At 71.7% G+C, this 56,298-nt stretch carries 52 protein-coding genes and 7 pseudogenes (1 of these 59 only partly in view); 21 read left to right on the top strand and 38 right to left on the bottom strand.

The window, feature by feature from the left end; all coding sequences use genetic code 11:
* On the top strand, window positions 1–216 hold the 3' portion of the coding sequence (locus AB0J08_RS29660) for a hypothetical protein (protein WP_360640897.1). 120 nt of this gene lie to the left of the window's left edge; the window shows 216 of its 336 coding nt (coding positions 121–336); its start codon lies off the left edge, out of view; the stop codon is at window positions 214–216.
* Between the two features lie 228 nt (window positions 217–444).
* Window positions 445–993, top strand: a complete 549-nt coding sequence (locus AB0J08_RS29655) for an NUDIX domain-containing protein (protein WP_360640895.1) — start codon at window positions 445–447, stop codon at window positions 991–993.
* Between the two features lie 123 nt (window positions 994–1,116).
* Here AB0J08_RS29655 and AB0J08_RS29650 read toward each other — a convergent pair.
* The 7 genes and pseudogenes from AB0J08_RS29650 to AB0J08_RS29620 form a co-directional block, all read right to left on the bottom strand.
* Window positions 1,117–1,754 (bottom strand): annotated as a pseudogene (locus AB0J08_RS29650) (disulfide bond formation protein DsbA).
* Between the two features lie 52 nt (window positions 1,755–1,806).
* Complete coding sequence (locus AB0J08_RS29645) at window positions 1,807–2,463, bottom strand: 3'-5' exonuclease (protein WP_360640893.1); 657 nt, start codon at window positions 2,461–2,463, stop codon at window positions 1,807–1,809.
* A 94-nt stretch (window positions 2,464–2,557) separates the two neighbouring features.
* Window positions 2,558–3,520, bottom strand: a complete 963-nt coding sequence (locus AB0J08_RS29640; protein WP_360640891.1) for a phosphoribosylaminoimidazolesuccinocarboxamide synthase — start codon at window positions 3,518–3,520, stop codon at window positions 2,558–2,560.
* 29 nt (window positions 3,521–3,549) lie between these two features.
* Window positions 3,550–4,263, bottom strand: a complete 714-nt coding sequence (locus AB0J08_RS29635; RefSeq protein ID WP_360640889.1) for an HAD family phosphatase — start codon at window positions 4,261–4,263, stop codon at window positions 3,550–3,552.
* Window positions 4,260–5,030: a thymidylate kinase gene (locus tag AB0J08_RS29630; RefSeq protein ID WP_360640887.1), complete on the bottom strand. Its 771-nt coding sequence runs from the start codon at window positions 5,028–5,030 to the stop codon at window positions 4,260–4,262. The genes AB0J08_RS29635 and AB0J08_RS29630 overlap by 4 nt, the downstream gene beginning before the upstream one ends.
* A gap of 68 nt (window positions 5,031–5,098) precedes the next feature.
* Entirely contained in the window at window positions 5,099–6,169 is a 1,071-nt protein-coding gene (locus tag AB0J08_RS29625) for an aminotransferase class I/II-fold pyridoxal phosphate-dependent enzyme (protein WP_360640885.1), read from the bottom strand.
* Between the two features lie 625 nt (window positions 6,170–6,794).
* Entirely contained in the window at window positions 6,795–7,079 is a 285-nt protein-coding gene (locus tag AB0J08_RS29620; RefSeq protein WP_360640883.1) for a radical SAM protein, read from the bottom strand.
* A gap of 193 nt (window positions 7,080–7,272) precedes the next feature.
* Here AB0J08_RS29620 and AB0J08_RS29615 point away from each other — a divergent pair.
* Window positions 7,273–7,842: pseudogene (locus AB0J08_RS29615) on the top strand (transposase family protein); the annotation flags it as partial.
* A 224-nt stretch (window positions 7,843–8,066) separates the two neighbouring features.
* Here AB0J08_RS29615 and AB0J08_RS29610 read toward each other — a convergent pair.
* The 13 genes and pseudogenes from AB0J08_RS29610 to AB0J08_RS29550 form a co-directional block, all read right to left on the bottom strand.
* Window positions 8,067–8,549, bottom strand: a complete 483-nt coding sequence (locus tag AB0J08_RS29610) for a hypothetical protein (RefSeq protein WP_360640915.1) — start codon at window positions 8,547–8,549, stop codon at window positions 8,067–8,069.
* 250 nt (window positions 8,550–8,799) lie between these two features.
* Window positions 8,800–9,906 carry a hypothetical protein gene (locus tag AB0J08_RS29605; protein ID WP_360640881.1) on the bottom strand — a complete coding sequence of 369 codons (1,107 nt, stop codon included), beginning with the start codon at window positions 9,904–9,906 and terminating at the stop codon, window positions 8,800–8,802.
* Between the two features lie 97 nt (window positions 9,907–10,003).
* Window positions 10,004–12,091: a methyltransferase, FxLD system gene (fxlM, locus tag AB0J08_RS29600; RefSeq protein WP_360640879.1), complete on the bottom strand. Its 2,088-nt coding sequence runs from the start codon at window positions 12,089–12,091 to the stop codon at window positions 10,004–10,006.
* Window positions 12,092–12,119: 28 nt separating this feature from the next.
* On the bottom strand, window positions 12,120–13,376 hold the full coding sequence (locus AB0J08_RS29595; protein WP_360640877.1) for a lanthionine synthetase C family protein: 1,257 nt from the start codon (window positions 13,374–13,376) through the stop codon (window positions 12,120–12,122).
* Window positions 13,373–16,434, bottom strand: a pseudogene (locus AB0J08_RS29590) (lantibiotic dehydratase). Before AB0J08_RS29590 ends, AB0J08_RS29595 begins: the two are co-directional and overlap by 4 nt.
* 118 nt (window positions 16,435–16,552) lie before the next feature.
* On the bottom strand, window positions 16,553–16,735 hold the full coding sequence (locus AB0J08_RS29585; RefSeq protein WP_360640875.1) for an FxLD family lanthipeptide: 183 nt from the start codon (window positions 16,733–16,735) through the stop codon (window positions 16,553–16,555).
* A 411-nt stretch (window positions 16,736–17,146) separates the two neighbouring features.
* On the bottom strand, window positions 17,147–17,641 hold the full coding sequence (locus tag AB0J08_RS29580) for a hypothetical protein (protein WP_360640873.1): 495 nt from the start codon (window positions 17,639–17,641) through the stop codon (window positions 17,147–17,149).
* A 49-nt stretch (window positions 17,642–17,690) separates the two neighbouring features.
* On the bottom strand, window positions 17,691–18,197 hold the full coding sequence (locus tag AB0J08_RS29575) for a hypothetical protein (protein WP_360640871.1): 507 nt from the start codon (window positions 18,195–18,197) through the stop codon (window positions 17,691–17,693).
* A 288-nt stretch (window positions 18,198–18,485) separates the two neighbouring features.
* Window positions 18,486–19,343 (bottom strand): hypothetical protein, encoded by an 858-nt coding sequence (locus tag AB0J08_RS29570; protein WP_360640869.1) that lies wholly within the window; start codon window positions 19,341–19,343, stop codon window positions 18,486–18,488.
* A gap of 116 nt (window positions 19,344–19,459) precedes the next feature.
* Window positions 19,460–19,843, bottom strand: coding sequence for a hypothetical protein (locus tag AB0J08_RS29565; RefSeq protein WP_360640867.1), 384 nt, complete (start codon window positions 19,841–19,843; stop codon window positions 19,460–19,462).
* Window positions 19,844–20,145: 302 nt separating this feature from the next.
* Window positions 20,146–20,679, bottom strand: coding sequence for a hypothetical protein (locus tag AB0J08_RS29560; RefSeq protein WP_360640865.1), 534 nt, complete (start codon window positions 20,677–20,679; stop codon window positions 20,146–20,148).
* 35 nt (window positions 20,680–20,714) lie between these two features.
* Window positions 20,715–21,176: a hypothetical protein gene (locus AB0J08_RS29555; protein WP_360640863.1), complete on the bottom strand. Its 462-nt coding sequence runs from the start codon at window positions 21,174–21,176 to the stop codon at window positions 20,715–20,717.
* Window positions 21,177–21,193: 17 nt separating this feature from the next.
* Window positions 21,194–21,406 carry a hypothetical protein gene (locus AB0J08_RS29550; protein WP_360640861.1) on the bottom strand — a complete coding sequence of 71 codons (213 nt, stop codon included), beginning with the start codon at window positions 21,404–21,406 and terminating at the stop codon, window positions 21,194–21,196.
* Between the two features lie 464 nt (window positions 21,407–21,870).
* Between AB0J08_RS29550 and AB0J08_RS29545 the strand changes: the two genes are divergently transcribed.
* From AB0J08_RS29545 to AB0J08_RS29535, 3 genes are all read left to right on the top strand, one after another.
* Complete coding sequence (locus tag AB0J08_RS29545) at window positions 21,871–22,716, top strand: helix-turn-helix transcriptional regulator (protein WP_360640859.1); 846 nt, start codon at window positions 21,871–21,873, stop codon at window positions 22,714–22,716.
* Complete coding sequence (locus AB0J08_RS29540) at window positions 22,713–22,934, top strand: DUF397 domain-containing protein (protein WP_360640857.1); 222 nt, start codon at window positions 22,713–22,715, stop codon at window positions 22,932–22,934. Before AB0J08_RS29545 ends, AB0J08_RS29540 begins: the two co-directional genes overlap by 4 nt.
* A 284-nt stretch (window positions 22,935–23,218) precedes the next feature.
* Window positions 23,219–23,749: a hypothetical protein gene (locus AB0J08_RS29535; RefSeq protein ID WP_360640855.1), complete on the top strand. Its 531-nt coding sequence runs from the start codon at window positions 23,219–23,221 to the stop codon at window positions 23,747–23,749.
* Window positions 23,750–23,914: 165 nt separating this feature from the next.
* On the opposite strand, the gene AB0J08_RS29530 is transcribed toward AB0J08_RS29535, so the two are convergent.
* Together AB0J08_RS29530 and AB0J08_RS29525 are read right to left on the bottom strand one after the other, a co-directional pair.
* On the bottom strand, window positions 23,915–24,256 hold the full coding sequence (locus AB0J08_RS29530) for a hypothetical protein (RefSeq protein WP_360640853.1): 342 nt from the start codon (window positions 24,254–24,256) through the stop codon (window positions 23,915–23,917).
* Between the two features lie 277 nt (window positions 24,257–24,533).
* Entirely contained in the window at window positions 24,534–25,565 is a 1,032-nt protein-coding gene (locus AB0J08_RS29525) for a hypothetical protein (RefSeq protein ID WP_360640851.1), read from the bottom strand.
* 426 nt (window positions 25,566–25,991) lie between these two features.
* Between AB0J08_RS29525 and AB0J08_RS29520 the strand changes: the two genes are divergently transcribed.
* The gene (locus AB0J08_RS29520) at window positions 25,992–26,951 is read left to right on the top strand and encodes a hypothetical protein (protein WP_360640849.1); all 960 of its coding nucleotides are present in this window, start codon (window positions 25,992–25,994) and stop codon (window positions 26,949–26,951) included.
* 204 nt (window positions 26,952–27,155) lie between these two features.
* A complete protein-coding gene (locus AB0J08_RS29515) occupies window positions 27,156–27,743 on the top strand; it encodes an SMI1/KNR4 family protein (RefSeq protein WP_360640847.1) in 588 nt (195 codons plus the stop codon).
* 773 nt (window positions 27,744–28,516) lie between these two features.
* On the opposite strand, the gene AB0J08_RS29510 is transcribed toward AB0J08_RS29515, so the two are convergent.
* Window positions 28,517–28,744 (bottom strand): hypothetical protein, encoded by a 228-nt coding sequence (locus tag AB0J08_RS29510; RefSeq protein ID WP_360640845.1) that lies wholly within the window; start codon window positions 28,742–28,744, stop codon window positions 28,517–28,519.
* A gap of 969 nt (window positions 28,745–29,713) precedes the next feature.
* On the opposite strand from AB0J08_RS29510, the gene AB0J08_RS29505 reads away from it, so the two are divergent.
* The 6 genes from AB0J08_RS29505 to AB0J08_RS29480 all read left to right on the top strand — a co-directional run bounded on the left by AB0J08_RS29505 (window position 29,714) and on the right by AB0J08_RS29480 (window position 34,830).
* Complete coding sequence (locus AB0J08_RS29505; protein WP_360640843.1) at window positions 29,714–29,887, top strand: hypothetical protein; 174 nt, start codon at window positions 29,714–29,716, stop codon at window positions 29,885–29,887.
* A gap of 49 nt (window positions 29,888–29,936) precedes the next feature.
* Entirely contained in the window at window positions 29,937–31,184 is a 1,248-nt protein-coding gene (locus tag AB0J08_RS29500; RefSeq protein ID WP_360640841.1) for a cupin domain-containing protein, read from the top strand.
* A 238-nt stretch (window positions 31,185–31,422) separates the two neighbouring features.
* Window positions 31,423–33,201 carry an ABC transporter ATP-binding protein gene (locus AB0J08_RS29495; protein ID WP_360640913.1) on the top strand — a complete coding sequence of 593 codons (1,779 nt, stop codon included), beginning with the start codon at window positions 31,423–31,425 and terminating at the stop codon, window positions 33,199–33,201.
* Window positions 33,202–33,315: 114 nt separating this feature from the next.
* Entirely contained in the window at window positions 33,316–33,786 is a 471-nt protein-coding gene (locus AB0J08_RS29490; protein ID WP_360640839.1) for a hypothetical protein, read from the top strand.
* Window positions 33,744–34,112 carry a type II toxin-antitoxin system prevent-host-death family antitoxin gene (locus tag AB0J08_RS29485; RefSeq protein ID WP_360640837.1) on the top strand — a complete coding sequence of 123 codons (369 nt, stop codon included), beginning with the start codon at window positions 33,744–33,746 and terminating at the stop codon, window positions 34,110–34,112. The genes AB0J08_RS29490 and AB0J08_RS29485 overlap by 43 nt, the downstream gene beginning before the upstream one ends.
* The gene (locus tag AB0J08_RS29480; protein WP_360640835.1) at window positions 34,105–34,830 is read left to right on the top strand and encodes a class I SAM-dependent methyltransferase; all 726 of its coding nucleotides are present in this window, start codon (window positions 34,105–34,107) and stop codon (window positions 34,828–34,830) included. The genes AB0J08_RS29485 and AB0J08_RS29480 overlap by 8 nt, the downstream gene beginning before the upstream one ends.
* A 78-nt stretch (window positions 34,831–34,908) precedes the next feature.
* Here AB0J08_RS29480 and AB0J08_RS29475 read toward each other — a convergent pair whose 3' ends face one another.
* The 11 genes from AB0J08_RS29475 to AB0J08_RS29425 all read right to left on the bottom strand — a co-directional run bounded on the left by AB0J08_RS29475 (window position 34,909) and on the right by AB0J08_RS29425 (window position 45,261).
* Window positions 34,909–35,832, bottom strand: coding sequence for an IS3 family transposase (locus tag AB0J08_RS29475; protein ID WP_360640833.1), 924 nt, complete (start codon window positions 35,830–35,832; stop codon window positions 34,909–34,911).
* Window positions 35,833–35,834: 2 nt separating this feature from the next.
* Window positions 35,835–36,131, bottom strand: coding sequence for a transposase (locus AB0J08_RS29470; protein ID WP_360640831.1), 297 nt, complete (start codon window positions 36,129–36,131; stop codon window positions 35,835–35,837).
* A 30-nt stretch (window positions 36,132–36,161) separates the two neighbouring features.
* Window positions 36,162–36,545 (bottom strand): hypothetical protein, encoded by a 384-nt coding sequence (locus AB0J08_RS29465; RefSeq protein ID WP_360640829.1) that lies wholly within the window; start codon window positions 36,543–36,545, stop codon window positions 36,162–36,164.
* Between the two features lie 85 nt (window positions 36,546–36,630).
* Window positions 36,631–37,908, bottom strand: coding sequence for an ATP-grasp domain-containing protein (locus AB0J08_RS29460; RefSeq protein ID WP_360640827.1), 1,278 nt, complete (start codon window positions 37,906–37,908; stop codon window positions 36,631–36,633).
* Between the two features lie 28 nt (window positions 37,909–37,936).
* Entirely contained in the window at window positions 37,937–38,986 is a 1,050-nt protein-coding gene (locus tag AB0J08_RS29455; protein ID WP_360640825.1) for a D-alanine--D-alanine ligase family protein, read from the bottom strand.
* A 15-nt stretch (window positions 38,987–39,001) separates the two neighbouring features.
* The gene (locus tag AB0J08_RS29450; RefSeq protein WP_360640823.1) at window positions 39,002–40,279 is read right to left on the bottom strand and encodes an MFS transporter; all 1,278 of its coding nucleotides are present in this window, start codon (window positions 40,277–40,279) and stop codon (window positions 39,002–39,004) included.
* A complete protein-coding gene (locus AB0J08_RS29445; RefSeq protein ID WP_360640821.1) occupies window positions 40,272–41,876 on the bottom strand; it encodes an amino acid adenylation domain-containing protein in 1,605 nt (534 codons plus the stop codon). The genes AB0J08_RS29450 and AB0J08_RS29445 overlap by 8 nt, the downstream gene beginning before the upstream one ends.
* Entirely contained in the window at window positions 41,833–42,624 is a 792-nt protein-coding gene (locus tag AB0J08_RS29440; RefSeq protein ID WP_360640819.1) for an alpha/beta fold hydrolase, read from the bottom strand. The genes AB0J08_RS29445 and AB0J08_RS29440 overlap by 44 nt, the downstream gene beginning before the upstream one ends.
* Window positions 42,625–42,626: 2 nt before the next feature.
* The gene (locus AB0J08_RS29435; protein WP_360640817.1) at window positions 42,627–42,890 is read right to left on the bottom strand and encodes a phosphopantetheine-binding protein; all 264 of its coding nucleotides are present in this window, start codon (window positions 42,888–42,890) and stop codon (window positions 42,627–42,629) included.
* Entirely contained in the window at window positions 42,887–43,849 is a 963-nt protein-coding gene (locus AB0J08_RS29430) for a chlorinating enzyme (protein WP_360640815.1), read from the bottom strand. The genes AB0J08_RS29435 and AB0J08_RS29430 overlap by 4 nt, the downstream gene beginning before the upstream one ends.
* Window positions 43,846–45,261, bottom strand: a complete 1,416-nt coding sequence (locus tag AB0J08_RS29425; RefSeq protein WP_360640813.1) for a PLP-dependent aminotransferase family protein — start codon at window positions 45,259–45,261, stop codon at window positions 43,846–43,848. Before AB0J08_RS29425 ends, AB0J08_RS29430 begins: the two co-directional genes overlap by 4 nt.
* Window positions 45,262–45,743: 482 nt before the next feature.
* On the opposite strand from AB0J08_RS29425, the gene AB0J08_RS29420 reads away from it, so the two are divergent.
* The gene (locus tag AB0J08_RS29420) at window positions 45,744–46,532 is read left to right on the top strand and encodes an MBL fold metallo-hydrolase (RefSeq protein ID WP_360640911.1); all 789 of its coding nucleotides are present in this window, start codon (window positions 45,744–45,746) and stop codon (window positions 46,530–46,532) included.
* Here AB0J08_RS29420 and AB0J08_RS29415 read toward each other — a convergent pair.
* Window positions 46,456–46,770: pseudogene (locus AB0J08_RS29415) on the bottom strand (GNAT family N-acetyltransferase); the annotation flags it as partial. The gene AB0J08_RS29420 and the pseudogene AB0J08_RS29415 overlap by 77 nt on opposite strands.
* Before the next feature lie 395 nt (window positions 46,771–47,165).
* Here AB0J08_RS29415 and AB0J08_RS29410 point away from each other — a divergent pair.
* The 3 genes and pseudogenes from AB0J08_RS29410 to AB0J08_RS29400 all read left to right on the top strand — a co-directional run.
* Window positions 47,166–47,651: pseudogene (locus AB0J08_RS29410) on the top strand (ATP/GTP-binding protein); the annotation flags it as partial.
* Window positions 47,648–48,244 (top strand): annotated as a pseudogene (locus AB0J08_RS29405) (TniQ family protein); the annotation flags it as partial. The pseudogenes AB0J08_RS29410 and AB0J08_RS29405, both read left to right, overlap by 4 nt.
* Window positions 48,245–49,598: 1,354 nt before the next feature.
* A complete protein-coding gene (locus AB0J08_RS29400) occupies window positions 49,599–50,111 on the top strand; it encodes an RlpA-like double-psi beta-barrel domain-containing protein (protein WP_360640811.1) in 513 nt (170 codons plus the stop codon).
* Window positions 50,112–50,761: 650 nt separating this feature from the next.
* Here the strand turns inward: AB0J08_RS29400 and AB0J08_RS29395 are convergent.
* Complete coding sequence (locus tag AB0J08_RS29395; RefSeq protein WP_360640809.1) at window positions 50,762–52,036, bottom strand: hypothetical protein; 1,275 nt, start codon at window positions 52,034–52,036, stop codon at window positions 50,762–50,764.
* Window positions 52,037–52,355: 319 nt separating this feature from the next.
* On the opposite strand from AB0J08_RS29395, the gene AB0J08_RS29390 reads away from it, so the two are divergent.
* On the top strand, window positions 52,356–53,270 hold the full coding sequence (locus tag AB0J08_RS29390) for a hypothetical protein (protein WP_360640807.1): 915 nt from the start codon (window positions 52,356–52,358) through the stop codon (window positions 53,268–53,270).
* Here AB0J08_RS29390 and AB0J08_RS29385 read toward each other — a convergent pair.
* Window positions 53,155–54,825 carry an immunity 49 family protein gene (locus AB0J08_RS29385; protein ID WP_360640805.1) on the bottom strand — a complete coding sequence of 557 codons (1,671 nt, stop codon included), beginning with the start codon at window positions 54,823–54,825 and terminating at the stop codon, window positions 53,155–53,157. The genes AB0J08_RS29390 and AB0J08_RS29385 overlap by 116 nt on opposite strands.
* Window positions 54,826–54,950: 125 nt before the next feature.
* Between AB0J08_RS29385 and AB0J08_RS29380 the strand changes: the two genes are divergently transcribed.
* Window positions 54,951–55,079, top strand: coding sequence for a hypothetical protein (locus tag AB0J08_RS29380; RefSeq protein WP_360640803.1), 129 nt, complete (start codon window positions 54,951–54,953; stop codon window positions 55,077–55,079).
* A gap of 525 nt (window positions 55,080–55,604) precedes the next feature.
* On the top strand, window positions 55,605–55,841 hold the full coding sequence (locus tag AB0J08_RS29375; RefSeq protein ID WP_360640801.1) for a hypothetical protein: 237 nt from the start codon (window positions 55,605–55,607) through the stop codon (window positions 55,839–55,841).
* Between the two features lie 69 nt (window positions 55,842–55,910).
* Here AB0J08_RS29375 and AB0J08_RS29370 read toward each other — a convergent pair.
* Window positions 55,911–56,207 (bottom strand): annotated as a pseudogene (locus AB0J08_RS29370) (nuclear transport factor 2 family protein); the annotation flags it as partial.
* Window positions 56,208–56,298: the final 91 nt, after the last annotated feature.

Here is a 56,298-nt window from a genome sequence, read left to right as displayed (position 1 = left end):
GTGCGAGAGCTGGCCGACCGCTCCCTGCTGCTGTCCCCCGAGGGGCAGGACGACGACGTGTGGCAGGTCAACCCCATGGTGGCCTTCCAAGGTCCTGCCGCAGCTCAGTGCGAGGTCCTTGAACGCGTGGTTGAGCAGCGCGGCGTGCTCCCCGTTCTGCCGGAGCCGGGTACGGTCCTGGTGAGTGCGGCCACCGGCAAGACCTTCAGGGCCTGATGCTGCGCACCCGGCCACTGGAGCGTTGGCCGGCACGGGAGAGCGTGTCGCGGAATCTCGCTGGGAATGATGAGCGCGGACCAGCACGGGCCGAGTCGGTCGCGTGGTCCCGATAGAGTGCGAGCCTTGTCCGTCACGCCCTGGAGCTGATTGTGCACACGCTCGCTGCCCGTGTCCGACCAGTTGGTCGATGGGAGTCCCGTTTCCGGGTCGGATCGGGGGTGAACCGTGGCGATCAGTGACGCGATCATCTCGCAGACGCTGTCGGCGTACCTCGGGCGTTTCCCGGAAGAGGCAGAATCGCTGGCCGAGCCGTTGCGGCTCCTCAGCGAGGGCTCCGGGTTCGCGTCCCGGCGCAGCTTCCCAATGCATGTGACGGTCGGCGCTCTCCTCGTGTGCGGGTCCGAGGTGCTGCTGATCGACCACCTCGCCTACGGGATCACGTTGCAGCCGGGCGGCCATCTTGAGCCGACCGACGGCACGCTGCTTGATGCGGCGCTGCGTGAGCTGACGGAGGAGACCGGCCTTGACGGGCACTTGATCGCGCCGCTGTCGCCGGTGCCGGTCTATGTGGAGTACGGCCTGGTGCCGGCGCGGCCGGAGAAGGACGAACCGGAGCACTACCACCTGGACATCGGGTACGCGTTCTCGACGGAGCGTGCCGAAATCGGCTCCATTCAGGAGGCGGAGGTGACCGGCGCGGCCTGGTACCCGCTGGAGTCGGCCGTGCGCGTGGTCGGGGAGCGCGTCGCCCGGGCGTTCGGCGTCACCGCGTAGGCCCAGCGAGATGGGCGTGACGCCCTTGGTACCTGGCTTGCGCAGCTCCGGGCCGTGGTGCGGAGGACCGGTTGCGGCCGTCCGCACCACGGCCCGGGGGCGTCGGCCGGCGCACCGCCTGACTCACTCGAAGAGCGGTTTGACGTCGCGGCTGCGGCTGCGCTTGAGCTCGTAGAAGCCGTCGGTCTGCGCGAGGAGGACCAGGCCGTCCCAGAGCTTCCCGGCGGCCTCGCCGCGGGGGCCCGGCGCAGCACGGGGCCGAACAGGGCAGTGCCGGCGACGCGCAGGACGGGGGTGCCGACGTCGAGTCCGACCTCGTCGAACGCCTCGTGATGGGAGGCGGTGACGAGCTGGTCGTAGTCGGTGGTGGTGGCGGCCGAGGCCAGGGCGGCGGGCAGGTTCGTCTCAGCGAGAGCCTCGGGGATGACGGTGGGGTCGTCGCGGCGGCGCTGGTTGTGCAGGCGGGTGCCGATGGCGGTGTACAGCGGGCCGAGGATCTGGGGGCCGGCGTGCTCGGCGGCGGCGGCGCACACCCGCACCGAGCCCCAGGCGCTCTCCATCAGCGCCCGGTACTCGGCGCTGAGGCCCTCGCCCTTGCGTTGGTAGAGGTTGAGGTAGGCCAGCGACATGATCCGCCAGTCGGCGCGGACGGGGCGCACCTTCTCGACTTCCAGGAGCCAGCGGGAGGTGATCCACGCCCACGGGCACAGGGGGTCGAACCAGAAGGGCGCCTCGGATCGGGGCAGCTCGTCGTGGAGCATCGGGCGGGCACCGTCCTTGTCTCGGGTCGCTCGTACGGGGTGTGGTGGTGGGTCAGTCGAACAGCCCGGCCTGGACGGGCTGGTTGGCCTTGGCGGTGCGCCCGGCGGCCTTGAACAGGGCCGCGAGGCTGTCCAGGCGCGGGGCGAGGTCGGCGGCGGCGATGAGGTGGAGGAAGAGTTTCGCGGTGACGTCGACGTCGTCGGGTGCGCGGTGGCGGTTGGGCGGCTGGGGGATGCCAAAGTGGGCCAGGAGCGTGTCGAGCTTGTAGTTCGGCAGGCCGTGGATGAGGTGCTTGGCCAGCGGAATGGTGTCGATGAGGTTGGTGCGGGCCAGCGCCGGGCAGTGCTCGCGCTGGTGGTGGATGACGTTCGCCTCGGTGGCGGCATGCTGGGCTACCAACAGGTAGGAAGTGCCGGGGGTGAGGCGGCGATCCAGTGCGCCGAGAGCCTGGGCCGGGGTGGGCGCGTGGGCGAGCTGATCTGCGGTCAGGCCGGTCTGGGCGGTGTCGGCGGGGGTGACCGGAGCGAACGCGGGCGGGCGGATCAGGGAGGTGCTGCGGCCCCGCTCCTGCCAGGTGCCGCCGTCGAGGCGCAGGGCCAGGGCTGCGACCTCGATGGGCTGGGCCGGGTAGCCGGTGGGGGTGGTTGTCTCGAAGTCGACGACGATGAACGTCGTCGCCCGGAAGTCAGGGTCGCCGGTCAGGCCCATGTATCCAACGTTTCCTCGAGTTCTTCGACCGTCAGCCGGGCGCGGTGCCGCTCCGCAACCAGCATGCCCGCGCAAGCGCCGCCGCGGTGCCCGTTCACTCTTCGGTGAGGGCGCGCACGGCCCGTGTCGCGGTCGCCAAGTCGGGCGCGTTCCAGTGGCGTTCGCCCGTCCACCTCTCGCACAGCGCCCGGTACAGGTCGCTCATCACGGAGACGAATGCGGGCGGTAGCGGGGCGGGCCGGGGCCACTGGTGGCGGGGGACGCCGTCGGCGAGCAGCTGGCCGACGGGGACCTCGTTGCCCGAGCGCACGTACCAGTCGCGCAGGATCTGCTTGCCGCAGTGCACGCCGTCGAACATCAGGCGGCTCTCGTCCGGGGTGCCGGGGCTGTCGAGCAGCAGGTCCTGATTACCCGTCACCAGGAACTCGGTCTTGCCGTCACAGTGGTTGATGCCGACGGCGGCTGCGTGGTCGCTCAGCACGGTGTTGACCGCGGTGGTGGTCTCGCTCAGGGCCCCAAAGAGGCGGTCGTCGAGGCCGGAGAGGAGCTGGGCGTCGGCGGGGGTGAGGAAGCGGTTGACCGGCTCGCGGGTCGTGGCGTACTCGATGGTCGGCCGCGGGGGGCGCTCGCCGACGGCGGGGACCGCGTCGAGGCCGAGGTCGACCGGGCGCAGGTCGCCGGAGGCCAGGCGACGGTGGACGGAGTTGCCGGGCGGGAGCTCGTTGCGGAAGAGGACCTGCAGCGGCAGGAGGTAGTTGCCCCGCTCGGGGGTGAGCGGGTGGTCGAGCGTCTCCGGGAGGCGGGCGAGGGTGAACTGGATCCGGTTCGGGGCGCTCTGGCGCAGGAAGTGCGTGGGCACGCCGGCCGCTTCGAGCAGCTGGAAGTTGAAGACGGCCATCCGGCAGGCGGCTTCGCTCTTGCCGGGGATCGCGTCCGGCATCGGGCCGTAGTGGAAGACGCTGTAGCGGTCGGTGTACTCGAACTCGCCGATGCCCTCGCGGTCGGCGGTCGGGGCGCGCAGGACGGTCGTGCGCTTGGTCGAGTGCAGAACGGGCACGGTGCTCCTCTCGGACGGCGTGGGCGCCGTCATCGGGTCGGGTCGTGAGCCGGCGTGCCGGCTCGCCGGGCGGTGCCGACCGGGGGTGTTGCCGGGGTGCTGCTCACCGGGGCGAGGTGGGTGTCGGCCATGGTGAGCACCCGCATGCCAGCCGCGCGGGCGGCGGCGACGCCGTCGGGGGCGTCGTCGACGGCCAGGCAGTGCCTGGGCGCGATGCCGAGCCGGCGGGCGGCGGTGAGGAACAGCTCGGGGTCCGGCTTGCCGCGGTCGGCGTCCTCACGGGCGACGACGGTCGCGAACTCGCCGCGCAGGCCCAGCGCGTCGAGCCCGGGGCCGACGAGCTGCCGGCTGGCGCCGGAGGCCACGGCGCACCGTAGGCCCGCGGTCCGGGCCTGCCGAAGGAGTTCCACGGTGCACGCGATGGGCGTGATCGTGTGGACTTCGGCCAGGAGGTGGGCGCGGCTGTGGGCGATGACCTCGTCGTGGGGCAGCGTCCGGCCGCCGGGCAGCGCCGCCAGCAGGTCGTGGATGGACAGCCCGACGTGCCTGGCGTACCAGGCGGCATCGAGGGTGATGCCGTAGGGCAGCAGTGCGGTGCGCAGCGCGTCCTCGTGGCTCTGCCGGGTGTCGGCGAGGGTGCCGTCGAAGTCGAGGATCAGTGCGCCGGTGTCTTCGTCGAAGGTGGGAACGCAGCCGTGCGCGCCCGCGCAAGACGACGGTGGCGGGGGGCTGCCCGGGTTCATGCGGCTGCCGCCGTGGCGGGCCGGTGGCAGCACAGGCACGCGGCTCCGGGGCCTTGCCAGGGTTCGGTGAGGCAGTCCAGGTCGTTTCCGGCGTCGCGGATCCAGGTGCGGATCAGGTCGGCGGCGTCGTATTCGTCGACGTGGCGGCGGTCCACGACCCGGTAGCGGGTGGGGTCGGTGGCGGCGAGCTGTTCGAAGAGCGCGGACGCGTCGCTCATGAAGCGGGCCTGCTCGCCGGTGAAGACGCAGCGGTCGCGCCGCTGGGCGCGTTTGAGGGGTTCGGTGGGGTTGTCGGTGACGAGGATGGTGAGGTCGGGCAGCGGCCGCCAGGAGGCGGCGAGGTGCAGCAGGTCGGTTGCGGTGCGCAGGGCGGCGTCCGGGTCGTCGGGGTGCAGGAGCAGGGCCTGGCATACGGCGGTGGTGTCGACGCTGCGGCCCTCCACGACGGCCCGGCCGCGGGCCAGGTCGGGCAGGACGGTGTCCAGGTCGTGCCGTTTGATGGCCATCAGGAGCAGGGCCTCGGCCATCGGGGTGCCGCCGCGCAGGAACGGGTCGCCGATGCTGGCCTGGCGCAGAGCCTGCAGCAGCGCCTCGCCCAGGCCGGGGCGGCTGTCGGCGCGCTGGGAGAACTCGTCGAGCATCACCGGCTTGTCGTCGAGGGTCTCGACGGCGCGGTTGGTGAGGTAGGTCTTGCCGACGCCGTTGAGGCCCTCGGCGGAGATCAGCGGGCCGCGGTGGCAGCGGAGTTGGTGCGGTGTGGTGGTCATGCTGCGGTGTCCCATCGGGGAGGGCGGGCCGCGGGTGCGGCGGCGGCGCGGGCTCTGGCGGTGTGCGGTCAGCCGCTCCACGTGGCGCTGGCGTGGGTGATGGCGGCGGCGTAGCGGTCGAGGCCCGCTTCGTCGTCGCGGTCCGTGAGGACGATGGCCAGGGTGCGCTCCAGGATCTGGGCGGCGCCGCGGCACGGCGGCCGGGCGCCGCCACTGAACATAGGGCGCGTATCGCACGGGATGAGGTGGAAGGTGCCGGTGGAGTTCGGCACGCCGATGCGGGCGAGGTGGTCGGCGAAGGCGCGCGGGCGCGGCAGGCCGATCGACAGGAGCGGGGAGTAGTGGTTCCACGTCTCGTCGGTGGCCGAGCGGATCGGGGTGAGACCGCGGGCGCCGGCCAGGGCGTGCAGAAGGTGGGTGCTCTGGGCGCGGCGGCGCTCCAGCAGGGCCGGGAGGCGGTGGAGGTTGGCGTGGGCAAGCGCGGCGAGGGGCTCGGCCAGGCGGGCGTTGACCGCGAGGTGCTGTTGGGGGCGCTCGCCGGGCGGCGGTGTGAGCCAGTGCCCGCGAAAGGCCCGGGCCCGGGCGGCGAGGTCGGCGTCGTCGGTCACGACGAAGCCGCCCTCCCCGCTCCAGAGGATCTTGCCGTCCTTCATGCTGAAGCACCCGGCGCTGCCAGCCGTGCCGGCCGCGGTGCCGGCGCGGGAGGTCCCGCCAGCCTGGGCGGCGTCCTCCACCACGGCCAGGCCGTGGCGGGAGGCGAAGGCGGCCAGGGCGGCCGGATCGCCCATCCGCCCCCACAGGTGCACCGGGACGATCGCCCTGGTGCGGGCGGTGACCTTGGCGGCGGCATCCGCGTAGTCCACGTCGAAGGTGGCGGGGTCGCTGTCGACGAACACGGGGGTGGCGCCGAGCTGGACGACGGGCGCGGCGGTCATGACCACGGTGAGCGCGGGCACCAGGATCTCGTCGCCCGGGCGGATGCCGGCGGCGAACAGCGCGGCGTGCAGCGCTGCGGTCCCGGAGTTCACCGCGACCGCGTACCGGGTGCCGAACACGCCGGCCAGATCGCGTTCGAAGGCTTCGGCGCGGGCGGCGCGGGCCGGATCGGGCATGTCGGCCAGCGCCGCCAGCACCGGCATCCAGCCGGTCCGCCGCAGGCAGCGGGGGCACGGTGCTCATGTCCCCACCCGGCCCAGGAGACGGGGCATGCCGGGCACGAGCGGGGTCATGTTGACGCAGTCCCGGGAGAAGTGCGAGCAATCCGTGCACGCCGGGCGGCCGTCGAACAGGGTCCGCGCGTCGGCGCCGACGATCGTGCGCCACGCCGCCGGCGGTGTCGCGGCGATCCGCCGGTCGGAGGGACAGTCCCACACCGTGCCGTCGGGCTGGACGAAGAACAGCTGCGCCCCGCCGAAGCATTGCTCGACGCGGCCGCTGTCCTGGGTGGCGATCGATGCGAGGAACTGCTGGACGTAGGCGGGTCCGGGCAGGGTGAGGCCGCCGGGGTCCTGTTGCAGGCGCTGCAGCTCCTGTTCGACGGCGGGGACGTCGGCGGCGGTGTGGCAGCGTTCGGCGAAGAGTTTGTGGTCGGTGGGCAGGGAGATGAGCTGGGGGACGTAGTAGTCGACGCCGATCTCGGCGGCCAGGCGGGCGACGTCGGTGATCTCCTGGGGGCGCTCGCGGATGACGACCGTGTAGATCCCGACGCGGGGGCCCGCACCGGTGCCCCGCTCGTCCAGGAGGGTGCGGATGCCGGCCAGGACCTCACGGTGGCCTACGCGGCCGGAGTGGGAGGGCCGCAGGTGGTCGTTGACGGCGGCGCGCGCTGTCGAGGGACACCGAGACGCCGTCGACGCCGAGTCCGACGAGCGTGCGGGCGAGGCCGGGGCGGGTGAGGGGCACACCGTTGGTCGCGATGACGACCTCGCACCCGGCTTCCTTGATCGTCTTGATCACGCTGAGGGTGGGCAGCCAGTCCAGCGGCTCGCCGCCCGCCAGGACGACCCGCTCGACCGGCGAGTGGGCCAGGGAGCGCGCGAACGCCTCCAAGTCGGTGCGGTCGAGCTTCTGTGGTGTGCCTACTCCCTGTAACGGTTGATCTCTCCGGAGCGCCTTCCGAGATCGTCCGGAAATGGCCGACGACGGCGACGTTCGGGGCGATGGTTCTGGGCTGTGCGCGAGGTACTGCTCCAGCTGGAAGAGCTGATCTTCCTGTCGGATTCGGAGATCAGGGTGGTGTCGGGTGCAGGACGACGGCGACGTGATCCGGATCGGTGTCAGATCCCGGACGGCCAAGGCTCGCTGCCCGGGCTGCGGGAGCTGGTCGGGGCGGGTACACGGCTCCTACCTGTGGTTTCCCGCCGATCTTCCCGTGGCAGGGCGGCGGGCGGTGCTGCGGCTGCGGGTCCGGCGGTTCACGTGCGAGGACGCCTCATGCGAGCGGCGTACGTTCGTCGAGCAGGTCACGGGCCTGACCCGCCGACACAGCCAGCGGACCGAACGAATGCGGTCGGCGCTGGCCGAGGTCGGACTCGCGGTGGCCGGCCGCGCCGGTGCCCGGCTGGCCGACGTCTTCGGGGCGAAAGCCAGCCGGAACACGGTCCTGCGACTGGTCGACGCGCTCCCGGAGCCTCAGCCGCGGACCCCGCGGGTGGTCGGCGTCGACGAGTACGCGATGCGCAAGGGACGTGTCTACGGGACCGTCCTGGTCGACGTCGAGACCCGCCGCCCGGTCGACCTGCTGCCGAATCGCGAGGCAGCCACCGTCGCGGCCTGGCTGGCCGAACGCCCGGGGATCGAGGTCGTCTGCCGTGACCGTGCTCCGTTCTTCGCAGAGGGCGCCAGCATCGGGGCACCCACCGCCGTCATGATCCGCCAGCGTGGGCCACCGAGGCCACCGAGGACCACTTCCGGCCGATCCGCACCGACGACGGCCACATGGGTGCTTTGCTCGAATAGGCGGCCTGCCGTCGGACGGGTCGGCCGCAGGAACTGGTGCCGTCGGTCCGATGCCGGGTCAGCACCGTTCGGACGTGGTCACACGGTGAGGTCGACGGCCGGGATGGGCCGTACTTCGGCGAGGACTGCCGCGCCCGCGGCGGTCAGCTCGCCATGGCCGTCCGGGCCGGAGGTGATCCAGCCAGACAGCAACAGGTCCGCGGCCGTCTGGGCGTTGGCCGTGCCGTCGGCGGCACGCCAGCGGCCCCGATGGTGCAGCAGCAGGCCCTCGCCGGCAGCGGCCAGCAGCGCGGTGTCGGCATCGGTGAGCGCCCGGTCCGCGGTGATGAGCACGGCCACGTTGCGGGACCGTGCCGCGTCGACTTGCTGGGTCACGAGGCCGTCCACGGCCTCCAGGGTGCGGCGCATGTCCAGATGTGCCACGGCTTCGGCGTCCTCGTCGCAGGAGACGTCGGTGTGGGCCAGGCGCAGGCTTCCGATCGCTTCGCACTTCTCCAGGACGTACCCCGAGCGCGGGGGCACCACCCGGCCGTCCTGCCTGTCCAGAGGCTGGTACGGCATGAAGCCCGCGGCGCGCAACGCGGCATGGACTGCAGATTCCCGGGGCTGGCAAGTCACTCGCAACTCTCTCGTCCCCTTGCCCTCCCTGCGCCACTCGCGCGGGGTCGAGCGAGGGCCGTTGGTCGGCCGCCGGACAGGAAGTTGTCCGTCGTCACTCGAAGGAGTGGAAAGACGCTTTTCGGACGGTGAGCCGAGCTACCTGATAGTTGCCTCCGGTTGGTATGGGTACGGGCACGTCCGGGCGAGATGCTCACCGATCGGCACGTGCGTTCAGCGTCTGGGTGATGACGGCTTCGCTGGTGAGCAAGGCGGAGGACAGCTGCCTGCGCAGGCTGAGGGGGATCGTGCGGTGCCCGAGGGCGCACAGGTCCACCGCGTCCTCAAGCAGCCGGGTCTGCCGGTCGGTTAGGAGGGTGGCGCAGCCGTGATGGGCGAGGATTTCGCGGGCCGCGTACCCGTCGCGGGTGTCCGCGATGTGGTCGGCCAGGGCTGACGCCTCGGTCGGGATGCCGGGGTGGCTTCCGTGGTCTGCGTCGACGGCTGAGAGCAGGAGGCGGGTGTGGAAGACCGCCAGGTCGGCCCGGTGGTCGAGTCGGGAGAGGTGGTCGAGCAAGGTGGTCATGTCGCTGGTGGTGTGTCGGTGGCCGGCCGGGTGGCAGAGGGCGGTGAGGCAGGCGGTGACGGCGTTCTCCCAGGGTTCGCCGGGGGTGGTGTCGGCGAGGAGTTGCTGTGCACCGTGGTGGTCGCCGGTGGTGGCACGGGCGAGGATGGCGACCTGGCGGCCGTCGAGCATGTGGGTGCCGATGCCGCGGTGCTCCTCGATGTGTGCGAGGGCGTGTGGCCAGCGGCCGGCGGTGGTGAGGGCGCGGGTGCCGTCGGCGATGACGACCCGCCACAGCCACTGGCGTACTTCGTCGCGGTCGGCGTCGGTGGCGGTGAGGTCGGCCGGTACGTGGATGCCGTCGAAGGTGGCGGCGGTGGCGGCGGTGACCGTGCGGTAGAGGGTGAGCAGGAGTTGGTGGCCCTGGTCGGTGCGGCCAGCCCGTATGTGGAGCCGGGCGAGATTGACGATCGGCTCCAGGGCGCGGATGGCGTCCATGCCGGCGAGCGGGGTGTGCTGGAGGTAGGCGGCGGCGTGCTGGTAGCACCACTGGCGGGCGAGGTCGGGCAGGTCCAGGTCGGAGGCCAGGAGGGCGGCTTGGTTGAAGACGCTTGAGGCCAGGCCCTGGTAGGCCTGGGTCCGGGCTGTGTCGGCGAGTTCGGTGAGCTTGTCGACGCGGGTGTGGAGGGGCAGGCAGGGCGGGCGTACCCGGGCGACGAGAGGGAAGCGGCGGGCTGTCGCTCCGTGCGGGTCCATGCGTCCTCCCGGACGGCGGTGGCGGACTGGGACGCGGGGTCCTGCCGCTCGCCGGTCGGCGAGCGGCAGGACCCGGTGCTGGGCGGACGAGCGTGGGTCAGTGCCAGTCGACGACGATCCGGTTCAACGGGGTGTCGAAGATGAAGCGGCCCGGGGCGGGGGCGACGGGCGCGCCGTCGAGGGGGTGGAGCTCGAATTGGGCCTCGCGGTCGCGATACTCGCGGTCCCAGGTCCGCATGGCGTCGGCGACGCGGTTGGCCAGCTCGTCGCTGCCGGGCCCGTGGCCGACGACGCCGAACTCCCAGAGCTTGCCGCCCTCGGGGGTGCGCTGGTCGGACAGGCGCCGGGCGAGGTAGGTGAGGGCGCCGCCGTCGAACACCGCGGTGGAGCTCGGGTAGGGGTCGTCGGTGAGGAGGCCGCCGCGGGCTTCACGCGTGAAGGGCATCTGGTTCAGGCCGCTGGGCAGCGAGCAGGACAGGAACAGCTCCATCCACTCCGGCGACTCCATCGCCCGGTAGAGGACGCCGGACCACACCTCGGTGCGGGGCTGGTCCAGGACGTCGGCCAGGGCCCGGGCTTCGACCGGCTGCTCGCTGTTGGTCTGCAGGCGCACCAGGCCGCTGGAGGTCACGGGGATGATGCGGCGCTCGTCGTCGGCGATGCCCCGGCGCAGCGGCATGAAGGTGTTCATCTCGCTGCTGATGGAGGCCCATACGCCGTCGGGGCGTTGCTTGTAGGCGATGGAGCGGGAGACGCTGCCGCGAAGTCGCTGGGGGACGAGGAGCAGGCCGTCGGGGGCGAGTTGGGTGAGCCAGGCGTGGGGGATGCCGTGGGCGCCGACGGTGGCGATGATGCGGTCGTAGGGGGCGCCGTCGGGCTGGCCGAGTGCGCCGTCGCGCTGCAGGACGGTGACGTTGTCGAATCCGGCGGCGACGAGGTGGGAGCGGGCGCCTTCCACGAGGTCGGTGTCGACGTCGATGGTGGTGACGTGGCCGGTGGGGCCGACGAGGTGGGCGAGGAGGGCGGCGTTGTAGCCGGTGCCGGCGCCGAGTTCGAGGATCTTGTCGCCGGGCTGGGGCTGCAGCTGCTCCAGCATGAGGCCGACGATGCCGGGCTGGGAGGCGCAGCTGATGGAGGTGCCGTCGTCGTCCTGCTTGATGTCGACGGTCCAGTTGGCGTAGGCCTGTTCGAGGGGGGCCTTGGGGACGAAGAGGTGGCGGGGGACGGTGCGCATCGTGTTCTCGATGCGGGGGGTGCGGACGCGTCCCTCCTCGATGATCTGGTCGATCAGGGTGTTGCGGAGGTCTTCGGCGGTGGCGGCGGTGTCGATCGTGTCGCTGTTCACGTCGCCGAGGCTAGTGCTGTCGGGGTTGGCCCCGGGGTGCGACGCGGTGGTGTTGCTCGTTCCCATGACTGCTGCTTTCGCTAGTGCTGACATGGCGCTCTGGTCCTCCAGGGGGAGGCCGGCGCGGTTGGCGTGGAAAATGACGTGGTGGGCCAGGACGGCGCGCAGGCCTCGGGTGAGGCGGCCGCGTCTGGCGAGGTAGGCGAGGGTCAGGCCGGCCTGCTCGAAGGCGAAGACCCACGCGGTGTGCTCCGCGAGCGGGCCGCCCGGGGTACAGAGCAGGCGGGTGTCGGCGCTCATGAGGTGGCGCATCGCCGATGCCGTGTCGGCGGCCCGGTCGGGCGGGATCGGCGCCGGGTCGGGGCGCAGGTCGGCGACCTTGGCCCAGACGTCGCCCTGTTCGTACCAGTCGAGGCCGGCGGCGCGCATCATGGCGCCGGTCAGCAGGATGGCGCTCTCGCGGCGGCCCAGGTGCCGGGCGGCAGGCGCGGGGGCGTAGGTGAGTAGGTGGCGGCTGTCGTGGTGGAAGAGGGTGTGGGCGGCGTCCATGGCCTCGGGGCCGCCGAAGGCGAGGGTTTCGGGCTCGTAGATGCCGTGGTTCCAGGAGACGATCCGGCCGGTGGCGGTGAGGTTGTCGAGCAGGTCGGTGATGGCCGCGGGGGCGGTGTCGGCCTGGTAGCGCAGCGGCCAGGGCTGCTTGTTCATGTACCACCAGCGGTGGACAGCTCCTTCGGCTTCGGCCGTGGCCAGGGCCGGGCGGAGGATGTCGGTGATGACCTGTTGGGCGCTCTGGCGGTCGGGGAATTCGATGGTGTGCTGGTGCCAGGAGGCGGGGGGCATCCGGGGTCCTCAGGAGGGTGGCGGGCGGTCAGGAGATGAGCAGGCAGGTGTCCCAGGCGGAACTGGGCGGATCGGTGGTGCCGGCGGCGAGGGTGGCCAGGGCGACGCCGGCCGCGCCGTCGAGAAGTCCGGGGCCGGCGTCCGGCGCGTCCACCAGGGCGACGGCCGCCGCCGGCTTTACTTCGGTGAGCAGCGCCGGGATGAGGGCGCGCAGGCGGGAGGCCGTTTCGGGGAGGGCGTCGTGGGCGGTGCGGGCGGCGATGTGGGCGAGACCTGCGAAGCCGTGGCACAGGGAGATGTCGGTGGTTGCGGCGAGCTGGGCGGGGTCGGTGAGGGCGTCGGCGAGGGCGTTCTCCGCCGCGAGCTGGCGGGCGTGGTCGCCGAGGGCGATGGCGGCCAGTTGCTGGGCGCGGCCCACGCCGGCGGTGCCGTAGCACCAGGAGGGGCGCAGCGGTGCGTTCGGCTCGGCACGGTTGGTGCGCAGTTCGGTGCGGGTGATCCAGTAGGGCCAGGTCGGTCCGCGGTCGGTGTTCTGGCGCCAGCGGTCCAGCCAGGCGCAGATCGTGCGGATGGCGTCGAGGTGGCCGGGGACGGCGGTGCCGCGTCGGGCCGCGAGAGCGAGCAGGCTCAAAACACCAGTAATGCCATGGGCGGCGCCGGTGTTGGCGTGGCCGTCGGGGAAGCGGGGGTCGGGCCGGCCGGAAGGGCCGGATGTGGTCCACCAGCCGGGCAGTTCCCGCCCGTCGGCGGTGAGCGGGTCGGTCAGGCGCACCAGGTACTCGAGGACGGCCCGGCAGGCGTCACTGTCGGGGTCGCGGTGCAGCAGGCGGGCGCCGTAGCCGGTGAGGCCGTGGATCGCGTCGAACTCGGCGACGGCTGGCGGGTGTCCTTGGTCGATGCGGCGGTGCGCGGCGGCGAGTCGGCGGTGGGCGTCATCGGCGAGCTGTCGGTCGAGGGCGTGCAGGGGGCGCTGATAGGAACCGGGGAGGTGGTCGCCGGCGCAGGCCAGGGCGTGCCCAAGGGCCGGTGCGCCGTGGTAGGGGTGGCTGTCGGGTCCGCTGGTGACGGGCGCCCGGGCGGTGGCTGCGAGCCAGTCATGGGCCCGCTGCCAGGGCCGCAGGCCGGCCGCGGCGAGTTCGACGTGGAGCAGCGCGATTCCGGGGATGCCGTGGGCGAGGGACTGACGCCACCAGTCCTTGGCCCGGTAGGCGGCCGGGGCAGCGTCAGGGTGGGCGAGGCGATCGGCGATGTCCGTGGCAAGGCCCTGTGCGGGGTCGGTGGTCATGCGCTCCCCCTGGTGGTGCGGGCCTTCCAGGCGAGGGCGGCGGCCCGCGCGAGGTACAGACAGGCGGCCTCCTCGGGGAAGTCAACGGCGACGGCGCGCACAAAGTGGACGTGCAGCAGGGAGCCGAGCACGTCGTCGACGGCGATCCCGTGGGTGTCGGGGCCGGGCAGGTGCGCGCGGTAGGCGGCCAGCGCCACGTCGCGTTCCACCCAGGCCTGGACGATGGCGCCGCCGCCCGGAACGGAGCGCAGGGCCGCCCAGTCGCTACGCGGGTCAGCGAGGTGCACCGCCTCGGTGAACTGCGCGCGGGGCACCCGGGTCGGGGCGGCGGGCGGGACGTGGTCGATGATCCAGTCGGCGCCGGCGGCGGTACTACCCAGGAACGCCGCGGCGATGGCGATGCTGTGCGCGGCGACCAGGGCCCGCCGGTTCGGGCGCGCGGGCTGGCGCAGCTGGGCGAGCAGGGCACGCGAGTCTGCGCGGAAGACGTTCTCGGCGCCGCTCCAGGCCGCACCTGCGCCCCAGCGGCCCCACTCCGGGTAGGAGACGGGGTAGCGAACCTCGCGCAGCAGTGCGGCGTGGTGCAGTTCGTCGGCCCAGGTGCTGACCGTGGCGGCCACCGGGGCGAAGTCGGTGGGGTCGGGCAGGGCGATACGCAGCCGCAGGTGCTGGTCGGGGTCGCGGAACCGGACGTACCACCAGGGCGGCTGGCCGAGCCGGTCGAGGAGGGCCGGGAGGTGTTCGGCCAGGATGGTGTCCTGGCGTCGGATGTCGCCGTAGAGGCCGGCGAGCAGGACGGTTGAGGTGGCGGGCGTCTGCCCGTGATCGCGATGGATCGTCCGCCGCTGTGTCGGTGCGGGCAGCGCCGGCCACTGCGGCGGCCGCACGGCCTTGAGCGGCACGACGACTTCGTGGGCCCGGCCCTCGCACCAGCCGGCCTCCCGGGCAGCCTCGGTGAGCACCGCCTCCGTGCCAGTGTCGAGGTGGGCGCGCAGCAGCGCCCGGGGGCCGGCCTCGTCCAGGTCCAGGGGCAGCAGCCGGTCCCCCTCGGTCAGCGCGACCTGCTGCGGCACACGGCGCCCGGAGCGCCAGGCGGCGAACGCTGCGTCCCACTCGGCCCACGGGCGGGTGCGGGCCGGCAGGTCGGCACTCTCCAGGCGCCAGCGGGCCGGGGAGAGGATGGTGCGGCCGTGGCGCAGGCGCGGAAGGAACGGCATGGTCCGCGCCGCACCCCAGTCGAAGAGGGTCACCGCGGCGTTCTGGGCGCGGCCGAGTTCGGTGAGGAAGCGGGCGAGCGGCGGGGTGTGGGTGTGGGGGTTCAGCGCGTGCATCGCGACGGCCTCCACGCGGTGCCCGAGCGTCGGTGCGGCCAGGTACATCCGCCGGCCGTCGCAGCCCACGGCCAGGTCGTGCAGGGTCAGTACGCCGTCGCCGGGCGGCCGGTGCTCCTCCAGGGTGATCACGGTCGGCAGGATCCGCGGGGCCCGGGTGACGTGCGCGGTGTCCGGCTCCAGCGGCGGGAAGGACAGCTGGGCGGCCACGGTGGTGTCGTCGGCGCCCGGCAGGTCCGCCAGCTCGGCGATCAGTGCGGCGCGGTGGGCCGGGTCCAGCGCCTGCAGGAACCGGCCGATGCCCACGCCGGCACCCCGCGAGACGCTCACGACCTCCAGCTCGAACCTCCCCCGCTCCAGGTCCGTCGTGCTGGCGGCGTGCACACGCACCCCCACCTCCAGGTGCGGTGGCAGCCGTACCCGCTCCGGGCCGAGGGAGAGGGAGGCCAAGATGGCTTGGTCCAGGACCACTTCGTCGCGGCCGTCCAGTGCCGCGCCCTGGGCGAGGCGAACCAGGGCCTCGTCGCGGCTGGTGAGCGTGGGGCGGCGCTCGCCGGCCGTCGAAACGGGGTAGCCGTCGGGGAAGCCGATCCCGCTGTCGGCGACGACGTCCGTCACCGGCACCATCGAGCCGATCCCGAACCGCTCGTAGAACCGCTGGTGGTACGCCTTCCAGGCGGCGGTGCCGTAGGGGGTGGCGCTGACCTGGGCCAGGACCAGGGCGGCACGCTCCACCTCGCGGGCAACCCCTTCGGGCAGAGTGACGGCGGCGTCCAGTCGCAGGTCCACCGCCAACGGGTGCCGCTCGGTGGGGAGCAGGGCGCTCATCCGCGCGACCGCGACCTGACGGGCTGGGCGGGCCTGCGCGGCGGGCCGCGTGCTGCTGTCCTGAAGGGTCTCGTGGAGGTCGCGCAGCTGGGAGGTGAGGTCGGCGACCGGGGCGATGGTGGCGGCGCCGGCGGCCTCCAGCTGAGCCACGAGGTGTCCCAGGGCGTCGGTCGACGTGGCCGGCGCGTGCAGTGCGGTGATCAGCACGCGTCGGGCGATCAGTTCGTCGAGAAGAGCGGTCACCCGCCGGCGGCCGGCGGCGGGAAAGTCCGCGAGGAGCTTGGCGGTCAGGTCGTCCAGAAGTACCGGAGTGCGGGCCATCGCCAGGGCGGCGCTGACCGGTTCGGTGTGGCGCAGGGACACCTCGACCGCTGCGGCTCGCTGCCCGTCCGGATTCGACTGGTACGGCACGATCAGCCGGTCCCCGCGGACCTGCAGCCGCTGTTGGCGAGGGCCGGGAGCCGGCCCCGCAGCTCTGGGCAGGCTTCAAGGCGGGCGATCATGCCTGCCAGCCAGTACGCGGAAGCGGCGGCGACCGCCTGGTGGTCCTCCCCCCAACGGACCGAGGCGTCCGCGCCGAAGTGGGCGGTCGTCACGCCGGCGAACAGTCCGAAGGGCGTGGCGCGGCCCGTCGCTCGCAGCAGGTAGCGGGCGAGGGCCAGGGCCACGCGGCGAACATCACGGGCCGGCGGGGCGGCGGCAGTGACCAGGGTGTGTACCTGCGCGGCGAGTACGGGGCTGGCCAGGTGCAGCCCCTCGGCGAGGTCGTCCAGCTGCCACACCGCGCGCACCCACTCGACCTGTGCCGCTGTGGTCGTCGCGTCGGGGGTGGGGTCGGTCAGGTCGGGCCACGGCGGCAGGTCCCGGGCGGGGTGGGCGACGGCGCGTACCAGCGCCATGCTGCCGGATCGGAACGCCTGGGTCTGAGCAGCCACGGGAACCTCCGTACGGTCGCGGTGTGGGAGGGGACGGTCGGTGCCGCCGTGGCGGCACCGACCGGTGGTGCTGGGGGGACGGTCAGGCGACGCCGGTGGTGCAGGCGCCGCAGGTGGAGCCGCAGTTGTCGCCGGTGATGTTGACCAGGCGGGCCGCGTCGGCGACCTCCACGACGGTGACGTCCAGGTCGAAGCCGTCCGACGTGGCGCCCTGCAGGTCCTGCGGGTTCACCTGGGTGGTGCCGTGCGTGATGCTGTGGCTCATGCCAACTCCTGTTCAAGAAACGGTTGTTGTCGCTCTGGATCAAGCGCCTCTGTTCGGAGCGTAGTCATCCGATCACGCTCGCGGGCGGCTTTTGGCCACCCCTGTGAGGCGCACTGCCTGGTGGTCCTACATCGCGAACCTCCTGCCGGTGATTGGGCGGGCCGGTCCCAGGACGAACCGGCCCCCGAACGCTGCTCCTGACCCCTGATTCCGCGGGGTCGCGGTGTCGTGTCACACATCGCGGGCCAGAAGCGATCGGGCTGTGCGCACCGGCCGAAAGCCGGTTTGCCGGGGACACCGAGGGGTGGTGGTGTCGTGCCGGCTCCGCCGTCCGAGGCACCCGATCGGGCCCCCGAGGCGGAAGCAGAGAAGAGCTCAGGCCGCCCGCACCACAACCGGGTGCTGGCGAGTTCAGGCGGGCGGGTGTCCGTTGGTGAGGTACACCGGCGCGAATGGGTCGGTGAGGCGGTCCACGGCGTGTTGCACCCGGCTGCGGTTCTCGGCGCAGCACAGCGCGACGTTCGTGGACGGCTCGAATCGCAGGTTGTCGTGGGTTTCGCCGGGTTTGGGCAGGTTGTCGAGATCCTCTTTGGCGGGAATCCCGCCGTCGAAGAGGAACCACAGGGCCTCGGTCCGGTCGTCGCCGGCGGTCACGGCGTCGACGACCAGGAGCGTGAGCGTGTCGAACTTCAGGCTGACGTCGTGAAAGCCGGCCCGGCGGGCGACGTCGTGCGGCGGCTCGTCCTTGAGCGCTCGCATGGTGAGCAGATTCCACGCGTTGTCGTCCCGCAGGTTGCTGGAGGCGAGGAGGACGTCGCCGACCGGGTTGCGGACCAGGACCTGGGCGTAGACGAGGCGGCGCGGGGGGAACCTGGGGTCGATGTCGGAATGGTCGGGGAACCGCACGGACGTGTCTCTCCTGTCGGTTTCGGGTGGCCGGGCGCGGGGCGCGGTGTCAGGGGCGCCGGATGGTGGTGCAGGGACAGGGGTGCGGGCGGGGCAGGGCGTTCAGGGAGTGCAGCACGTACACGGCGTGGGCGCCCTTGTCGATGCCGAGTCCCTTGTGGAGCCGGTCCATGTGGGTCTTGATCGTGCCGAGCGCGAGGTTGTGGCGTCGGGCGATCTCCTCCAGGCGCAAGCCCTGCGCTCGCTGGGTGGCGACGAGTAGCGTCGTGGGGCCGAGGCCCTTCTCGGGCCATCGGGCCTCGGTGCTCGGCGGCAGCAGGCCGGCGCGGAACGCGACGTCTACGGCCTGGATGCGGCTGCGGGCGGGCAGCCTCTGGTAGAGGGTGGCTGTCCAGCGGATGAGGTTGGCATCCGTGCGGCCGGTGAGGGTCGCGATCTGCGGGTTGGTCAGGCCGTGGGCGATCAGGCTGAGCAGCTGGTGCAGGTCCGGCCGCAGGCTGGCCTGCTTGCCGCATGCGGGGCAGGGGTGGCCGGTCACCATCGGCACAGCGGGCACGGGTGGACTCCGAGGGTCGGGACGCGGTTCGCATGGCCGGCCGCGAGCGTGTCGGCCGGCTGGTCAAGGTCGGGGTGGCCCGGGGAGATGTTCTCCCCGGGCCCCTGCTCCGGTGCCCCCGCGGTTGCGGGACCTTGGGCACCTCGCCGAGCAGGTGATTCGGTACCGGCCGGGAGGCTGGTGCCGGTGGCGGCCCCGCGGGGCCGGGTCCTCCCCAGGTCCCGGGCTCCCACGTGGTGGCCGCCGATCTGCCGCCGCACTTTCTTCCCCGGACGGCAGAAGGATCGGTCAGCCGGCCGCCGTGGTGGCGTAGGCCTTGGCGAGGATGGCAGGGTCGGTGCCGGTGATGTCGCCCATGGTGGGCAACTGGTCGGGGTGGGTCAGCAGGTGCAGAACCAGGTCGTGGCCGCCGAGGTCGTGCAGCGCGGTCACGAGACCCTCGCCAAGGTCGTACGGGCTCTTCCTGCCCTCGTGCATGTTCTGGCCCAGGCTCCACAGCAGGCTCACCTCCGGCTCGCCGTCGATTCGCCCGACGCTGGCCTGACCGCAGTACTCGACCATGGCCCTGCGCTGGACCCACTGGGCATGCCCCTCATAGACCGGCTGCGCGGCGACCAGCTGGTCCTGCGGCAGCCCGGCGACCTGGAGCCGCACGCCGGAGATGACGTGCGTCCACGGCATGGCCGGCCAGACCAGCAGCTGGCTGGTGTGGACGAGCTCGTGAGTGAACGCACCAACCAGATTGCGGTCGGTGGCGCGCGTGGAAGCCAGGGCGGCGGGCACAACGACGAGTTCCAGACTGCCGTCCAGGCGCAGCGCGACGGCTCCCCTGACGCCCGGCCACATCCGTGCGGCCATGCCGCCCAGGGCGTTGCGGCCTATCTCGATCTGCCCCAGGACCGCGGCCTGTTCGGGCGAGCCGGCGCCGAAGTCGTCGGCGGCGCGCCTGGCGCCGGCCTCGGCGTGCTCGGCCATCAGGTCGACGAAGCCGTCCGGGTGGACCAGCCGTACCGCTATCTCTTCGGGTAGGGACAAGCTCGAATGGCGCTCGGCCAGCGGCGCGGCGAGGTTGAGGAGGCGGTCCACGCGGTCGAGCACCGCAGTGGCGGCGTCCGCTTCGTTGTGGATGGTGAAGGTGGGAGTCATGGTGTCTTCCGGTTCGAAATTGGTGGTGTGTGTCGTCCGATGGCTGGCAGGCGAGGCACCCGCCGCCCAGCGGCCCGCCAGCCTGGGAATCAGACCCCGGGCGGCGGAGCTCGTCATCACCGCTGCGCCTGCAGCAGTGTCGTGCTCGCGTGCAGCGCCCCGCAGACACGGCGCAGCGCCTCCAGCGGCTGGTCGGGTTCGGCGCCGGCCAGTTCCAGGTCGGCGGCCTCGTCGAGCCAGTCCCTGCACTCGTGCAGGAACGTCAGCGCGTCGGCGGCCAGGCCCAGGTGGACGCCAGCGCGTACCAACGCGGCGCAGGCCTCGGCCAGGCGGTCGGTCGACGGCTGGAGGAGCGTCGGGGCGCCCCAGCGGCGCAGGTCCGCAGCGATGCGGGTGCGCGCTTGGTCGGCGGTCAGCCGTAGCAGATCGTCCACGTCGGCCGCCGGTACCAGCCCGGCGTCCAGACGTGCCGGCACGACCGACCCGTTGTCCACTCCCACCCCGCACGTTCCTTTCGCTGTCGTTGCGACTGCCCCCGCTGGTTACGACGGGGCCCGGTCCCGTCCGCGAGCTCGGGCCCCGGCCGGTGTGGCCTGCCGCCGCGTCTCTTTCAGGCGTGGCGGTCGGCCGGACGCGGCTCCCCGCAGGGAGCGCGGGGAGGTACGGCGTTCGCGGTGAACATGGCGTGCCCACGGGGGTGGGGCACGCTGTTCTTCCGCGGCCCGGTGAGGGACCGGGGGTGTGATCCCTGGCGGGTCAGAGCCGCTGATCGACCGCCAGGGATCCTAGGGCGCCGGCCCCATCAGCCGGCGGCTCTTCGGCCAGCGGCGATGAACGCGGCCGCGGTCATGGACCACGGTCGGTCGGTGATGGGGGCCGCGCCAGCGTCGTCCGTGGCGAAGTGCGCGTACTCCGCGGCCACGGCGCGCAGCACGGTCAGGATGTCCATGAGGCGGCCGATGCCGTCGGGCTCGATCAGCCAGCGCGGCGCCCGCCGGACTTCCAGGGCCCGGCCGGGCGGCGGGCACAGCAGCGCCCCGTTCCCGAGCAGGCGCACGCCGGGCTGGTCGACGGTCATCGTGGTCGGCGCGACGAAGAACTCCACCGTGCCGCGGCCGACGCTGTGCAGCACGGGCCCGATCGGCTCCAGCCGCTGCACGGCCCGTATCCCGAGCGTCGCGGTCACCTGCACGGCAGCGAGGTGGTGCAGCGGGATCTCGGCCGGGCCTCCGGTGGCCCAGGTGTCCAGACAGGCGACCGCGTCGCGGTGAAAGCCGGCGAGCCAGCGCAGCCCGGCGACGTTGGCGGGCGGGATGGCGGACGGTAAGGCGTGCACGGTCGTCCTCTCGCGGTCGTTCGACGGGGTTCGGATCAGGCCCGGCTGCGTGCGGGCAGCCGATGGGACAGGCGGAGTCGGCAGCGGATGAGCGCGGCGCGCTCGGCCCGGCGGCGCCGGCCGGGGACGGGGACCGTGGCCCAGAAGGACCGACCCCGAGGGCGGTCGTCCACGCCGCTGGCCGTGGCGTACACGGCCAGGACGGCCGGGAGCCGGACGGTGCACAGCGTGCTGAGCCGATAGCCGCGACGGGGGCAGGCGGTGACGCCGGTCATGACCTCCACGGTGAGCGCCCCGCAGACCGCGGAGAGCCGCACCGTGACCGTCTGCCCTCGGACGCCGAGGAGCAGCGCGGCCGCGAACAGGTTGCTCACGACCACGCGCGCGACGTCCTCCACCTCCGCGTCGAGCGCGAAGCCCCAAGCGGCGAGCTGACGGAGCACCCGCTCGCGCAGGCCTCGGGCCTGGGAGGCATGAGCGACGACGAGGAGCTGCACCTGGTGCACCACGGCCCCTACGGGCCAGCCGGGTCGGCGTGCTGCTCGATCCAGGCCGACAGCTGATCGAGCAGGGGTGCGGGCCCGTGCCCGAGGTCGACCAGCTGCACCCCATCGGGGCCGGCCGGCCACGCGGAGGCGGCCACCGTCGGCCAGGAACAACCGGCCAGCGCCAGTGCCGCCCTGAAGCGGACCGCGGCCCGCTCGGCTTGCTCAGTGTCGACGCTCATCACGCCGCCGCGGTCGGGGTCGAGGACCGCCGGCCGATCAGGTGCTGCGGGCCGTGCTCGCGATCGTCCGCGCGGGAAGGTCTCTGCGAACGGGGGCGAGCATCACCATAAGGTGCGTGCACGACATACCTCCGAGGGGATCCGCTGCCAAGTTAGGGGCGTGCAGGGTGTTCGGGGTGGCGGCCAACCGGCCGCGCAGCATGGCGAGATGGCTTGTTCACCCTTGCTTCCAGGCATGTTCAGGCACTACGGCCGCGATCACCCACCGAAGGCGGGCATTTGCGAGGCGTTACATGGAGGATGGCGGCTGACCCCCCGTCAGTGCAAGTCGTTCTTCCAAATTTGCGAATTCTCATTTCGAGGCCCTGGTCACGCTGCCACACACCGGAGGTGGCTGGCGGTGCACTCCACCGACCGGGCACACTTGCCGTCTGAGTGTCCTGTGGGGAGAGATGGGGGTATCCATGACGGCAGCCACGGTCCGCCGACGCCAACTCGGCAGCCAGCTCCGCGCGATCCGCGAAGGACTGAACCTCACACTGGAGGATGTCGAGCAGCGCACTGGCATCACGGCGGCGAAGCTGTCTCGGATAGAGACGGCCAAGTCGGCAGCCAAGCCGAACGACGTCGACAAGCTCGCTCGCACGTACGAGTGTGATGGCCAACTGCACGAGTCACTCGTGAGAGTTGCGCGCGACGGCAACAAGCGCGGCTGGTGGGTCAACTACGGTGGGGCGCTGGCGCCATGGCTGTCTGATCAGATCAGCCTGGAGGAAGCTGCCACGTCGTTCCGGACCTACCAGGTCCAGTTGATCCCAGGGCTGTTCCAGACAGCGGGGTACGCCCGCGCCGTTCACAGTCGCTTGGCCATCGGCGCGACGCCGGAGGACGTGGAGGCACGCGTTCGGGTCCGACGAGAACGGCAGGCGATCCTCACCCAGCCCAAGCCGTTGGAGATGCAGGCCGTCATCCACGAAGCGGCGATCCGCAGCATCGTCGGCGGTGCGCAGATCATGCGTGAGCAGTTGGAGAAGTTGCTGGAGCTGGCGGCACTCCCCAACATCACGATCCAGGTGATGCCGGCAGAGACCAGCGTCCACCAGGGCATGAACGGCCCCTTCGCCATCCTGGGCTTCCCCGACAGCGACCTCGACGTAGTGCTGCTGGAGGGACTGCTGACCAGCGAGTGGGTTGAAGATGCCGAACGCGTCACGATCTTCGATCGAGCATTCCGCGAGATCGTCGCCGAGGCGTGGCCACTCGACCAGTCGATTGACTACATCACCGCACAGAGAGACCGATTGAAATGACCTTTGCCCCCAACTCCGCCGCCCTTGCGGTCGCATGGAAGAAGTCCAGCCGCAGTGGCGGCAACGGCGACTGCGTCGAGATCGCAGCCGCCGACGACGTACGCTACGTGCGCGACTCGAAGAACCCCGAAGGCCCGGCGCTGATCCTGAGTGCTGACGCACACGCCGCGTTCATCGCCGCAGCAGCGGCCGGCGAGTTCGACCTCGGTCTCATCTGACACTGGCCAGCACACAGCCACGGTCCGGCGCAGTGAAGATGCGCCGGACCGTGTTGCTGTTCTACCCCATCTCCGTGGCCGCCGAACAGTGCTCGTTCGGTTGATCAGACCCATACGACGGTGGCCGAACAGGCCCTCGGGCTCGTGGATGGCCATCGGCGCGCCGTCGGCCCGGTCCGGCTGCTCGGTGCAACTCAGTCCTCGGCGCAGCAGGCGCCGCCAGATCCGGGCCACCCTGAACAAGTCGCCCCAGCCACGTAGTTGCGGCACTACGCTCGGTACACATGACTCGACGAAAGCCGGTGCTCAACGTGCCGGACTACGCCCTCAGCGACGACTCCCGCCAGCTCCCCGATGACCTGCCGTTCCACACGCTGGAGACCTTCACCAGCCCCGCGCTCGGCCTGGGCCGGCCGGCACTCCTCCTCTTCCCCGCCTTCCACGACGAGATCGTCAGCGGCGAGTTCGCCAGCCAGAGTTCCGTGCCATACCTCCTCGGCAGGCTGGAGGGCTTCACCCAGATCGCCAGGGGAACGCCGGCCCGGCACACCCCTGCCCAGCTCCGCGGGGCCGCCCGAAAGGGCTGGAGGGTCCGGTTCGCCGACGGCCGCCTCAATATCGGGCGACCCGGCAAGATGTTCCGGCACACCAAGGTCACCGGCACGCCGACGTGGTACGGGCCGACCCCCGCCGTGCTGTACGTCCTGATCTCGGAGAAGGCCCTGGAGATCGACCACGGGAACGGCAAGGAAATCATCGACGCCGCCATGCCCGTGACCGGTGTGTTCAGCGTCCTGCCGTACGAAGTGGACTAGCCGCGCGCCGCGACACGGCCGCCGTGTACAGGGGGCGGAAACGGGCCGGGCGGCACCTACGTCGCCCGGCCCCGTTGGGGTGGTCCGGCCCTGGGGAAGGCCGATTCCGGACGGGTAGGGGTGTCCGGGAGCAGCGGCGGGGGTGTGAGCGGCCGTGGAGGCTGCTCACACCCCTTGTACTCCAGCGCCGCGGAAAGCGTTACGGCCCTGTGCTCGCGCTACGACGGTCTCGGCGAGGAGCTGGCCAGTCTCGAGGTCGGTGGCCTTCGCCAGGTGCGGGCCGGGTACGAGGATGTCGAGGGCGGCGACAACCTGCAGCCACCTGGCCCAGCGGTTCCGGTTGTCCGGCCGGCCGAAGGCGGCGAGGCTCCACGGGTAGACGACCACGTCTCGCTGGTAGAGCTCGTGGCCGCTCTCCTGGTGGATGACCTCGACGCGAACGGTGACCGAGTCGGCGCCGGCCAGGTGGCGCAACCGGATGCCGCCGCGGGGACCGAACTCCAGCATTCCGTAGGGCCGCAGTTCGGCCTGCGGGTTGCGGCCGGGCCGACCGGCGCGCGCGGGGCGCCCGGGCTTGCCGGGCGGGGACGAGCTGATGATCGCGTGGGCGATGTGGGAGGTCGAGCGGCCGGGGCTGTACGACTACGGGATGACGGTCCGGCCAGACGGCCAGTTCGTGTGGCTCAACCGACCCGGTGAGCGGCCCGCGGTGGGCCGCCGGTGCGGGTGTGTGATCCGGGTGCGTTCCCGGCCCCGACTCCGGTTGGGGCCGCGCCGGCCGATGTTACGCCGTGGCGGCGTCGAGTGTGGGGACGGTCTGCTCGGCGGCCGGGGCGAGGGGTTGGGCGGTGCCGTCGGGGCCGGGCAGGAGCAGGGTGGTCGTACGGGTGCGGACACCGGCGCGGCCGCGACCGGTGCAGTGCACGGTGACGGTGCGGGAGGTGATCTGTCCCCAGCCGTCGCCCAGGCCGGCGAACCGGGGGGTGTCGCTGGTGAGGGTGAGGGCAGCGCCGGACCAGGGGGTGGTCACGAGCAGGGTGGTACCGGACTCCCGTAGCCGGGCGGCGAGACGCTGGCGGTCGCGGGGCTGCGCCGTGGCGGGGGGTTCCAGGAGGATCACGCCGAAGGCGCCCTCACGAGCGAGGGCGGCGACGACCTCGGCCCAGTGGGGGCCGGGGTCGTCGGCGACTGCAAGGCGGGCGTACGGGATCCCGAGGGCATTCATGGCGGCGAGACCGAGATCCGGGAGCCCGACGGACGCTACGAAAACGTCCGGGCGCTGGGCGACACCGGCGGCCAGCGCGCCGAGCAGGTAGTGGTCTCCCACGACCTCGATCACGCAGCCACGGGGTAGGCGGCCGTCGGGCAGGACGGGGGCGAGGGCGTCGAGGGCCGGCCAGGTGGTGGCGTCGATGCGGGCCCGGCGGGCCTCCGGGCTGGTCTCTGCGAGGAGTTCCGCGAGTCGGTCGCTTCGGTCGCTTATCGGGGTGGGAACGGGGGTCAGCACGGGGCGGCCTCCCGCGGGTCGGCCCGGGCGGTGACGGTGGCCGGCAGCAGGGTGTGCGGGGTGTAGATGACCCAGTCGGTGGCGGGTGGTGGCCCCCACTGGACGTGGGCGGCCCAGCGGCCGGCGGAGGGGGCGCCACGCGGTGATGAGGGCGGGGACCATGGTGCCGCCCATGGCGAGCAGGGCGATCGTCCAGGTCGGGTGCTCAAGGGCGGACGCCTGCTCGACCTCGCCGACGGGTGCGCGGCGGGCGTCGCGCCAGGAGCCGGGGGCGCCGGCGGGCGGTCGTCGGGACGGGTAGGTCGGCACACCCCTTACGATCGAACATCCGTTCGACCTGGTCAAACGTCAGATGACACCGTTCGTAGCCTATCGATCACTTAGGGTGTCCAATGGGTGCGGTAACCCCGCCGGTTCTCAGGGCTGGTCCGGCGCTTCGGTGGCCTCGCCTCCGCTCCCGCCGATCCGACGGGTCACGGCCTCGCAGCCAGCGAACACCCAGGCACTCTCAGCGGGCTCGACGTCCTCGGGCTGGCCGTCCAGGCGGCGCAGGAATTAGGACTCGGTGCCGACGGCCAGGACCCGAAGAAGCCGGCCGCCGGCCTCCTCGAGGAGATCACCGTCTCGGTAGCGGGGTAATGCGCTCACCCATCCATCCTCGCGCGCCCACCGGCGGCTGCGCCGCTCGGCGGCATCGCACTCCGGCATGGGCGAGGTTGGCCGGATGCTGGAGGTATGGCCTCCCGAGGATCCGCGCAGATCCGGCTGCCGCACATCGAGCCGATGCTGGCGACGACCGGGCCACTGCCGTCCGGGCCGGGCTGGTGCGCCGAGGTGAAGTGGGACGGCGTCCGGGCCATCGCCTACCTGGAGGACGGGCGGGCCCGCCTGATCGGCCGCGCGGACACCGACTACACCGCCCGCTTCCCCGAGGTCGTCGCCGCCCTGGCCGGCGTGCCCGGGCCCCTGGTCCTGGACGGCGAGCTGGTCGTGATGCAAGGCGGGATGCCGTCGTTCGCCGCGCTGCAGGGTCGCATCCACCGCACCCGCCCCGCCTCCGTCCAGGCCGGCGCCCGCAGCGCCCCCGCGCTGTTCGTGGCGTTCGACGTCCCGCACACCGACCGGCCGCTGCTCACCGAGCCCTACCGGCGCCGGCGCGCCGTGCTGGAGGGCCTGGAACTGGACCGGCCGGGGCTGCGGGTCCCCCCGACGTGGGAGTCGGTGATCGACGCCGTCGCGTGGACGCGCGAGCACCGCCTGGAAGGGGTGATCTGCAAGCGGGCCGACTCCCCGTACCGGCCGGGTGCCCGATCCCGGGACTGGGTCAAGATCAAGCACCTGCGCACGGCCGACGTCGTGATCGGCGGGTGGCTGCCCGGAGGGCCGGGCGGCACCACGGTGCGCGCCGTCCTGGTCGGCGCCCCCACCGGCGAACCCGGCCGCCTGCTCTACGCCGGATCGGTCGGTACCGGCTTCACCGGACCCGAGCGCCGCGCCCTCGCGGCCGCGCTACGCCGTCTCGACCAGTCCACGTCGCCGTTCACCGGGGTCCGGGCGGGCCTGGGGCTGCCGCGCGGCGTGGAGGTGCGCTTCGTGCGGCCCGAGCTCCACGCCGAGGTCGAGTTCCTGGAGCTCACCCCGGCCGCCCGGCTGAGGCAGCCGGTCTGGCGAGGCCTGCGCGCCGGCCCGTCGTAACCCGGGGTCTGTGATTTGTCGAGATAGTTGTCACCTAGTCGCGGTATCTGTCACCAGTCGCCGGATGCGGGTGACATGAGCTGTGACTGGAAGCGACAGGTGGCAGTTCCGCGATCTCACCACGGTGAGTGACTGTGACTCCGAAGTAGGAGTACAAAGGTCCCGCGCCGAGTGTTGTCCGTCCACTGCGATTTACTCGGCATCGTGGACACAGCAGCAACGTGGAGCGAGAAGCTGGCAGCCATCACGGGCTGGGAAAGCGCGACGGGGAGGGTGATCGACTGGCCCTCGGTCGAGGCGCGGCTCGGCATTGCCCTGCCGACCGACTACAAGCAGCTGGCGCAGTGGTTCGGCTCGGGAGAGTTCGACGGGTTCCTGCAGCTCTCCACCCCCGACACGCCGAGCCCGCACCACGACCTGATCAAGGACGCCGAGTGGCTGGGCGCACGAGCCGCTGCTGACGCCTGGATCGGTGACCTCTACCGTCCGCATCCCGTGTTCCCCGCCGCTGGCGGCCTACTTCGGTGGGCGGACTCGGAACAGGCCGACCAGTTCTTCTGGCTGACCGATTCCGCCGATCCTGACCGCTGGCCCATTCTCGCCCAGCCGCATGATGACGTCGCCGCCGGCTGGGAGCGATTCGACGGTTCCACCAGCGAGTTCATCTACCGGGTCCTCACGGATCCCCGGCAGTCGTTCTCCATCGCCTGCTTCTTCGACACCCACACCTTCGAGTCGTACGAGCAGATCAGAGAGTCGGACCCCGAGTGGGACGCCGATCCACATTGGTGAGGAAGCCAGCACCCATCAGCGCTCGTCTCACGCTCTGTAATCGACGGTGTCAGCGCCGGGAGCTACGGTCTCGACCCATGGGTTTCTCTGGATCTTTCGTTGTGGCGCGGACCGAACAGCCCGTGACCGAGCTGTCAGCAATGGAGGCGGTTGGCGCCACGCCGTGGTGGTCAGCCAGGGATGGTGCCTGGCAGATCCTGCAGCTGTCTCCCGGCGTTGCTCCGCATGACTCGATCGTGACCGAGACGGGAGCCCCGGCCCTCAGGTGACGCCGTGCTCCGCCGCCTGCCGCGCGCAGCCCTCGCCGCGGTCGTACAGTGCCGGCCCCCGGTTCGGGCCCGCCAGCAGGCGAAGGAGGCGACCGGCCTTCCGCTCTTCGATGTGGTCGGCTCCCAACAAGTCTTCGTCGTGAACCGCGCGTGGCCCTCCAGTACGGCGGCCAGGTGCCGGAAGTCGTCGAGGTCGTTGCCCGACGCGCGGTGAACCAGGGCAGCGGCGCGCAGCTCGACGCTCAGGGACGGCCCCCACAGCGCGAACTGCGCTTGGTGGACGAGTTGGTGGGCGAGGGCCGACCTCAGGGCGTCCCGGCTCACCGCGCCGGCACTCCGGCGTAGCAGCGCGGGGGCTAGGAGGATCGTGCAGCCACCGTCGGCCTGCGGCTGTGTCCGGCTGGACGGCAGGCAGGCGTGGATCCGGTTGGCGCTGGAGTGGGTGCCGTCCGCTTGCCGGAGGTCGGCTTCCAGCTTCTGCCTGCGGGCCGAGTCCGGGATCGTCTAGAGGAGGTCGCTCGCGAGTAGTGCCTCGTTCACCCGCCGCTCGTGCGCCTCGTGACTGAGTGCGTAGGCGTCGGGGTTGAGCAGCCGGACATGAACCTCCGGTCCGAGGGCGAGCTGTGTTCGCCTCTCCACCCGGGAGGCCAGTTCCGCCAGCGCCGCCCGCACCTCGTCCACGACGGTCTGCCAGCTCCGTCCGGCCTCCTGTGCGATGACGACCGAGACCACGCCTCCCCCTCCTCCAGCCGCCGGGCGGCCTCACACCAGCCTTCCTGGAGTGGCTCAGCGCCCGGGACAGCACCCTCGCGTCCTGCGGCCAGCTCGACATCGACGCCTGATTCGCGGAGAACACCGAACCCGGTCGCACCTGCCTGAGGTCCTTCCTGAACTGGGTCAGAATGAGCCGCCGTTGTCCACACTCCCTGTCCATCCCCACAATGAAGATCTCCCGGCGGCCCACCCTGAGCGAGGACGAACGCTTGGACGCACTCGGCTGCTGACCGACGCAGACACACCGATGCGCCCCTCCGGTGTCGCCGGCGTCATCGTCCTCCTCTACGCGCAACCCCTCACCCGAATCGTCCAGTTGACGGTCAACGACGTGTTCCACGACGGAGAGACCACGCTTCTGCGGCTCGGGGAGCCCGCCTCGCCGGTCCCCACACCGGTCGCGGCCCTGCTGCTGGCGTACATCGCGGACCGCGACAACATGAACACCGCCACCAACCAGGCATTCCGCTGGCTCTTCTCCAGACCCGAAGGCGATGACCTTCCCGGGCGGCCGGGCCGCCCGGGAAGGCACGGTCCCGCAGGGTGCTCGATGCCTCCGACGTGGGCGTCGCGCCGGCCGAGGCCGGCGGCGCCCCGGCGGCGGACACGACGCCGAGCGTCGGCATGGACGAGGAGGACGACGGAAGCCCGGGGTCGGGACGTCGTTCCACCCGCCGCTTGGCGCCCTGTGGGCCTGCGCGGCGCCCTCCCGTGCCCCTGCTTTGTCCGCGGCCAAACCGGAATTGTCCGCCACTCACCTGGCCCTTGGCCTTCGTAGTGACGGACAAACAAACGTGCCGAACTGTGGGACTCCCACCGGTTCCGGCGGCTCGGACGGCAGGACCGAACGCATCCGGTCGGCCCGGCCGAGTCGAAGGACCGGCTCGTACAGGCTCCCGCCACGGGAGCCGAAAGGAGTGAAAACCGATGGCACAGTCACTTGACCCCGAGGACATCGTGGTCGTCCGGCCGGGAGGCGAGTCCCCGGCCGCTCATGACCGCAGCAGGGGGAACCACGACGACAACGACTTCAACGACTCGGGAAAGAAGGATTGGTACAACTACCCCAATACCAATGTGTACCGGGACGACAACGACTGAACCCACCGACCGGCCCTGCACGAGTGTCACAGACGAGGAGCCACGGGATATGGCGACAGCAACAGGGGACCAGGCGACGCCGACACGTGGCGGGAGGCTCGTGTCCGCGCTCTCCTGGATGCTCGATCCGATCGAGCGGCAGACCTTCGAAGAGGAGTTCTGGGAGAGTCGGAGCCTGCACGTGCGTCACGCGGACCCGCACTACTTCTCCGAACTCCTGACCCTGGACGACGTGGACCGACTGCTCGCGTCGGTCGACGCCAATCTGGATACCGTTCGAATCATTCGGGACGGCCAGGAGATCTCGGTCTCCGACGTGGTCGTCGTGTCGAACGAATCCACCGGCCGGACCACCGCGGTCGAGGCCGTGTACCAGCACTACCGCACCGGATCCACGATCGTGCTGAACTCCCTGGACCGACGGTGGGAGCCGTTGGGCCGGTTCGCGGCGGAACTCGGCGCGGAGATCAGCGCGCGGCCGCAGATGAACGTCTATCTCACCCCGGGAGGCAACGAGCGAGGGTTCGCCCCCCACTACGACACCCACGACGTGTTCATCCTTCAGGTCCACGGGTCCAAGCGGTGGTCGTTGTACGGGAGCGCGCAGGAGCTGCCGCTGCGGAACCAGCCGTACAACCATGCCGATCCGCTGCCGAAGGAGGCCGAACAGGAGCTGGAGCTGACGGCCGGGGATCTGCTCTACCTCCCGCGCGGCACGGTCCATGCGGGAACCTCGATGGACTCCGCCTCGGTCCACGTCACCATCGGTGTCCACCCGCTGCTGTGGGGATCGGTCCTCCAGGAAGCGGTCGGGCAGGTGCTCGCCGACGATGTCCGGTTCCGGACCGCCCTCCCGCTGGGATTCGCCAGGAGCGGCGCCCTCCAGCGGCAGATCGCGGACACCCTCGGTGAGCTGGTCGGGCTGCTGGCGTCGCGGCTCGCGCCGGCCTCCATGACGGCCGAGGCCGTGAAGCACGCGGCCGCCATCGGGCCGACCAGCCTGCGTCACCATCTGAGCGACCTGGAGGCGCTCTCCTCGCTCCGGCCCACCACCATGGTCCGGCGTCGCGACGACCTCGGATGGGCCCTGAGCACCACCCCTGAAGGGGTCGAGTTGGAGTTCCACCACAAGAAGGTCAGGTACCCGGCCCACGTCACGGGCGAGGTCCGGTACGTGGCGGAGAACGGCGGCGGGCTCGGCTTCTCCCCGCGGTCGATTCCCGGCGAGCTGGACGAGCCGGGCCGACTGGTCCTGGTGGAGTCGCTGCTGCGAGAAGGCTTCCTGACGTTCGACTGAGCACCGGCGGGGACAGCGCCGCCGACCGGGGTCCTCCTCGGTCGGCGGCGCTGTCCCGTTCCGGTGGCCGCTCCCGTCGGGCGGTCCGGTCCGTCACCCGGGAATCCGTCGGCCGCGCACCCGCCGCCCGGGAATCCGTCAGCCAAGGATCCGCCACCCAGGAATCCGTCAGCCAGAAGTCCGGAGAGGAACCAGACCCGTGAGCCCCAGGCCGAAGGAACGACCCCCGAATGTGCCGCTGCGCAGACTGCTCCGACTGTTCCTGCCCCACCGCGCCCGGCTCTGCCTCCTGCTGGCCCTGGTCGCCGGGTCCTCCGTCGTCTCGCTCGCCCAGCCCTTCATCCTCAGGGAGATCCTGGACGTGGCTCTGCCCGAGGGACGGGAAGGACTGCTCACCGCACTGGCCCTGGGCATGGCGGGCGTCATCGTCGCTGGCACCGCGCTCGGCGTACTCCAGTCGTACCTGACGGTGGTCCTGGGCCAGCGGGTCATGGAGGACCTCCGGATCGCCGTGTACACGCACCTCCAGCGGATGTCGCTGAGCTTCTTTACCACGGCGCGCACGGGTGAGATTCAGTCACGGATCGCCAACGACATCGGGGGCATGCAGGCGACCGTCACCACCACCGCCACCTCCGTCGTCGGCAACGTGACGACGGTGGCGACCAGCCTGATCGCCATGCTCGCCCTGAATCCGACCCTCGCCGTCCTCTCGTTGGCGATGCTGCCGTTGTTCGCCTGGATCACCCGCCGGGTCGGCGACGACCGGCGGGACGTCACCCGCCAGTACCAGCGGAAGCTGGCGGTGATGTCCGCGCTGGTCGAGGAGTCGTTGTCGGTGAACGGATTCCTGCTCGGAAGAACCATGGGGCGCACCGGCACGCTGAACCGGGAGTTCGCCGGCCACTCCAGGGACCTCACCGACCTCGCCGTCCGGTCGACGATGACGGGCCGCTGGCACCAGTCCACGGTCTCGGTCGTCCTGGGCATGATGCCGGTCGCCGTCTACTGGGCGGCCGGCACCGTGGGAATCGACGGACAGGGTCCGACGTCGATCGGCACCGTCGTCGCCTTCGCGGTGCTTCAACAGGCGCTGCTCGGACCGTCCGTATCGATCCTGCAGATCGGCATCGCCGTCCAGAGCTCGATGGCCCTGTTCGAGCGGGTCTTCGAATACCTGGACCTCCCGGTCCACGTCCCGGAACCGTCGCGCCCCAAGGCACTCCCCCGGCCCCGGGGACATGTCGAGTTCCACGCGGTGCAGTTCCGCTACCCGGGCGCCGCCACCGGGTTGTCCGACATCGACATCGACGTACCGGCGGGGGGGAGCATCGCGATCGTCGGGGCGACCGGTGCCGGAAAGACGACCCTGGGGTACCTGGCCGCCCGCCTCTACGACGTCACCGGTGGCCGGATCACCATCGACGGGACGGACGTCCGGGACCTGAGCTTCGACACCCTCGCCGCCACGATCGGCGTGGTGTCACAGGACACCCACCTCTTCCACACCACGATCGCGGACAACCTGCGCTTCGCCAAGGTCCGAGCCACGGACCAGGAGTTGGCCGAGGTGGCGCGGGCGGCCCACATCCACGACCTGATCGAGCGCCTGCCGGACGGCTACCAGACCGTCGTGGGAGAGCGGGGACACCGGTTCTCCGGAGGCGAGCGTCAACGCCTGGCGATCGCCCGGACGATGCTGCGCAACCCGCCGGTCCTCATCCTGGACGAAGCCACCAGCGCCTTGGACGTGCACACCGAACGGCTGATCCAACAGGCGTTGGCGACCCTCTCCGAAGGGCGCACCACGATCACCATCACCCACCGCCTCGCCACGATCGGGGACGCGGACCGGATCATCGTCATGGACCGGGGGAGGATCGTCGAACAAGGCTCACACCCCGAGCTCATGGCACTCTCGGGCCGCTATGCCGCGATGGTCGGGCCGAGCCGGCCCGGGAGAGGTCCGGGGAGTCGCTCCGGGAAAGGTCCGGGAAGCGGGACCGGCCTCGGATGACGCCGCACACAGTCCGCTTTCGAGGTCGAGCGCATCGCGCACAGCCGGACTGTACGCGACCCGCCGGGGCAGTACAGCCTGACGCTGCCCGGATCCGGCCCGCACCTGGTGACCTTGACCGTTCGTGGTGGCGGGGGTGGCGGTGGCGGCTCCAGCCCCGGCAAGTCCACCGGCAACGGAGGCGGCGGAGCCACCACGGTGTGCACCACGGCGCTCAACGGCGGTGACGCGATTCAGATCGTGGTCGGTGGCGGCGGCCACGGCGGCGGCCCCGCCAACCCCTACGCCCCCAACGGCGGTGCCGGGCGGCCGGAGCTACAACAACTCCGATGCACGACCTGGGGCTACGGCGGCAACGGCGCCAGGGGGAGCAACAACTACAGCCCCGGTGGCGGCGGTGGCGGCGGCGCGTCGAACGTCTTCGTCCTCGACGGCGACACGCTCGCGCAGGCACGTGGCGGCGCCGGCGGCGGGGGCGCCGGGCCGGTAGTCGGCTGGGCCACGGGCAGGGTCGTCCGGATCTCCCGGCGAACGTCCCCACCGTGGCGCTGGCTGACGCTCGCGCCGAGCTTTCCAAGATCGTGACGCTAGCCGAGCACACTGGCCGGATCACCGCCATCACCCGCTACGGCAAGCCCGTCGCCGCGGTCGTCCCGGCCGCGCTGTTGCACCTGCTGGCCGGGGCGCACATCGGCCCGCGCCCCATCGAAGCCTCCGAGATGGATCGGTTGGCCGCCCGGGCCCGGGCGGCCGTTCAGCGTCCGTCGAGCGACGACATCACCGACGCTGTCGACGAGGTCCGGGCAGAGGGAGCGGAGGGCGTTGACGTAGCGACCGAGTATTCCCGCGTCTCCAAAAAGATTGCAGCGCAGCTGACTGCTCATCAGCTATACCTTCAGACGCATGGCTGACGAGATCTTCGCGCACACTCGGCTTGCAGCAATCTACGACCCGCTCGATCCAGATCGCAGCGACCTTCACGCCTACCTGGACCTCGCTCAGCAACTCGATGCCAGGCGAGTGCTGGACATCGGCTGCGGCACCGGCGTCTTCGCACTTCTGTTGGCTGACCGCGGAATCGAGGTCGTCGGCGTCGATCCCGCTCGCGCCTCCATCGAGGTGGCCAAGAGCAAGCCGCGCAGCGAGCGGGTCCGCTGGATCTGCGGTGACGCAACGACCTTGCCCCCGTTGCAGGTCGACCTCGTCACCATGACCGCGAACGTCGCCCAGCAGATCGTCGCTCCTGACGCGTGGCAGCGCACGCTCAAGGAGGCTTACAAAGCCCTGCGACCCGGCGGGCATCTGATGTTCGAGACCCGAGACCCGACCAAGCGCGCCTGGGAGACGTGGAACCGCACAGCCTCGCACAGGGTTACGGAGATCCCGGGCGTCGGCGCCGTCGAGAACTGGGTCGAGCTGGTCGAGGTAAGCAGGCCCCTGGTGACGTTCCGCTGGCACTACATCTTCGCCACGGACAGGAAGCACTTCACCTCCGATTCAACCCTGAGGTTCCGGGAACGTCAGGACATCGAGGCGGACCTGACCGCACAGGGATTCGTACTGCACGAGGTCCGGGACGCACCCGACCGCCCGGGCAAGGAGGTCGTCTTCGTCGCTCAACGGCCCTGATCCTTGTGACTGGTCGAGATACCTGTCACCTGGAGCGGTAGCTGAGCTGTCAATCCCCTGGAAGCGTAGAGACCTTCTTTATGCGGCTTGGTACTGCTGATGGTGGCTGGCGCGTACTTCGCTGATGGTTCGTTCGAACTCCGCCGGCGGCAGTCCGCCGGCTGCGCTGTGCCTCCTACGGGTGTTGTAGAAGCTGCTGATCCAGGTGGCGATCTTGATTCGGGCCTCGGCTCGGGTGGCGAAGGTGTGCCAATGGATATACTCGACCTTGATCAGGGAGTTGAAGCTCTCGGCCGCGGCGTTGTCCAGGGCCGACCCCACGCGCCCCATGGACTGCACCACACCCAGCCGGTCGCACAGCTCGTTGTAGGCCGCCGACGTGTACTCACTCCCGCGGTCGCCGTGAAAGATCACGCCATCGACCGCACCGCCGCGGGTGGCGGCCGCCATCTTCAGTGACGCGGCGACCAGGCCGGCATCGTGGCGGGCCCCCATGGCATAGCCCAGCAGACGCCGTGAGAACAGATCGATGACCGTGGCCAGGTACAACTTGCCCTCGCCGGTGTTGACTTCGGTCAGGTCGCCGCACCACAACAGGTTCGGCGCGACGGCGTCGAAGTGTCGGCCGACGAGGTCGCGGGCGGCCTTGCGCCTGCCCTGACGGGTCAGAGAACGGCGCGTGGGCGGCTTACGGCCCTGCAGTCCGAGCTCGGCCATGATCTCGGCGACGGTGTTCACCGAGACCTTCCAGCCCTCGGCCCACAGGTCCAGGGTGATCCTCGGTGAGCCGTACGTGCTGCCCGACCGACGGAAGAAATGCGTGATCCGCTCGGCCAGCTTCACCCGCCTGACCTCGCGGTCCGTGGGCCGGTCGGGCCGGCGGCGCCACTTGTAGAACCACGCCTCGGACACGCCGAGCGCGCGGCAGCCGACGGAGTGCGGGATGCCGTGCTTGGTCCTCTGGTCACTGATCGCCCCGACGAGCGCCGCCGGGTCCGCCACAGCTACTTCACCCACAGGACCATGCAGCGTTTGAGGACATCACGCTCCATCTCCAACTCCCTTACCTGCTTGGCCTGTTCCGCAGCCTGTCGTCGCAGCCGGGCCAGCTCGTCCCGCTCCGACTCGCCCAGTGTGCCGTCACCGCCAGCCTTCCGTGCCCGGGAGACCCAGGTCGCAAGGGTGGTCTCGTTGATCCCCAGCTCCCGCGCGACCTCCGCAGCAGGCCTTCCGGTCTCCGCGACGATCCGCACGGCCCCCTCACGGAACTCCGCGTCGAACTTCCGCCTCTTCTCCGCCATGACTCCCAACTTCCCCTGCAGTCACGGTCTCTACGCTATGAGGGGAAGGTCAGCCTGCGGCAGGACCGCCCTGATGTCCAGCTCCAGGCGCAGGTCGCCGTTGCGCTGTTCCTCCAGTGCCAGGATCTGCGCACTGGTGATGAGGAACCGCAGGACGGGGCGCTCCATCCTGTCGGACGCGAAGGCCATGGTCTGGGCGGCCGACCCCAGCCAGGCGCGGCCGGCGTTGTCCCGGGGGGCGAACAGGTTCGTATCCAGCAGCAGAACCCGGCCTGCTCCCTCGTTCTGCGGGGTGTGGATCTCCAGTTGCAGCTCCAGGCTGTGCGTGCCTAGCGCCTTGTGGATCCACAGGCTGTCCTGGCGGGCCTTCACCGTGAACGTCCCGGTCTCCGTGTCGAACCGCAAGTCGTTCATACCGCGCCCATTCGTCGTTCGTGTCGTGCACTGCTGGTGGGGTTGTCCCGGCTCCCGGGGAACCGGGTTTCCTGAGCGCTGCGGCTCAGCCGCCGGACGCCTCACCCGCCGCCTCGCCGACCACGAAGATCCGGTCGGCGACCGTCCGTGCGACGTCGACCGGCAGTCCGGTCCTCTCCTCGAAGAGCTCCTCCCATTCGAGTTCGATGAAACCCTCGCCGAGGGTGAGGTTGTTCCTGGTCACCTGGGAGAGGTCACCGCGGTTCGCGCTGATGCTGAGGCTCCGCACCTCGGGCGGAAGCCGCTCCCCGGCGCGGATGTCGCGGATCCGGCCGGGCGGCGCCTGGAGGTAGGCGATCGCCGAGGACCTGTCCGGGACGGCGTCGCGGGCCTCGTCCAGGAGGTCGGCCCCGAGGTAGGAGCCGACGTGCAGCCGGTAGGGGCTGACCGAGTAGGCCCGCTCCACCTGGTCCATGACCAGGTCGCCGGCCGGCCGGGCGGCCGCCTCGATCACCCAGGCCGTTCCGTCCGCCGCGAACTTGATCTCCACGTGGGCGATGCCCCGGTCGATGCCCAGCGCGACACAGGTCCGCTCGGCGAGGCCGGTCAGCGCGCGGTCGCCGGCACGGTGACTCGGCACCAGGTGGGCGACCTCGGCGAACCAGGGCGGCGGGGACAGGTACTTCTCCGTGACGGCGAGGGCCTGCGCGCGGCCGGCCCCGCAGAGCACCTCGACGGACACCTCGTTGTCGGAGTCGACGTACTGCTCGACGAGGTACTTGTCCCCGCGGATCCGGTAGTCCGCCCGGATCCGCTCGACGATCGCCTTGGACTCCCGGAGACACCTCAGCGCCTCCTCGCGGGTGCCGGCCAGGACGACCCCGACGCTGCCGCCGAAGTCGTACGGCTTGATGACCACCGGCAGCCCGATCCGCTCGACGGCGGCCAGGAGCTCGTCGTCGGACCGCACGAGTTCGGAGCGCGGGGTGCGGACCCCGGCCGCCAGGAGGGCCCGCTTCATCGCGTGCTTGTCCCGGGTGTTGGTCACCGTCGCGGGGTCCAGCCCGGGCAGGCCCAGGGCACGGTTCACGTGGTCCGCCGAGGCCACCGTCCAGTCGTCGAACGGGACAATGACCCGCGGGTGCCAGCCCCGGACGGAGCGCGCGCGGATGGCCGTCAGCAGGGACTCCGGATCCCGGGGATCGGCCGACAGCATCTCGTCGAACACCCGGTTGCGGTCGCGCACCGCGTCCTTCGTTGCCGCCCAGACCGGCAGGCCGCTGGCTTCCTTGGCTCCGGAGAAGGCCCGTTCCCGGAGGAACCGCTCGGCTCCCAGCAGCAGGACGTATTCCTTCGTCGGCATGAATGCACCTCGGTTTCCGGGAATCGCTTCAGGACTGGAGGGTGTTCGCCGGCGGCGCGGCCCCGTCGGGCTCCCCGCCCTCCGGGAGGGCCCGGGGCACCGCCGTGCGGCGGCGCAGCGCCGTCGTGACGAGTGCGTCGAGCAGGCGGGTGAAGGTGATCCCCCGTGCTCCGAACATGGACGCGTAGTGGGAGCCCTCGGTGAACCCCGGCATCGTGTTGACCTCGATGAGGACGGGCCCGGAGTCGGTGAGGAAGAAGTCGATCCGGGCCAGCCCCGTGCAGCCCATGCCGCGGAAGATCCGTTCGGCGGCTCCGAAGAGCCCCTCCCGTTCCCCGGCGGTCAGCGGCGCGGGGCAGCGGGAACGGGCGGTGCCGCCGTACTTCGTCTCGTGGTCGAAGAACGGCTTGTCGTCCAGCAGGACCTCGATGGGTTCGCCCAGGTGGAGCCGGCCGTCGGCGGTTTCGAGGACCGCCGTGTTGATCTCCCGTCCGGTGATGACGGACTCCACCAGCACCTCCGGGGAGAGCCGGAACGCCGCGTCGACAGCGGGTGCCAGCTCGTCCCGCTCCGCCACGAAGGAGACCCCCAGGCTCGAACCGGCCGTGGCCGGCTTCACCACGACCGGCGGCTCCAGCCCTACCGGGTCCGTCCTCGACCGCAGGACGACGCCGGGCGCGGTGCGCACGCCGAGCGACTCGGCGACCAGCTTGGTGACCTGCTTGTGCATCGCCATCGCGCCTGTGGCCGGCGAGCAGCCCACGTAGGGGATCCGCGCCACCTCGCAGAGCGCGGCGAGGGCGCCGTCCTCGCCCGGCGCACCGTGCACCGCGGGGAACACCACGTCGCAGGCCTCCAGGGCCTCGACCGCGGCGGCGAAGGAGGAGTACGCGACGCCCCCGGCGTCCAGCCACCCGCCGTCCCGGGCGAGGGTGAAGGGGACCGCTTCGTACGTCCGCGGGTCCAGGCCGGCCGCGACGCTGTCGGCGCTGGTCCGGCTGATGTCGTGTTCCGGGCTGGTACCACCGCCGATGACGGCGACCCGGATGCGGCCGGCCGGAGTTCGGGAACCGAGCACGAGGAGCCCTTCCTTTCACATGCCGCCGGCCTGCGCCGTGGACTTGTCGCCGACCGCGTCACGCGGTTCTGCCGCGAGGACTGCGGACCTCTTGCGGAACGTGGTGCGGAACAGGTGGAACGCGGCCGCCGTGCCGACGGCGATCACGGTGCAGGACCCCCAGGTCACGAGGTGGGAGCCGGAGCCCGGTGCCCGGTCGAAGGTCAGCACCGCGAGCTGGTTGCCGAGCACGGCGCCGACGGCCCAGCCGACCGAGACGAACCCCAGGTACGCGGCCTCCTGCCCGCGCGGCGCGATGGCGTGTGCCGCGGTGTCGAGCGCCGGGCCGAGGAGCAGCTCGGAGAGGGAGAAGAAGACGATGAACGCGACGAGCTGGACGGCGCTCCGCCCGGTCATCAGGGCACCGAACGCGGCCACCATCAGGAGCATGCCCCGCACGATGACCCCGACGGCCTGGTCCGGGCGTTTGAGGACGATCCGGACCAGGAGGATCTGGGCGGCGATGATGATCACCGCGTTCAGGGTCGTGAAGACGCCGACCGCGCCCGGCGAACCGAGCACGTCCTGCGCGTGCAGCGGGAAGGACAGGGTGATCTGGCTGAAGCAGGTCCAGAACCCGATGCTCGCCACCATCAGCCACATCGCCGCCGGATCGGACAGGATGCTGCGGGCCCGCTCGACGAGTCCCATCGCCCGGGCACTGCCGGAGGCGGCCGACGCCCGGAGCCGGCTCACCGGGACCACGCAGGCGAGGTGCAGGACCGCGGCCGCGACCAGCAGCGCGGTGAAGTGGTCGTAGAACACTCCGCCGACCAGGGGCCCGAGGGCGGACCCGGCGTTCGCCGCGGTGCTGCGGAGGGCGAAGACCCGGGGCCCGTACACCTCGGCGGCCACCGCCAGGACCGCCTTGCAGGCCGGCACGAAGAAGGCGTTCCCCACCCCGAGCAGGACGGCACTGGCCACGATGGGAGCGGTCTGCCGCGCGGAGGCGAGGAGGAGGAACCCGGCACCGCCCGCCGCCATCCCGGCCACCATGAGCGCTCTCGGGGAGTACCGGTCGCTCAGGATCCCGGTGACGAACGTCCCGCCCCGCTCCAGCACGACGATCGTCGTCAGGACGGCTCCGCCGGCGGCGATCGACAGCTGGCGTTCGGAGGTCAGGTAGATCGCCAGAAAGGGCAGCACCAGGTAGGCGCCGCCCATGCTGAGGCCCAGGGCCGCCACCAGGACCGCGAGGTCCGACCTGCGCGCCCCGGCCCGGCCCGGCGGAGCGTCGTCACCGGCGTCAGACACCAGCGGAATCACCCACCCGTACGGGCCCCTGCGCCTGTTGCGCGGCTTCGTGGCGGGCGAGCAGTGCGCGCCGGTCGACCTTCCCGGTCGGGGAGAGGGGCAGCGCGGCGCAGAGGTGGATCGCCGCGGGGACGAGGTGGGCCGGGAGTTGCGCGCGCAGGTGCTCGCGGAGCGACGCCGGTGTGCACCCCGCGCCCTCGGGGACGACGAAGGCGACCAGCGACTTCTCCCCCGCCGCCGACTCGGCGACCGCCACGTGGCTCTGCCGGACCTGCGGATGCCGGTCGAGGTGGTGGAGCACCTCGCCGGGTTCGATCCGGTAGCCGTTGATCTTCACCTGGTCGTCCAGCCGTCCGAGGAAGACCACGGCCCCGTCGTCCCGGAGGCGTCCCCGGTCGCCGGTGTGGTAGAGGCGTTCCCGCCGCCCGCCGACGTCGTACTCGACGAACCGTTCGCGCGTCGCCGCGGGGTCGGCGAGGTAGCCCGGCGAGAGGCCCGGGCCGGCGAGGCAGATCTCTCCGGCCTCCCCCGCCGCGCACAGCCGGCCGTCGTCGACGAGGTAGAGCCGCGTGTTCTGGATCGGCCCGCCGATAGGCAGCGGGGTCTCGGACGGGCCCGCGGTGCGCACCGGGTAGCAGGTGGCGAAGGTCGTGCTCTCGGTCGGCCCATAGACGCTCACGATCCGGTCGGCGCCGTAGTGCCGCAGCGCGGCGGCCATGTGCCGCGGGGAGTGCGCCTCGCCGCCGGTGAGGACCGTCTCGACGCCCGCGAGCGTCGCGGGCGCCTCGTCCACGATCGAGTTGAAGAGCGCCGTCGTCAGGAAGACGGTGGTGACGCGGTGCGTCGCCAGCACCTTCCGCAGTTCGGAGAACCGCAGGAAGCCCGACGGGTACAGGACGCACGTCCCGCCGTGCAGCAGCGCGCCCCAGATCTCGAACGTGGCGGCGTCGAAGAAGACCGGCGACAGCTGCAGCAGCCGGGTGCCCCCGTCGAGCCGCGCGTACCTCGCCCCGTGGACCAGTCGGGCGATGCTGCGGTGGCGGATCGGGACCCCCTTGGGCGTCCCGGTCGAGCCCGAGGTAAAGGTGACGTAGGCGATGTCGTCCGGACCGGCGCACACGTCGGGGGCGGCGCCGCCCGCCGTCCCGCCCGCCGGCACGATCCGCCGGCCGGGCAGCCGGGCGCCCAGTGCCGGGGGCCGGTCGGTCACGACGGCGGTGCACCCGGTCCGGTCGAGCACGGTGTGCAGGCGCTGGTCCGGCCAGCCCGCGTCGAACGGGAGGTAGGCGCCGGCGCACTTGAGCACCGCGAGCAGTGCGACGACCAGTTCCGGCGAACGGTCACAGCACACGCCGACGACGTCGCCGCGGCGGACCCCGGCCGCGTGCAGCCGCGCGGCCAGGCCGTCGGCGAGGGAGTCCAGCTCCCGGTAGGTCAGGATCCGTTCCCCGTGCACGACGGCGGGCGCGTCCGGGACGCGCGCGGCCTGGCGCTCGAACAGCGTGGCGACCCCGAGGTCGTCGGGATAGCTCTTCCCGGTCCGGTTGATCCGGTCATGGACGGCCAGCGCTTCGGGGCCGACGACGAGCCTCCGCACCTGAGGTTCCCAATCTCTCGTTGATGACGTCCAGGACGAGCCGGCGGTGGGTCTCGAGGAAGAAGTGGGCACCCGGCAGTCCGACCAGCTCGTACCCGCGACCGGCGAACGCGGGCCAGCTCCGCATCGTGGCGGCCGGGTCGACGGGGTCGTCCCGGCCGTACAGCACCGTCAACGGTACATCCAGCGGCACCACCGCCCGGTCGTCCCAGAGTTCGGCGAGCCGGATGTCGTTGCGCACCGCGGGCACGAGCATCCTCAGCAGCGGCTCACTGGCCATCAGGTCCGCGGGCATGCCGCCCATGTCCCGCAGCGCCGCCCGGAACTCCGCGTCGGGCAACAGGTGGAGCGGGGGCGTGCGGGCCCGGTCCGGGCTCCGGCAGCCGGAGACGAACAACCGCCGGGTGCGGCCGGGGTGTTCGGCCGCGGCGAGGTGCGCCAGCTCGTAGGCCAGGCGGCCGCCGAAACTGTGTCCGAAGAACGCGTGCGGCGCCCGGAGGAGCGGCTCCAGCGCCTCGGACGCGCGGGTGAGGAGCGTCGCCCAGTCGGCGCACGACGGTTCGTTGACCCGCGTGCCCCGGCCGGGCAGTCTGACCGCCACCACCCCGACGTTGTCGGCGAGTTCGTCCGCCCAGGGGCGGAACAGCGCGGGGTTCCCGCCCGCGTACGGGAAGCAGATCAAGGTGACGGCCGGCTCACGCGTCGCATCCTTCAGCGGCAGCAGCCACCGGTCACCGTCGGAGGCCATCGTCAGCGCTCGTGGTCGCCGGTCGTCGCCGGCACGTTCCTGGCCAGGGTGACGACGAGTTCGCCGACGGTGCTGCCCACGAAGAGGTCCTCGGGCGGCAGGGCGTCCTCGCCGAACGCCTCCTCGGCCCGGGCGATCAGCCGGGCGGCCGTCAGCGACGTGCCGCCCGCCTCGAAGAAGTCGTCCTCGTCGTTCCGCACGGGGAGCCCGAGGTCCCGGCACGTCGTGAGCACCCATGCGTGCAGCCGCCGCTCGTGCTCGCTCACGCGCCCGCCCCCGTCTGCCGGGCCTCGAACGGCCTGCCCGAGCGCGTGGCGCTCACGAACCTGTTGTGCTCGTAGGAGTCCTGCCCGGACACCAGCACGTTGCCGAACCTCGCCAGGCTCGCCGAGCCGCCGAACTCCTCCAGCCGGTCGGAGTACGGGTAGACCCGGACCGAGGTGGGCAGGTAGCGGCCCGCGTAACCGAGCCGCATGCCGTCGGTCTTCCCGCTGTGCGGGTGGGAGGCGTGCATGAGCGTGGACCAGAAGATGATGAACTGGCCCTGCCGCATCACCTGGGAGACCGCGCTCGCCTCGTCCGGGCTCCAGTTCGGGTCCTTCTGCAACTGCCGGTAGTCGTAGCCGAAGAAGCCCCGGCGGATCCCGTTCTTGTCGACCCGGTTGATGGCGTCCGCGTCGTACGTCATGGACTTGGACTCGTCGTAGTTCATGGTCCGGTGCGATCCCGGGATGAACTGCAGGCAGCCCATGTCGACGGTCGCCTCGGTGAAGGCGGTCCAGACCGTGATGGTGCCGCCGAACCCGGCGTCCTCGGGCCAGACGATCTGCGGGTGCTTGGACCCCGCGACATTGGAGAAGTTGTCGGCCTGGTGCCAGTCGGTGCCCTCGTCGCCCGGATACTTCGGGAAGAACTCGCTGCGCCAGCACAGCACGTCGGGGCCGAGGATGCTCGCGACGCGATCGACGATCTCGGGCCGCGTGATGTGCTCGGCGAGGAAATCGACATCGAGGTGACGGTCGTAGTTGGCGAGGTTGGTACTGCCGGAGATCGCCCGGTCCTCGGCATAGACCGAGGTCCTGGTATTGAGCAGTTTGGGGCGCAGGGCCCGCAGATTGCGCTCCATCTCGTCCGGCGGATAGAGATCGAACGGCCCGATGTACCCGTTGCGGTGGAATTCCGCCAGCTCGTCGGCATCGAGCGAGAAGCTGCTCCGCTGCGTCATTTCCTGCCCTTCCGGTCGTGGATCCCGCGCAGTTTCCGGAGCCCCGCCTCGATGGCCCCGGCCGGCATGGCCGTGTAGCCGAACAGCAGTCCGTGCGCGGAGTTCGGCGGGTCGGTGAAGTCGCCCAGCGAATAGAGCCAGATCCCCGCCCTGCGCGCGGCCTGCACCAGCGGCCACATGTCGTGTTCGGCGCGGGCCGTCACGTGCAGCCCCGCCTCCGAGGGAACGAGGGTCAGCACGTCGCCGAAGTCGCGGGTGAGGACGTCGGTCAGCAGTTCGCGCCTGGCTCCGTACTCGGCCAGCAGCCCGCGCAGGTGGGCGGCGAATCCGCCCCCGGCCAGGAAGCGCGCCAGCGCGGCCTGCTCGACGCTCGGCGTGCAGACGTCCGTCAGGTACCTGGCCTTCGCCAGCGCGGGCATCAGCGCGGGAGGAGCGACCAGGAACCCGAGCCGCAGCATCGGGAGCATGACCTTGGAGAACGACCCGACGTAGACCACCCGGCCGTCGGGGCACAGGCTGTGCAGCGGCTCCAGCGGCCGCTCGGTGAACTTCAGCTCGGAGTCGTAGTCGTCCTCCACGATCGCCGCACCCCGCCGTCGGGCCCACTCCAGCAGCTCCAGCTTGCGGCGCAGCGACATCGCCGTGCCCAGCGGGAACTGGTGCGCCGGGGTGACGTGGACGAGCCTGCAGTCGTCGGGGATCTCGTCGACCACGAGCCCCTGCGCGTCGACCCGCACGCCGACGGGTTCCGCCCCCAGGCTGGTGAACAGCTGCCGTGCCGGGGGGTAGCCGGGGTTCTCCACCGCGACCCGGTCGCCCGGGCGCAGCAGCACCCGGGCCGCGAGGTGCACCGCCTGCTGCGCCCCGTTGGTGACGAGGACCTCGGCCGCCCCTGCCTCCAGGCCCCTGGACCGCCGCAGCCGCGCCGCGATGGACGCCCGCAGGTCGGCGTTCCCGCGCGGGTCGTCGTAGACCAGGAGCCGGGGCGGCATCGCGGCCGTCTCCTCGGTGAGGAGGCGCAGCCAGGTGTCCGTCGGGAAGAGGCGCGTGTCCGGCACCCCGGCGCGGAAGTCGTGGGCCGGGGTCGCGTTGAGCCGGGAGGGCGGTCTCGGAAGGTCCGCCCAGAATCCGAGCGGCGCCACCGGCTCTCCGGCCCGGTGTTCCCCCCGTGCGCCGGTGCGAATTCGCGCCGGCGCGCCGTTCCGGCATTCCAGGACTCCTTCGGCACCCATCCACGCGTAGGCCGTGCCGACCGATTCCTCGGGGACGGTCAGCCGCCGGGCCAGCTCTCCGGCCGGCGGCAGGGAATCACCGTTCCGCAAACCGCCCGCCATGACGGCGCTTCGGATCTGCCGGTAGATCTGGTGGGGCCAGGACAGTGGACTTTCTTGATCGAGAGAGATCTCCAGCATTCGTGTGCATCCCCCGTCGGCCATGGGCCCCTGATCGTGCGATCACGCTGAAGGATTCATTCGTGAGAAGGCGCTCGCCGCAACGGTTCGTCCCACCGGGGCGGATCTCACCCGAATGATGGTAGGCACCGGTCCGATCGTTAGCCAAGCCCCTTGGCCGTGCCGGTCCCTTTGCCGGATCCGGACCGGCCCCGGAGTCCGGAAGCACTTTCCACCTGCGGCTACCCGTTCGGTGCCGTTCCCCGGCCGCCCCCGTGATGTGACGCACATCACTCCGGGGTCCACCGGCCGTACGGCCCCGGGTGGTGGCCGCATGTGGCAGATCCCAGTCATTGCGGCCGAATCCGGCCGGGCGAAAGGATCGGTACATCACCCCGACACCCGCCCCGGCGCCCGGGCTTCGCCGTGCCCGCGGCGCGGCACCGGCCGGCGCCCCCCGGAGGAGAACCGTGTCCCGCACGAAGGTCGTCCCGATCCCGGCCATGGGCCGGCACAGCATCAACGCCTACCTGCTGCTCGGCCGCCGCCCCGTCATCGTCGACGCCGGGATCCCCGGCAGCGGCCGGCGGATCCACGAGCGGATCACCGCCCACGGCGTCGATCCCGCCGACGTCTCACTGATCGTCATCACCCACGGCCACATCGACCACTTCGGCTCCGCCGCCGAGCTGCACCGGCTCACCGGCGCGCCCCTCGCCGGACACGTCGCCGACCTCGGGCCGTACCGCTCGGGCCGGGTCCGCGAGCCCTACCTGCCCACCGGGCCGATGGGCCGGCTGATTGCCCGGAACCCGAACCTGCACGTCCGGGCCGAGCCGTTCGAACCCGCGGTGCTCGTCCACGGCGAGACGAGCCTGGAGGACTTCGGCCTCGCGGCGCGCATCATGCCCACCCCCGGGCACACCGCCGGATCGATCTCGGTCCTCACCGACGACGGCGACCTCGTCGCCGGCGACCTGATCGCGGGCTCCTTCATGGCCTCGTCCCCGGCAAGCCCGCCAACCCGCCCTTCCACGACGATCCGCGGCAGAACCTCGCCAGCCTCCGCGAGATGCTCGCCCTCGGCCCCACCGCCCTCCACGTCGGCCACGGCGGCGCGCTGGACCCCGGCCGGGTACGGCGGTGGGACGCCACGACCCGCGCCAGCCCTCGGCCTCGATGACCCGGCGCAACCAGCACACTCAGGTGAGCCACCAACTGCGGCCAAACTTGATAACCGGCCGCGGCAACCACGTCGTCACCGTCGCGGAGGACGAATGCGGGAGAGGTGATGTCCTCCAAGCCGCTTTCGCCGGCATCCTCTTCACCAGCACGGGCCAGGAGTGCGGCCAGCTCATCGTCGCCGCACACCGCCTCCTCGACAGCGGCGCCTTGCGCAGGCAGGAAGTCGGCGCGGTCGAGATAGAAGAGAGACGCAGGACCACGTACATCGAGGACGGGCAGCACCTCACGCAAGCGGTCCTCGTCAACGAGTTCGTGACCGGACAGCTTGCTTGAAGCGCCGACCATCAGCGGGGCGACCTGCACGCTCGGCACGGTGATGATGCTGGCGCCGCCCAGGACGACGATCCCTGTCCACAACGGCGGACACAACTGCGAGCGAGGAGAGACCACGACGTTCGCTCCGTCCAAGGAGGAGAACTCCACTGGTTTCACCGCCAGCTGTGTCCAGAGCTCCCGGGCCCGGTCAAGCAAGAGATCGCTAGCCATGACCGTATCGTGTCGGGTCCCACGCTCCTGGACGACTGATTTACAACGAGGCACCAGGCGCCCTCGCACCACGCTTCCGCTCGCGGCACCACGAACCCCACGAAGCGACAACAACCCCGACTCCCCGTCGCGGACATGTAGTCTATGAGTCGTCGCAGTTCAGAGCCGGTTCACAAGCTCCTGCGGTCGGTAAAGTCGACGAGATCCACCGTCTCAACCCGCGCACCAGCACGGGGGCGGAGGCGGCCGACTTCCTCAAGGACCTCACGGAGCGGATCTCGGCGACGTTCGTGTACGCGGGCATCGACGTCGCCGACACCCCGCTGTTCTCCGGGGTGCGCGGCGCGCAGTTGGCCGGACGTACCTCACTGATCGACTGCGACCCCCTGCCCGCCCGCATCGGCGACCAGACCCCCTTCCGCTCCACCGTCGCCGCGTTCGAGAACGCCCTCGACCTCACCGCACACCGCCCCGGATCCCTACGCCGGCTCGTCCCCTACCTCCACCAGCGCACCGCCGGGCGGATCAGCAGCCTCTCCCGCCTCATCCGCCAGGCCGCGATCACCGCGATCCTCGACGGCACCGAGAAAATCACCAAGACCTCACTGGACGCCATCACCCTCGACCACCTCGCCGAACACCACCACCGACCAGTCCGGCCCGCAGCAAGGCGACGGTGAACGCCCTCCCCCCACCCGCAGCCACCACCAGGCCAGAGGCGGACGGCAGCCCCGCCCCCAGGCACCTGGCGCAGCACTCCCCGGGCGGTCCGCCAGCCACCCCCGGACCCGGTCCGGTGGCCGTGCCCGGCATCCGGCCGCTCCCGGGCTTCCTCACACCGGCTCCCACTCTCCTGGACATCCGGCCGCTGCCCGCCGAAAGCACCACCTCCCGGCTGCAGCGCCTCGCCGACGCCCACCACCTGGCGCCCGCACACCTGCTGGACGGCCTCGCCATCACCACGAGCGGCCGCCCCAGCCGCACACCCGCAGGCAGCGAACTCCACCTCGACCGCACGGCGCAGCACCGCCTGGCCGCGTTCACCCGCCTCCCCCACCACCACCTCGCCCTCGCCCTGCCCCACCTCGGTACTACCTCCCCCGCGGAGCCCGGCCTCGTGCTTGCGGGCCACGCCGGCGGCCACGCCTGGTGGCACAGGCTCGACCCCCGACACGCACCGCTGCGGGCCTGCCCCACATGCACGCTGCGCCGCACAGCCGGTACCACCAACCACGCCCTCGCCTACCTGCCCGACCACGCCAGACTCTGCCCCCGCCACCACCACTGGGCCGCCGGCCCCCACCACAGCCTCAGTACTGCATCGCTCCCCGAACTCGACACCGCGTACAGATCCCATCAGCGCCTGCAGCACCGGACCGACGCCGCGGACGCGTGGACCTGGGCCGCCGCGATCACCACCCGCTGGCACGACCACTCCACCCACACCGCCCTGACCGCCCGCTGGCGCCGCCGCCGGTACCTCCTCCAGCACGCCAACCCCGACGTACAGCCCGTGCACCGGCTCCTGGACACTCCTGGCCCGAGACGCCGTCACCTACCCCGAAACCGTCACCCTCGCCCGCACCCTGGCCACCACCCCACCCTTCCCGGCCCCCCGCCACGGCAGAGCGGACCCTCGCGTGCATGCCTTCCTCGACCACACCGCCCGCGCGCTCGGCCTGCCCCACCTCACCCCGCTGCCCGGCAACCTCCTCACCACCTGGACCCACCACCACACCCGAAACCGCTGAACACCCAGGCCGGCCCGGCTGCAGCCATCCCCGCCCCCAGCGCATACAGGGCTCTCAACCAAACAGCGGGAAACCCCACCCTTTCTCACGCTATCCGCAAGTACTCAATCAACCACCAAAACCAGCAGGTCAAACAACCCTGACCGCCAGCCAGCAACACCCCCGAGAACCGGCCCCCACCCCCGAACACCACCCCACCACCGCCTGGCGCTTCTCAACCAACCCATCAACCCCAAACCCAAAAACACGACCGCTCAGCCGAACACCGACCCGCCACACCAACCATGATCACCGGGCGCAGACACCGGGACACACCGGCGAGCAGCCGAGGAACCAGCACCGGGCAGGGAACAGCAGCGGGCGGGGAGCGGCGGCAGGCGGTCGTAACGTTACGTTTCGCACTATCTTGCTGCACCGATCCACCGGCGCAGCACTCTCCGGGAACAGCGGGCGGCAGGCACCGGAGAGCAGCGGCCTGCAGCACCTGCCGCAGGTGCCGGTGCGCGGCAGGCGAAGGCCGGCCCCGGCATCGGCCACGACGACGACGGGCGCATCGGCCGGGACAGCAGCGGGCGCCCGGGGGCCACCGAATCACCCACCGGACACCACCGGCACCCGCGTCAGCCAGGCTCCTGGGGCCGCCAGGGCCGGCGTGAACCTTTGGGCCTCGGGGGCCCGTTCGACTGAGTGGTTGGGCGGTGCGTCCGGCCCGGTGCCGTGAGGCCGGGCCGGACAGGAGACACGCCGGCCGTCGGTGTGGAGTGGCGACGTGTCGGGTGATGAAGCCCCTCACCGGAGTCCTGGTCCGCGCCATCCGGAACGAGACGTCCAGAAAGGGAATCCATGAGGACAAGAATCCCCAAGGCTGTACCGGCCGTGCTGCTGGCTACGGGTGTGTTTGTCATGGTCGCCGCCGCTCCCTCATCAGCAGCGGACTTCAAGGGCAGAGCGTCGTACTACACCCCCGGTCTGGGGGCGTGCGGCTGGGTGTCCAACCCAAACCAGGACGTCGTCTCGTTGAACTCCGCGATGTTCGGCGGCGGGTACCCGGGTCCCAACTGCGGACGGAAGATCAACGTTACGTATGGCAAGAAATCGGTGACCGTGACCGTGGTCGATGAAGCCCCGGGCGAGCCGATGTACGGCATCAGCCTGACGGAAGGGGCGTTCCAGAAACTCGCTTCCCTCGACACGGGCGTGATCCAGGTGAAGTGGCACTGGGTCGACTCCAAGCCCGATCCGCAGACCACGACCCCGAGGTGGAAGCCCAAGCCCGATCCGGGGCCTTCCACCCCGGTGCGGCCCGGGACCCGGGCGCAGCTCACTGCCGCACAGCCTGCCCCCCAGCCACAGCCCGACACCGCACGGACTTCACCCCACCCGCGTTGAGCTGCACACCAGGTCGACCGTGGTCACCTGGTCCGCCGTCCCCGGGGCACTACGGCCCCGGGGACGGCGGGCGGATGCGGCCCGGGACTCGGCTACCGGGGGCGGGTGAGTCGGGTGGTGCGGGCTGCTCGGTAGGCGGCGACGGCGTCGGGCGACGGGCCGGGCGACGGCTGCCAGGCTCCGGTCAGCCCGCCGACATACGGGTGCCACCGGCTGTCGGGCCCCAGGCGTAGCTGTACACCGGTGTGCTCGCTGGTGATGTGGTTGCCGTCCGCCTGGATGGATCCGCGGGCGGTGTGACAGTGACAGATACGACGGCCCCAGTCTGCGCCGCCCCCGCTGCCGGCAGCGACTTCCCAACCCGGCCCGCCGGAGTTCGCGGACAAGGGGCATGCGGCTGCGCTCGAGCAGCTCGCTGCGGCTGCTGGCAACCCGGGCCGGGAGGACAAAGCCCGACAGCGAAGCGAGGCGGCGGATATGCTGCTCGGTGCCGAGCAGGCGGAGCAACTGAAGCAGCGGCTGCTGGAGGCTGGCCGACGGCTGCACGACGACCGTGTCGCCGACCCCACCTGACCCACAGCACCTGGCCTTGGCCCGTTCTCCCGAGCGGGAAGACGGGCCAGGTGCATAGCCGGGTACGGCACGGCCGCTCAGACGTACAGGTAGCGGTCCACCAGGCGCAGCAGTGCCTGGGTGTTCAGGAGTGCGGCGAAGGCGAACTCGGTGCGGTAGGTGTGGGCGGACGCCTTGTGCGCGCTCAGGTGCCGATTGAACGTGTGCTGGCGGTCGACGCCGTTCAGGAAGACGTTCTTCATCGCGGTGACCAGGAGGATGGCCGACAGCCTTCGCAGCTGGGAGCTGCCGGTGTAGGCGCCGAGGACCCCGATGATCACTTTGTGGCTGCCGGTGTTCGGGTCGGCCGGGAAAGTGCCCTGGGGGAAGTAGCTGCGCAGCCAGGCCCGGCCGTGGGCGGCCATGAGGGTGTCCAGCACGTTGCCCAGCAGGGCCTGCGCCGGTGCGTCGTGGCCGTCGCGGATGCAGGCAGCGGCCTGGAGGGTGAGCGTCCGCAGATCGAGCAGGTCGGGGTGGTCGACCTCCTCCAGGCTGGCTTCGACGTCCTCGACCAGCTCCAGGCGGTGGTCGGCCAGGTACTGCCGCCGAGCCGCCGTGCTGGGCAGGGCAAGGAGCGCGTCGACGATCTCCGCACGCGGTGCCCAGGCCAGGCAGATGCCGTCCTTCGCGGCGACGCGCAGCAGCCACGTCCACTGCTTGGCGTCGAGGCCGGTCAGGTTGTCCGGCAGCCAGTCCTTGATCAGCTCGCGGACGCCGGCGAACCCGGCGAACAGGTCCTTGGCGACGGTGCGGCTGATCTCTTCGGCGATCCGGTTCAGCGGCGAGGAGTACGAGGCCGCGAAGTCGTTCTGGATCAGCCGCAACGAATCGTTGAGGAGGCCGGCCCGCACCTGGGCGGCCGCGCCGACAACCCCCAGCACGTCCTGCAGCGCAGAGCTCTGCCCCGCGGTGAAGGTGGCCATCGCCTCCCGCAGACCCCTGGACAGTACCGGCAGACCGGTGAGCGAAGCGGTCAGGTCGGGACCCCGGAACGTCAGTTGCGCGCTGAGACCGGAGGCCGCGAAGTTGTTCTCGAACAGCCGCAACGAATCGTTGAGGAGGCCGGCCCGCACCTGGGCGGCCGCGCCGACAACCCCCAGCACGTCCTGCAGCGCAGAGCTCTGCCCCGCGGTGAAACCGGCCATCGCCTCCCGCAGGCTGTCGAACAGCGCCAGCGGCCGGACGATCGAGGCGGTCAGGGCGGTGTCGATGAGGTTCAGCCTCGGCTTCACCACGGCGTTCACCGCCGCCACGATCCGGGCGTTCTGCTGGGCCCCGATCGACGCCATGGCGTCGATCAGAGGCTGGTTCACGATCCGGTTTGATGCCAGCCAGCTGCGCCCGCAGAGGACCCAGCGGGTCGTAGTCCCGGGGCAGCAGCTGAATAATCCTCACCTGGCCGGCCGCCGCCTCCGCGACTGCGGTTTCCCCGTCGTCCCGCACTTCGGGTTCGCTGGTCTGCTGCTCCGGATCCTTCATAGACGTCAGCATCCCGCACCCGGCCAACACCGCTCCCGGATTTTCCAGGGGCACCGGGGCTCAACACCGGCTGCGGAGCCGCTGACGGCAGCGCCGCAGAGGTGACCACCACGTCGGGAAGGCCGAGACGGAGCCAGGGCCGGGCGCCAGGCAGTGCCGCCCCGACCCCCGCCCCCACCGCGAGCGGCCGGCACCAGCCGGACGCGAGAGGAGAAGGCCCGCCGCCCGGGCCACCAGGCCGCGGCCGCCGAGCAGGCCGCCCTGCGCTACGGGCGCGGCCACCTCCTCGACCTCGGCCGGGTGCACACCGCGTTCGTCGCCGACGCCCGCGCCCGCGGCGAGGGCTGCGGGCCGCTCCCCGCCCCCGAGCACCCCGCCGGTCCGGCCGGGGACATGTACCGGCCCGCCGCCGAGCTCGCCTACACCGCGACCACCACCGGTGGCCGGCGGCGGCTGCGGGCGTTCATCGAGCGCCACCGCCCCGGGGCCGGAGACGAGCAGACCGCGGCGCAGCTGGCGGCCTGTGCCCGGGTATGGGAGCAGGCGGGCGACGACGGGTCGGGACGGGCGTGGGAGCGGCACTGGAGGGCGTTTCCGCGGCTGCTGGTGGTCCTGGCCGGCACCCCGGCCGCCGCCATCGATGCGGCGGTGGCGGACCTGCGCCTGGCCGCCGAGGAGAACCCGGCCGTCGCCGACCTGCTCACCGCCGTCCCCGATCTGCGTCTCCATCACCCGGATCCGGGCGGAAGCGGCCGGCTGGCCGATGCCGACCTCCCTGAGCTGCCGAGCCAGGCGAAGGCGATGCTGGCGTCGAGGTCGGCGGCGTACCGCACCAGGCAGTCGTACAGCCGGGCGGTGGTCTCCAGGTCCAGCCGCACCTCGCCCCGCACCCGCCACAGCCTGAAGGTCTCGGCGGTGTGGCGCAGCAGGGCGGTCGCGAGGGTGGCCGGGGTCAGGCCCGGCCGGCGGCGTCGAGGAGGCGGGGCGGGAGGTAGGGCGAGCGGACCCGCACGGCCCAGCCGCGGGTGCGGCGGGCGTGGCAGGCGAGGGCGAGGACATCGAGGCTGAGCGGGGCGCCGGTGTCGGTGCCGCGGTCGGCGACACCGTGGTGGTCGCGGTGGGCCTCCAGGGCGTCCAGCAGGGCGAGGTCGAAGCTGGTCGCGTCGCCCCCGAGGAGCTGCGAGAGGAGGACGGCCGGGGCCGGGAGGTAGCCCTCCCGGATGCGCTCCGCCTCCTTCAGGGCCAGCTCGGTGGCCGGGATCGGGTCGGCGCCGCGGAGGTGGTCGTGCAGGGCGGTGCGGTAGGACGCGAACGGGGAGCGGTCCTCGGCGGCGATCGTGGGGCCGGCCAGGACGATCGGTTCGAGGTCCTCGGGGGTGCCGGTGATCAGGGCGTAGGAGAGGGCCGTCTGCCAGAAGGCCGGGCCGAAGTCCCGGTCCCGGCGGGCGGGGAAGCGCAGGCTGCGACCGTCGATCGTCGCCTCGGCCTCGGTGCCCGGCTCGGCGAGGGCGGCCCGGAACGCGGCGGCTCCCAGCTGGGAGCCGAGCCGCAGGGTGGCGGTCACGGCGTCGGTGGCGTCGTCGGACTCCGAGGCGCGCGCCGCGAGGAGGTAGGTCTGGTAGCGCAGGGCGCCCGTGAGCTCCCACGCGTCCAGCGGCTCGCCCTCCTTCGGCGTGACGGCCTCCAGGGTGCGCCGCTCGAACCGCGCCTCGCTCTCCGGGCTGTACGGGCGGGCCGGGCTGGGCCGGTCGAGGTGGACGGGCCCGGCGGCGAGCGCGGCCACGGCGTCGGGGCGCGGGTCGCGGCCGAAGGCGTGGACCCGCGCCCTGGGCGTCTCGAAGCCGGTGACCAGGGCGTGCGGGAGGTAGTCGCTGTCGACCCCCGGGGACCATCCGTAGGTGCGGTACGCGAGGGCGGCGAGGGCGATCGGGAGCAGCGGCAGGAGGCTCGCCGGGCCGGTGCCGTGCGGTCCGTCCTCGAGCAGGGCGAGCAGGGCGGCGTCGAAGGCCGCGCGGTCCCCGTCTGTGAGGGCGCACAGGGCGCGCACGCCGGGCTGCAGTCCGGCGGCGGGGCCGGTGCTGCCGGCCGGGACGCCGTCGTCCTCGTAGAAGTGGGCCAGGAGGCCGTCGACGAGCTCGAGGGTGGGCGTGGCCGGCTCGTCGGCCATCAGCTGCCGGGCCCAGCAGAAGGCCTCGCCGTGAGGGGAGACCTGGTCGGCGACGATGGCGAGGCAGAACGCGTCGAGCCACTCGCGGGCGCTGACCCGGTGGCGGGGGTCGCGTTCCTGTCCGTGCTCGCGGTCGTAGCTCATCCCGAAGTTCGGGTAGTCGAGGAAGACGTGGAAGCTGTCGACCGGGTAGTAGGCGGCGAAGGAGACGGCGCCGGCGGCGGCCGCGGTGGCGTCCCGGAGGACGGCCCTGGCCTCGGCGGTGTGCAGGTCGGGCCGGGTGGTGGAGAGGGCCCCGAGGTAGTCGAGGAAGGAGTCGGCGATCAGCTGCCACTCGGTGGTGGTCATCAGACCGGCGCGGGAGTAGGAGTGGACCTGCCTCCCGATCCGGTTCACGAAATCCTCGCGGGCTTGCGCCACCCGCGTCCCGTCCACCTGGTGACGTTCGATCCGCACAGTCCTGCCCCCTTGATCATCGGCTGCCCCCAGCCTAGGCAGCGGGTCGGACACTGGGGTCGGAGGGGCCGCCGGGAGCGGTTCCGGCGAGTGACCAACACGGGGAGCGAAACCGCGGAGCAGGGTTGGGACGGACCCTTCCACCGCGTCCGAACGTCGACCACGCCGTGGTCGCCGCGCTGTACCAGTTCCGGATGGCCACGGCCGAGCAGCTGCGCGTCCTGCACACACCCCCGACAGCCAGCCGGAGCTGATGCGCCGCCGGCTGCGACGGCTACGCAAGGAGAGCCTGGTCGAGGACGTCTTCCTCCCGCAGGCCGGGAAGCTGCGGGCCTGGTACCTGACCGAGCGGGGCGCGCGGATCGCCGCCCGCTTCCGCGAGATGGCGTGGCCTCCCCGCCGCTGCCCGAGGACGATACCGAGGCGAGGCTGCGGGTCGGGCACATCCTCGCCGTCACCCGCACCCAGGCCGCGTTCGTAGCCGGCGCCCGGAAGGTGGGGGACGAGTGCCAGCCGGTGGACTTCCTGCCCGAGGTCTACCACCGCTACGGCGAAGGCCCAGGCGGCGCCGTCATCCCCGACGGCCTGCTGCACCGCCGCGGGCGGCCGAAGGCTGTGCCGGGCGTTCGTCGAGGTCGACCGCGGCACCATGGCCAGCGAGAAGCTCGCCGCCAAGCTGATCGGCTACGCCCGCTTCCGCGACCACCACCCGGGTCCCCGCCCATCTGCGGCGCACCGCCGGCGCGCAGAGCATCCTGCCGGCCTGGCAGCAGCACTACGTGGTCTTCCCGCGGCTGCTGTTCGTCCTCGCCGACACCGGCGAGCGTGCCGCCCGGCAGCGCATCCGCGACCTCCAGAGCATCGCGGACGCCCACCCCTTGGTCGCCCGGATGCTGATGACTGTGAAGGCCGGCGCCGCCCGCCTGGACGACCTGGAGCAGCACGGCACCAGCGCGGCCGTCTGGCGCACCCTCACCGACCACACGCTGCCCCTATGCGGGGCCTGGCAGCTGTAGGACGCAGCGGGCAGGCCGGGGCGGGGCGGCATCAAGGTGTTCTGCCCTGGCATCGAGGTGTGGGGGTGGTCAGCGGGCGCTGCCGAGGTCGCGGTCGGCGTCGGACCCCTTGAGCATCAGGGTGGTCTCCTCGATGCGCTGGAAGCGGCCGTCGCGGGCGAGGTCGGCGAACACGTAGACCTCCATGCTCACGGTCGAGCCGTCCTTCTTCGTGATGTGGCAGGTGTGCCGGTCGGCGTAGCTGCCGCCGTCGTAGAGCTCTTCGTGGACCTCGACCTCGCCGTCCGCGACGAGCGTGCGCAGGTGGGCGATGTGGGCGAGGAACTGGGCGCGGTCGGCCCACTCGCCGTCGGTTCGCTGGCGGTACTGAACTTGATTGCGTGATGTCGGCTGTTGCTGAGCTCAGCCGTCCATGATCAGTCCGGTCTCGGTGAGGCAGGCGTCGATCAGATGGGCT

Source organism: Kitasatospora sp. NPDC050463 (assembly GCF_040655255.1).
Classification (GTDB): Bacteria; Actinomycetota; Actinomycetes; order Streptomycetales; family Streptomycetaceae; genus Kitasatospora.
Note: the sequence above shows the minus strand (reverse complement) of the source record. Positions and strands in the feature narration are given on the sequence as shown.

Bases quoted from the DNA above. Each gene is read 5' to 3' on its own strand.
- AB0J08_RS29645 (WP_360640893.1), bottom strand. From the start codon at position 2,463: ATGGGCCTGACCGGCGACCCTGACTTCCGGGCGACGACGTTCATCGTC.
- AB0J08_RS29635 (WP_360640889.1), bottom strand. From the start codon at position 4,263: ATGAACCCGGGCAGCCCCCCGCCACCGTCGTCTTGCGCGGGCGCGCAC.
- AB0J08_RS29630 (WP_360640887.1), bottom strand. From the start codon at position 5,030: ATGACCACCACACCGCACCAACTCCGCTGCCACCGCGGCCCGCTGATC.
- AB0J08_RS29625 (WP_360640885.1), bottom strand. From the start codon at position 6,169: ATGCCGGTGCTGGCGGCGCTGGCCGACATGCCCGATCCGGCCCGCGCC.
- AB0J08_RS29610 (WP_360640915.1), bottom strand. From the start codon at position 8,549: ATGCCGTACCAGCCTCTGGACAGGCAGGACGGCCGGGTGGTGCCCCCG.
- AB0J08_RS29605 (WP_360640881.1), bottom strand. From the start codon at position 9,906: ATGGACCCGCACGGAGCGACAGCCCGCCGCTTCCCTCTCGTCGCCCGG.
- fxlM (WP_360640879.1), bottom strand. From the start codon at position 12,091: ATGCCCCCCGCCTCCTGGCACCAGCACACCATCGAATTCCCCGACCGC.
- AB0J08_RS29595 (WP_360640877.1), bottom strand. From the start codon at position 13,376: ATGACCACCGACCCCGCACAGGGCCTTGCCACGGACATCGCCGATCGC.
- AB0J08_RS29585 (WP_360640875.1), bottom strand. From the start codon at position 16,735: ATGAGCCACAGCATCACGCACGGCACCACCCAGGTGAACCCGCAGGAC.
- AB0J08_RS29570 (WP_360640869.1), bottom strand. From the start codon at position 19,343: ATGACTCCCACCTTCACCATCCACAACGAAGCGGACGCCGCCACTGCG.
- AB0J08_RS29550 (WP_360640861.1), bottom strand. From the start codon at position 21,406: ATGAGCGTCGACACTGAGCAAGCCGAGCGGGCCGCGGTCCGCTTCAGG.
- AB0J08_RS29545 (WP_360640859.1), top strand. From the start codon at position 21,871: ATGACGGCAGCCACGGTCCGCCGACGCCAACTCGGCAGCCAGCTCCGC.
- AB0J08_RS29540 (WP_360640857.1), top strand. From the start codon at position 22,713: ATGACCTTTGCCCCCAACTCCGCCGCCCTTGCGGTCGCATGGAAGAAG.
- AB0J08_RS29535 (WP_360640855.1), top strand. From the start codon at position 23,219: ATGACTCGACGAAAGCCGGTGCTCAACGTGCCGGACTACGCCCTCAGC.
- AB0J08_RS29530 (WP_360640853.1), bottom strand. From the start codon at position 24,256: ATGCTGGAGTTCGGTCCCCGCGGCGGCATCCGGTTGCGCCACCTGGCC.
- AB0J08_RS29520 (WP_360640849.1), top strand. From the start codon at position 25,992: ATGGCCTCCCGAGGATCCGCGCAGATCCGGCTGCCGCACATCGAGCCG.
- AB0J08_RS29505 (WP_360640843.1), top strand. From the start codon at position 29,714: ATGGCACAGTCACTTGACCCCGAGGACATCGTGGTCGTCCGGCCGGGA.
- AB0J08_RS29500 (WP_360640841.1), top strand. From the start codon at position 29,937: ATGGCGACAGCAACAGGGGACCAGGCGACGCCGACACGTGGCGGGAGG.
- AB0J08_RS29480 (WP_360640835.1), top strand. From the start codon at position 34,105: ATGGCTGACGAGATCTTCGCGCACACTCGGCTTGCAGCAATCTACGAC.
- AB0J08_RS29470 (WP_360640831.1), bottom strand. From the start codon at position 36,131: ATGGCGGAGAAGAGGCGGAAGTTCGACGCGGAGTTCCGTGAGGGGGCC.
- AB0J08_RS29465 (WP_360640829.1), bottom strand. From the start codon at position 36,545: ATGAACGACTTGCGGTTCGACACGGAGACCGGGACGTTCACGGTGAAG.
- AB0J08_RS29460 (WP_360640827.1), bottom strand. From the start codon at position 37,908: ATGCCGACGAAGGAATACGTCCTGCTGCTGGGAGCCGAGCGGTTCCTC.
- AB0J08_RS29440 (WP_360640819.1), bottom strand. From the start codon at position 42,624: ATGGCCTCCGACGGTGACCGGTGGCTGCTGCCGCTGAAGGATGCGACG.
- AB0J08_RS29430 (WP_360640815.1), bottom strand. From the start codon at position 43,849: ATGACGCAGCGGAGCAGCTTCTCGCTCGATGCCGACGAGCTGGCGGAA.
- AB0J08_RS29425 (WP_360640813.1), bottom strand. From the start codon at position 45,261: ATGCTGGAGATCTCTCTCGATCAAGAAAGTCCACTGTCCTGGCCCCAC.
- AB0J08_RS29420 (WP_360640911.1), top strand. From the start codon at position 45,744: ATGGGCCGGCACAGCATCAACGCCTACCTGCTGCTCGGCCGCCGCCCC.